Source organism: Tsukamurella asaccharolytica (genome assembly GCF_007858435.1).
GTDB classification, from domain to species: domain Bacteria; phylum Actinomycetota; class Actinomycetes; order Mycobacteriales; family Mycobacteriaceae; genus Tsukamurella; species Tsukamurella asaccharolytica.
The window spans coordinates 114,441-166,448 of the sequence record NZ_VIGW01000007.1 but is presented as its reverse complement, the minus strand read 5'-3'; the positions used below and the strand labels follow the sequence as shown (position 1 = coordinate 166,448).

Annotated in this window: 42 protein-coding genes, 1 tRNA gene and 2 pseudogenes (1 of these 45 cut by a window edge); 23 read left to right on the top strand and 22 right to left on the bottom strand. The window is 71.4% G+C overall.

Annotated features, from left to right (window positions below; genetic code table 11):
* The 3 genes and pseudogenes from FK529_RS20385 to FK529_RS14465 form a co-directional block, all read right to left on the bottom strand.
* Positions 1-415: pseudogene (locus FK529_RS20385) on the bottom strand (hypothetical protein); the annotation flags it as partial.
* Positions 412-4,848, bottom strand: a complete 4,437-nt coding sequence (locus FK529_RS14470) for a non-ribosomal peptide synthetase (protein WP_146562380.1) — start codon at positions 4,846-4,848, stop codon at positions 412-414. The pseudogene FK529_RS20385 and the gene FK529_RS14470, both read right to left, overlap by 4 nt.
* Positions 4,845-10,328: a type I polyketide synthase gene (locus FK529_RS14465; protein ID WP_146562378.1), complete on the bottom strand. Its 5,484-nt coding sequence runs from the start codon at positions 10,326-10,328 to the stop codon at positions 4,845-4,847. The genes FK529_RS14470 and FK529_RS14465 overlap by 4 nt, the downstream gene beginning before the upstream one ends.
* Positions 10,329-10,566: 238 nt before the next feature.
* Here FK529_RS14465 and ettA point away from each other — a divergent pair, with 238 nt between their 5' ends.
* From ettA to FK529_RS14445, 4 genes are all read left to right on the top strand, one after another.
* On the top strand, positions 10,567-12,240 hold the full coding sequence (ettA, locus tag FK529_RS14460) for an energy-dependent translational throttle protein EttA (protein ID WP_146562376.1): 1,674 nt from the start codon (positions 10,567-10,569) through the stop codon (positions 12,238-12,240).
* 186 nt (positions 12,241-12,426) lie between these two features.
* Complete coding sequence (locus tag FK529_RS14455) at positions 12,427-16,650, top strand: NAD-glutamate dehydrogenase (RefSeq protein ID WP_146562374.1); 4,224 nt, start codon at positions 12,427-12,429, stop codon at positions 16,648-16,650.
* A 67-nt stretch (positions 16,651-16,717) separates the two neighbouring features.
* Entirely contained in the window at positions 16,718-17,155 is a 438-nt protein-coding gene (locus FK529_RS14450; RefSeq protein ID WP_269432097.1) for an acyl-CoA thioesterase, read from the top strand.
* On the top strand, positions 17,152-17,796 hold the full coding sequence (locus FK529_RS14445) for a DUF8185 domain-containing protein (protein WP_146562370.1): 645 nt from the start codon (positions 17,152-17,154) through the stop codon (positions 17,794-17,796). Before FK529_RS14450 ends, FK529_RS14445 begins: the two co-directional genes overlap by 4 nt.
* On the opposite strand, the gene FK529_RS14440 is transcribed toward FK529_RS14445, so the two are convergent.
* Positions 17,785-18,441: a MerR family transcriptional regulator gene (locus FK529_RS14440; RefSeq protein WP_146562368.1), complete on the bottom strand. Its 657-nt coding sequence runs from the start codon at positions 18,439-18,441 to the stop codon at positions 17,785-17,787. The two genes, FK529_RS14445 and FK529_RS14440, sit on opposite strands and share 12 nt — an antisense overlap.
* A gap of 83 nt (positions 18,442-18,524) precedes the next feature.
* On the opposite strand from FK529_RS14440, the gene FK529_RS14435 reads away from it, so the two are divergent.
* Positions 18,525-19,010 carry a DUF4188 domain-containing protein gene (locus FK529_RS14435; RefSeq protein WP_146562366.1) on the top strand — a complete coding sequence of 162 codons (486 nt, stop codon included), beginning with the start codon at positions 18,525-18,527 and terminating at the stop codon, positions 19,008-19,010.
* A 31-nt stretch (positions 19,011-19,041) separates the two neighbouring features.
* Here the strand turns inward: FK529_RS14435 and FK529_RS14430 are convergent, their stop codons facing one another.
* Complete coding sequence (locus tag FK529_RS14430) at positions 19,042-20,640, bottom strand: glycoside hydrolase family 13 protein (protein WP_146562364.1); 1,599 nt, start codon at positions 20,638-20,640, stop codon at positions 19,042-19,044.
* A gap of 12 nt (positions 20,641-20,652) precedes the next feature.
* Positions 20,653-21,057, bottom strand: coding sequence for a globin (locus FK529_RS14425; RefSeq protein WP_146562362.1), 405 nt, complete (start codon positions 21,055-21,057; stop codon positions 20,653-20,655).
* Between the two features lie 264 nt (positions 21,058-21,321).
* Here FK529_RS14425 and FK529_RS14420 point away from each other — a divergent pair, with 264 nt between their 5' ends.
* The 3 genes from FK529_RS14420 to FK529_RS14410 all read left to right on the top strand — a co-directional run bounded on the left by FK529_RS14420 (position 21,322) and on the right by FK529_RS14410 (position 22,704).
* Positions 21,322-21,912, top strand: a complete 591-nt coding sequence (locus tag FK529_RS14420) for an HNH endonuclease (protein WP_146562360.1) — start codon at positions 21,322-21,324, stop codon at positions 21,910-21,912.
* 65 nt (positions 21,913-21,977) lie between these two features.
* Positions 21,978-22,235 carry an aa3-type cytochrome oxidase subunit CtaJ gene (gene ctaJ, locus FK529_RS14415; protein WP_231703088.1) on the top strand — a complete coding sequence of 86 codons (258 nt, stop codon included), beginning with the start codon at positions 21,978-21,980 and terminating at the stop codon, positions 22,233-22,235.
* Complete coding sequence (locus FK529_RS14410; protein ID WP_146562358.1) at positions 22,222-22,704, top strand: DUF5130 domain-containing protein; 483 nt, start codon at positions 22,222-22,224, stop codon at positions 22,702-22,704. The genes ctaJ and FK529_RS14410 overlap by 14 nt, the downstream gene beginning before the upstream one ends.
* A 71-nt stretch (positions 22,705-22,775) precedes the next feature.
* Here FK529_RS14410 and FK529_RS14405 read toward each other — a convergent pair whose 3' ends face one another.
* Positions 22,776-24,290: an MFS transporter gene (locus tag FK529_RS14405; RefSeq protein ID WP_146562356.1), complete on the bottom strand. Its 1,515-nt coding sequence runs from the start codon at positions 24,288-24,290 to the stop codon at positions 22,776-22,778.
* A gap of 68 nt (positions 24,291-24,358) precedes the next feature.
* The gene (locus tag FK529_RS14400; protein ID WP_269432096.1) at positions 24,359-24,685 is read right to left on the bottom strand and encodes a YchJ family protein; all 327 of its coding nucleotides are present in this window, start codon (positions 24,683-24,685) and stop codon (positions 24,359-24,361) included.
* Positions 24,686-24,782: 97 nt separating this feature from the next.
* On the opposite strand from FK529_RS14400, the gene FK529_RS14395 reads away from it, so the two are divergent.
* Positions 24,783-25,244, top strand: coding sequence for a nuclear transport factor 2 family protein (locus FK529_RS14395; RefSeq protein ID WP_158635125.1), 462 nt, complete (start codon positions 24,783-24,785; stop codon positions 25,242-25,244).
* Positions 25,245-25,302: 58 nt separating this feature from the next.
* Here the strand turns inward: FK529_RS14395 and pepN are convergent, their stop codons facing one another.
* Positions 25,303-27,873, bottom strand: coding sequence for an aminopeptidase N (gene pepN, locus FK529_RS14390; RefSeq protein ID WP_146562352.1), 2,571 nt, complete (start codon positions 27,871-27,873; stop codon positions 25,303-25,305).
* Positions 27,874-28,045: 172 nt separating this feature from the next.
* Between pepN and FK529_RS14385 the strand changes: the two genes are divergently transcribed.
* Positions 28,046-28,675, top strand: a complete 630-nt coding sequence (locus FK529_RS14385) for a mycothiol-dependent nitroreductase Rv2466c family protein (protein ID WP_146562350.1) — start codon at positions 28,046-28,048, stop codon at positions 28,673-28,675.
* Between the two features lie 230 nt (positions 28,676-28,905).
* On the opposite strand, the pseudogene FK529_RS20610 reads toward FK529_RS14385, so the two are convergent.
* Positions 28,906-29,832, bottom strand: a pseudogene (locus tag FK529_RS20610) (M48 family metallopeptidase); the annotation flags it as partial.
* A 509-nt stretch (positions 29,833-30,341) separates the two neighbouring features.
* Between FK529_RS20610 and FK529_RS14375 the strand changes: the two are divergent.
* The 6 genes from FK529_RS14375 to FK529_RS14350 all read left to right on the top strand — a co-directional run bounded on the left by FK529_RS14375 (position 30,342) and on the right by FK529_RS14350 (position 34,267).
* Positions 30,342-30,824, top strand: coding sequence for a ribose-5-phosphate isomerase (locus FK529_RS14375; protein WP_146562346.1), 483 nt, complete (start codon positions 30,342-30,344; stop codon positions 30,822-30,824).
* Between the two features lie 46 nt (positions 30,825-30,870).
* A complete protein-coding gene (locus FK529_RS14370) occupies positions 30,871-31,671 on the top strand; it encodes an Fpg/Nei family DNA glycosylase (protein WP_146562344.1) in 801 nt (266 codons plus the stop codon).
* A gap of 82 nt (positions 31,672-31,753) precedes the next feature.
* Positions 31,754-32,749, top strand: a complete 996-nt coding sequence (locus FK529_RS14365; RefSeq protein WP_146562342.1) for a PE-PPE domain-containing protein — start codon at positions 31,754-31,756, stop codon at positions 32,747-32,749.
* A gap of 17 nt (positions 32,750-32,766) precedes the next feature.
* On the top strand, positions 32,767-33,042 hold the full coding sequence (locus tag FK529_RS14360) for a DUF3618 domain-containing protein (protein ID WP_146562340.1): 276 nt from the start codon (positions 32,767-32,769) through the stop codon (positions 33,040-33,042).
* A 5-nt stretch (positions 33,043-33,047) separates the two neighbouring features.
* Positions 33,048-33,443 (top strand): hypothetical protein, encoded by a 396-nt coding sequence (locus FK529_RS14355; protein WP_146562338.1) that lies wholly within the window; start codon positions 33,048-33,050, stop codon positions 33,441-33,443.
* Positions 33,444-33,496: 53 nt separating this feature from the next.
* A complete protein-coding gene (locus FK529_RS14350) occupies positions 33,497-34,267 on the top strand; it encodes a hypothetical protein (RefSeq protein ID WP_146562336.1) in 771 nt (256 codons plus the stop codon).
* A gap of 4 nt (positions 34,268-34,271) precedes the next feature.
* Here FK529_RS14350 and metA read toward each other — a convergent pair whose 3' ends face one another.
* The 3 genes from metA to FK529_RS14335 form a co-directional block, all read right to left on the bottom strand.
* Positions 34,272-35,186: a homoserine O-acetyltransferase MetA gene (metA, locus tag FK529_RS14345; protein ID WP_146562334.1), complete on the bottom strand. Its 915-nt coding sequence runs from the start codon at positions 35,184-35,186 to the stop codon at positions 34,272-34,274.
* 64 nt (positions 35,187-35,250) lie between these two features.
* Positions 35,251-35,919 carry a hypothetical protein gene (locus FK529_RS14340; protein ID WP_146562332.1) on the bottom strand — a complete coding sequence of 223 codons (669 nt, stop codon included), beginning with the start codon at positions 35,917-35,919 and terminating at the stop codon, positions 35,251-35,253.
* On the bottom strand, positions 35,916-36,491 hold the full coding sequence (locus FK529_RS14335) for an HhH-GPD-type base excision DNA repair protein (protein WP_146562330.1): 576 nt from the start codon (positions 36,489-36,491) through the stop codon (positions 35,916-35,918). The genes FK529_RS14340 and FK529_RS14335 overlap by 4 nt, the downstream gene beginning before the upstream one ends.
* A 100-nt stretch (positions 36,492-36,591) precedes the next feature.
* Between FK529_RS14335 and FK529_RS14330 the strand changes: the two genes are divergently transcribed.
* The gene (locus FK529_RS14330; RefSeq protein WP_146562327.1) at positions 36,592-37,383 is read left to right on the top strand and encodes a crotonase/enoyl-CoA hydratase family protein; all 792 of its coding nucleotides are present in this window, start codon (positions 36,592-36,594) and stop codon (positions 37,381-37,383) included.
* Between the two features lie 98 nt (positions 37,384-37,481).
* Here FK529_RS14330 and FK529_RS14325 read toward each other — a convergent pair whose 3' ends face one another.
* Positions 37,482-38,144, bottom strand: coding sequence for a response regulator (locus tag FK529_RS14325; protein WP_146562325.1), 663 nt, complete (start codon positions 38,142-38,144; stop codon positions 37,482-37,484).
* A gap of 91 nt (positions 38,145-38,235) precedes the next feature.
* Between FK529_RS14325 and FK529_RS20070 the strand changes: the two genes are divergently transcribed.
* From FK529_RS20070 to FK529_RS14315, 4 genes are all read left to right on the top strand, one after another.
* Entirely contained in the window at positions 38,236-38,400 is a 165-nt protein-coding gene (locus FK529_RS20070) for a hypothetical protein (protein ID WP_158635124.1), read from the top strand.
* A gap of 7 nt (positions 38,401-38,407) precedes the next feature.
* Complete coding sequence (locus FK529_RS14320) at positions 38,408-38,746, top strand: hypothetical protein (protein WP_146562323.1); 339 nt, start codon at positions 38,408-38,410, stop codon at positions 38,744-38,746.
* Positions 38,747-38,990: 244 nt separating this feature from the next.
* The gene (locus FK529_RS20065) at positions 38,991-39,143 is read left to right on the top strand and encodes a hypothetical protein (RefSeq protein ID WP_158635123.1); all 153 of its coding nucleotides are present in this window, start codon (positions 38,991-38,993) and stop codon (positions 39,141-39,143) included.
* Positions 39,144-39,203: 60 nt separating this feature from the next.
* On the top strand, positions 39,204-40,700 hold the full coding sequence (locus tag FK529_RS14315) for a cytochrome P450 (RefSeq protein WP_231703087.1): 1,497 nt from the start codon (positions 39,204-39,206) through the stop codon (positions 40,698-40,700).
* A 2-nt stretch (positions 40,701-40,702) separates the two neighbouring features.
* On the opposite strand, the gene FK529_RS14310 is transcribed toward FK529_RS14315, so the two are convergent.
* The 4 genes from FK529_RS14310 to speB are packed head-to-tail and all read right to left on the bottom strand — an operon-like array spanning position 40,703 to position 45,631.
* Positions 40,703-42,403 carry a flavin monoamine oxidase family protein gene (locus FK529_RS14310; protein WP_146562321.1) on the bottom strand — a complete coding sequence of 567 codons (1,701 nt, stop codon included), beginning with the start codon at positions 42,401-42,403 and terminating at the stop codon, positions 40,703-40,705.
* 23 nt (positions 42,404-42,426) lie between these two features.
* Positions 42,427-43,218 (bottom strand): carbon-nitrogen hydrolase family protein, encoded by a 792-nt coding sequence (locus tag FK529_RS14305; protein ID WP_146562319.1) that lies wholly within the window; start codon positions 43,216-43,218, stop codon positions 42,427-42,429.
* A complete protein-coding gene (locus FK529_RS14300) occupies positions 43,215-44,654 on the bottom strand; it encodes an amino acid permease (RefSeq protein ID WP_146562316.1) in 1,440 nt (479 codons plus the stop codon). The genes FK529_RS14305 and FK529_RS14300 overlap by 4 nt, the downstream gene beginning before the upstream one ends.
* The gene (gene speB, locus FK529_RS14295; protein ID WP_146562314.1) at positions 44,651-45,631 is read right to left on the bottom strand and encodes an agmatinase; all 981 of its coding nucleotides are present in this window, start codon (positions 45,629-45,631) and stop codon (positions 44,651-44,653) included. Before speB ends, FK529_RS14300 begins: the two co-directional genes overlap by 4 nt.
* Before the next feature lie 96 nt (positions 45,632-45,727).
* Here speB and FK529_RS14290 point away from each other — a divergent pair, with 96 nt between their 5' ends.
* The gene (locus FK529_RS14290) at positions 45,728-46,330 is read left to right on the top strand and encodes a helix-turn-helix domain-containing protein (protein ID WP_438947204.1); all 603 of its coding nucleotides are present in this window, start codon (positions 45,728-45,730) and stop codon (positions 46,328-46,330) included.
* Here the strand turns inward: FK529_RS14290 and FK529_RS14285 are convergent.
* The 3 genes from FK529_RS14285 to FK529_RS14275 all read right to left on the bottom strand — a co-directional run bounded on the left by FK529_RS14285 (position 46,327) and on the right by FK529_RS14275 (position 49,391).
* Positions 46,327-47,946 carry an FAD-binding protein gene (locus FK529_RS14285; RefSeq protein ID WP_146562310.1) on the bottom strand — a complete coding sequence of 540 codons (1,620 nt, stop codon included), beginning with the start codon at positions 47,944-47,946 and terminating at the stop codon, positions 46,327-46,329. The genes FK529_RS14290 and FK529_RS14285 overlap by 4 nt on opposite strands.
* Positions 47,947-47,997: 51 nt before the next feature.
* Positions 47,998-48,798 carry a crotonase/enoyl-CoA hydratase family protein gene (locus FK529_RS14280; RefSeq protein WP_146562308.1) on the bottom strand — a complete coding sequence of 267 codons (801 nt, stop codon included), beginning with the start codon at positions 48,796-48,798 and terminating at the stop codon, positions 47,998-48,000.
* A gap of 522 nt (positions 48,799-49,320) precedes the next feature.
* Positions 49,321-49,391 (bottom strand) — tRNA-Gly (locus FK529_RS14275).
* 190 nt (positions 49,392-49,581) lie between these two features.
* Between FK529_RS14275 and FK529_RS14270 the strand changes: the two genes are divergently transcribed.
* Entirely contained in the window at positions 49,582-50,841 is a 1,260-nt protein-coding gene (locus FK529_RS14270; protein ID WP_146562306.1) for an ABC transporter permease family protein, read from the top strand.
* A 12-nt stretch (positions 50,842-50,853) separates the two neighbouring features.
* Here the strand turns inward: FK529_RS14270 and FK529_RS14265 are convergent, their stop codons facing one another.
* Positions 50,854-52,008, bottom strand: the 3' portion of a protein-coding gene (locus FK529_RS14265; RefSeq protein WP_146562304.1) for an acyltransferase. It continues 39 nt past the right edge of the window; 1,155 of the gene's 1,194 nt are visible here — the last part of the coding sequence; the start codon falls outside the window, past its right edge; its stop codon occupies positions 50,854-50,856.

The window sequence follows — 52,008 nt, the reverse complement described above, 5'->3', positions numbered from 1 at the left end:
GTGGAAGCACGGGCGCGACCGGTCGTGACGGCGGCGACGGTGGGCGCTGGGGCGCCTGAGGGGTCGAGGTCCGGGCGGTCGGTGCAGACGGTGCCGAGGGGCGGGCCGAGGGCTGCGGGCCGGCCGGGGCCTGTGGGCCGGCCGCGACCTGCGGGGCCGCGGACGGGACCGGCCGTACCTGCTGCGGCGGGGCGGCGGGCGGTGCTACCCGCAACGCCGACGGCGTCGGGCGGGCCGCGGGGAGCGCCGGGCGCGACACGGGCAGCGGGCGCGAGGAGGGGACCGACGGGCGTGATGCCCGTGTGCGCACGGGGAGCGTGACCGGACTGCTGGGCGGCGCGGGAGTCCTGCGGCGGCGCTCGCGGAGCGTGCTGGTCGTCCGCTCCACGGGCCCGCGCGGGTTGGTGTCGGTCATGAGGCCGCACTCTCAGGGAGGTCGAGGGACGGCGGCGCCGGGAGGTAGCCGCACTCGATGAACCACTCGAAGTAGCGGCGGAGCAGCGCGCCGTCGATCGGTGGGCAGACGATGCCGCTGCCCGCGAGGCCCTCTCGCACGTTGGCGTCGTCGAAGGTCGCGTCGGGCATGTTGTCCAGCGGCGTCGCCGACAGGAACGGGGCGAGCGCGGCGGCGGTCTCATCGCCCTCGCGCTCGGCCAGGTCCGCTGCGCGCTCGCACCACTGTCCGAACGGCAGCTGCTCACCGGCGTAACCGAAGTCGGACATCCACCGCACCAGGTCCGGTATCGCCACGGTCTCGGGGGAGACGACGTGGAAGGTGCGTCCCGCGAGCTCGTCCTGCCCGGCAAGGCGGGCGATCGCGCCGACGACGTAGTCGACGGGCGTGATGTCGGTCGACATGTCCATCGTCGGGGCCGCCCCCAGGGCGACGCCGAGCCGGATCGTCTGCCACAGGAAGTCCGACCGCTGGCACGCGCCGGTCCGGCTGTGCCCCGCGACGCGGCCGGTGCGGTAGACGTACGTCGGGACGCCCCGCGAGCGCGCCTCGAAGACGAGTTGCTCGCCGACCCACTTGGACTGGGTGTAGCCGAAGGTGAACCGCGGGTCCTGGACCGGGTGGCGGTCGTCCTCGGCGAAGACGGTGTCCTGCGGGTAGGAGAACCGGGAGAAGACGTAGGTGGTCGAGACGAAGTGCACGGGCTTGACGGGCCCGTCACACGCGAGGGCGAGCACCTGCACCGTGCCGTCGACGTTGGCGGACTTCAGGGTCGGGTACGGCCGGAGGAAGTTCACGTCGGCGCCGCAGTGGACGATGCCGTCTGCGGTGGCGGCCAGATCCGCCCAGGCGGCGTCGGTGAGGCCCAGCCGCGGACGCGTCAGATCGCCGGGCACGGCGACGATCCGGGCGGCGAGGGCATCGTCCCAGATCCCGTAGTCGCGCATCGTCGCGCGGATCCGGTCGAAGCCCTCAGCGGGCGACCCTGCGCGGACCAGGCAGTGCATGGTCGCCGACGACGTGGTCAGCAGCTCTGCGAGGAGGAAGGCGCCGACGAACCCCGTCGCGCCCGTGACGAACAGGTGCCGCGGGTCGGTCGCGCTGCGGACGGGCGCACCCGGCGCGGGCCGGATGTGGTCGGGGAGGACGACCTCGTCGGCGAGGACCAACGGGTTCTCGAAGCCGGCGCCGCCCTGCTCGAGGATCGCCGCGAGCCGTTCGATGGTGAGCTCGCCCGCGAACAGCGCCGGCAGCGGCACCACGCGGCCGAGCTTCTCCCGGACCCGGAACACCAGCTTCGTCGCGAGCAGCGAGTGCCCGCCGAGGAGGAAGAAGTCGTCGCGGACGCCGGGCGCCGTCTGCAAGGCCAGTAGGTCGGTCCAGATCGCGGCGAGGTCGCGCTCCAGGTCGGTGCGGGCGGCGATGTGCTCGGCGCCGCCCGCGGTGGCCAGGGCCACCGGCGCACCGCCGCGGGCGCCGAGGGCTTTGCGGTCGATCTTGCGGTTCGGCGTGAGCGGGAAGGCGTCGACGACCGCGAAGGCGCTGGGGACCATGTACGGCGGCAGGGTCTCCCGCAGGCTCGCGAGCAGGGCGCCCGTATCGCCGAGCTCCTCGGCCGCGCACTCGAGGTAGGCCGTGACCGCGGTCCCCTCGGCATTGACCGCGGCGATCGCGCGGACGCCGGGCAGTGCGGTCTCGAGGGCGCTCTCGATCTCGCCCAGCTCGACGCGGAAGCCGCGCACCTTCACCTGGGTGTCCATCCGGCCACCGAATTCGATCCGACCGTCGCGGAACCGGCGCACCAGATCCCCGGTGCGGTACGCCCGCACCGGCGTCGGGCCGGCCAGGTCCACGAATCGTTCGGCGGTGAGCTCGGGGCGTTCGTGGTACCCCAGGGTCACGCCGTCACCGATGATGCAGAGCTCACCGAAGACGCCGTCGGGGACGGGCACGGCGTGGGCGTCGGCGACCACGATTCCGGTGCCCCGGATCGGGTGCCCGATCGGGATCGCGCCCGCGGCGACGTCGGCGGCGGTGACCCGGTGCACCGTCGACCAGATCGTGGTCTCGGTGGGGCCGTACATGTTCCACACCTCGTCGGCGCCGGCGAGGAGCCGGCCCGCGAGCACCGCGGGCATCGCCTCGCCGCCGCACAGCGCGCGCAGCCCGCGCGTGCCGGACCAGCCCGCGTCGAGCAGCAGGTGCCACGTGGTGGGGGTGGCCTGCATGACGGTCACCGCGTGCTCGGCGAGCAGCGCCGCGAGCCGGTCGCCGTCGCGGGCGTCGTCACCGTCGGCGATGACGACGCGAGCCCCGGCGGCGAGCGGGAGCAGCAGCTCGAGGATCGCGATGTCGAAGGACGGGCTCGTGACGGCCAGCAGGGTGTCCGACGGTGCCATCCCCGGCTCGGCGCGCATCGCCTCGAGGAAGGTGATGACGTTGCGGTGCGAGACCCGCACGCCCTTGGGACGTCCCGTGGAACCGGAGGTGTAGAGGAGGTACGCCGTGCGGGTCGCGGGGTCGTCGCCCGACGGTGCCGGGGCGGGCCCGGCCGGCGCGTCGGCGACGTCGATCCACGGCAGGTCGAGTCGCGGCACCTCGGCGAGATGCTCGGCGGTGGTGACGAGGGCCGGGATGCCCGCGTCGGCGCAGATGAACTCGAGACGCTCCGCCGGGTACGCGGGGTCGAGCGGCACGAAGGAGTAGCCGGCCCGCAGCGTTGCCAGCATCGCGACGATGACGTCCGCCGACCGCGGCAGGAGCAGCCCGACCGGCGTCTGCGGCGGCGCGTCGACGCGCTCGGCGATCCGCGCGGCGAGGCGGCCGACCCGGGCGTCCAACTCGCCGTAAGTGATCCGCTCCGTTCCGGTGACGATCGCGGTGCGTTCGGCGGAACCGGCCGCCGCGGCGAGGGCGTACGCCTCCAGCGACGTGGTCGGCGGCTGCGCGACCGGGGGTTCGATCGCGAGCGGGGCGGTGGAGAGCGGGAGGGTCGCGATCTCCTGTGCGTCCCGCGCATCGGGTCCGGTCAGCGCGTCGAGCACCGCGACGAAGCCGTCGATGAGCGCGTCGGCCGTCGCCTGGTCGAACAGGTCGGCCGCGACGTCCAGGGTGCCCGTCATCGTGGTGGGGGTGGTGGTGATCCCCAGGAGCACCTCGAACTTGGCGCAGCCGTTGTCCAGGTCCCGCAATTGCATCTCGGGCGCGCTGCGATCCTCCTGCATGTTGAGGATGGCCTGGAAGAGCGGCGGGCGCGCCGGATCGCGACCGACGTCGAGCGCCGACAACACTCGGTCGAAGCGCGCGTCCTGGTGCCGGAAGCCCTCGCGGACCTCGGCGTTCACGCGCGCGAGCAGGCCCTTGACGGTCTCGCCCTCGCCGAAGGTCACCGGGAGGGCGAGTGTGTTGAGGAACGGGCCGATGACCTGCTCGGTGCCCGGTACGGAGCGCTGCGCGACGGGAACGCCGATCACGACGCCGTCCTGCGCCGACCACCGGGACAGAACCGTCGCGTACGCGCTGAGCACCGTGACGAACGGGGTCACGCCGTGCTCGGCGCTGAACGTGCGGACCGCCGCCGCCCGCTCCGCGCTGAGGGCGAACTCAGTGCGGCGGCCCCGGTAGCTCTGCCGCGACGGCCGCGGGTGGTCCGTCGGCAGGGTCAGCGCGGAGGGTGCGCCGTCCAGCCGTTCGGTCCAGTAGGCGATGTCGGTGGCGTCGGCGTCCGCCTCCGTTCGCTCGCGTTCCCACAGCGCCACGTCGGCGTACTGGAACGGGACGTCCGGGAGTCGCTGCAGCCGGCCGACCAGCCGGCCGGTCGCGAGGCGCCCGAGCTCGGCGAAGAGAATGCCGGTCGAGTAGCCGTCGGCGACCATGTGGTGCAGCGTGATCTGCACCCACGTGCCGCCGGAGGTGCTGCGCGCGAGCGTCGCCCGCAGCAGGGGATCCCGCGCGATGTCGAACGGCGTGCGCGCTTCCTCGCGGAACCGGTCCCACATCGTTGCCTCGTCTACCCCGTCGAGGAACGCGACCTCCGGCCGTTCGGCGGGGGCGATCCGCGCGACCGGCTCGCCGTCCTCGATGCCGAACCGGGTGCGCAGCACCGAGTGCCGCTCGATCACCTCGGCGAGGCAGTCGGTGAAGACCTCGCGGGGAACGTCGACCGGCAGCCGCGCGACGCCGGACATGACGTGCATGCTCGTGCCGGGATGGAACTGCTCCAGGAACCACATGTTCTCCTGGGTGGCGGAGAGTCTGATGGCCTCGCCCTCGCGCACTCGCGGCGTGATCGGCTGTGTAGCGGGGCCGGCCGACGGGCCCTTGCCCAGGCGTGCCAGCAGGGCCCGGCGCTGGGCGGGACTGAGGGCCGCGAGGCGGTCTTCGATCTCGGTCATCGGGGGCCTCCGCTGTTCGGTTCGGTGGTCTCGGACTGGGCGAGCAGGGTGGCGACGGCGTCGTCGTCCAGGTCCGCGAGCAACGCGGCGAGGTCCTCGACCTCGGCGTCGGGTTCGCCGTCGCCCGACGGGATGTCGAGCGTGGCGAGGAGTTCGGCGGCGATGGTCGCCACGGAGGCGCCGTCGAGGAGGAAGGCGATCGACGGCGCGGCGCCGAACTGCTGCTCCACCCGGATCCGCAGTTCGGTGGCGAGCATCGAATCCACGCCGAGGCGGCCGAGCGGCTCGTCGTCGGGGATGTGCTCCTCGGGCATCCGCAGCACACGGGAGACGGTGAGCCGCACCCCGTCGGTGGCGATGGGCGCCCGATCCGCCGGCGCGGCGGCGCCGAGTCGTTCGAGGATCGACTCGCCGTCGTCGTCCCCGTCGTCCTCCCCGCGGCCCAGGTGGGCCACGAGGACCGGGGTGAGCGCGTAGTTCTCGATCACCGTGGGCCAGTGCGCGGAGACCACGCCCTGTTGCACCTCGCTCGATCCCAGGAGCTCGGCGAGGAGCGACATGCCGGTCTCCGGGTCGATGAGGTCGATCCCGCGCTGCCCGTAGAGCTCGCGCAGTCCCAGGCTGGCGATCATGCCTGCGTCCCACGGGCCCCAGTTGATCGACAGGGCCGGCAGGCCCTGCGCCCGGCGGTAGTGGGCGAGCGCGTCGAGGAAGGCGTTCCCGGCGGCGTAGTTGCCCTGTCCGGGCGAGGGGATCACGGCGGAGATCGAGGAGAACAGGGTGAAGAAGTCCAGGGGCTCGCCGGCGGTCGCCTGGTGCAGGGCCCAGCCGCCGAGCACCTTGGGCCGGACCACCCGCTCGACCTGCTCCTGCGTCATCCGGACCAGGATCTGGTCGTCGACGGCGCCGGCCGAGTGGATCACGCCGCGCAGGGCGGGGACGCCGGCTGCGTGCAGCCGCGCGAGGGTCTCGGTGAGCGCGCGGGCGTCCGTCACGTCCACGGCCACGACCTGCACCGACGCGCCCGACGCCTCCGCGGCCCGCACCGCGGCGACGGCGTCGCGCTGCGCGTCGTCGGTGAGGGCGTCCCACTCCGCCCGCGGCGGGAGGCCCGACCGGCTGGTCACGATCAGGTGGCCGGCGCCGCGTTCGGCGAGCGCGACCAGCACGAGCCGGCCGAGCGCGCCGAGACCGCCGGTGACGAGATAGGCACCGTCGGGACGCATCCGGGCGGGGATCCGACCCCCGGACCGGGCCGACGGATACAGGCGCGCGACGAGGCGCGTGCCGTCGCGGAAGGCCACCTGGTCCTCGTCGGTGTTCGTCACAGTGAGCTCGTCGAGCAGCATCGCGGCGCTGCCGTCCCGGTCCCTCGGATCGAGGTCTACGAGGCGGGTCTGCAGCCGGCTCAGCTCATGGTGCAGGACCCGGCCGATGCCGGGCAGCGAGGACTGCAGGAGGCCCGTCTCCGAGATGCCCGTGACGGGCTGTGCCCCGTCCGTGACGAGGAAGGTGGGTGCCGCGAGGCCGCGCTGGTCCAGCTCGGCCGCGAGGTGCACCACCGAGAGAACGGCGTCGTGCGCGGCCCAGCGCAGGGGGTCCGGCGCGTCGGGGGAGGCGTCGAGCGACCACAGGTGGACGATGCCTCGGAGCCCCGCATCCGGAATGATCCGGTCGAGCGCGGCGGCCAAGGCGGCCCGGTCGTCGGGCGCGACGGCGTCGGAACCCGCGCCCGCGCTCAGGAGTACCGGGGTGCCGCCGGCGGCGGAGAGCCGCCCCGCCAGGCGTTCCGCGAGACCCGTGCGGTCCGCGAGGAGCAGCCAGGTGCCCTCGGCGGAGGCACGCTCGGCGTCGGTGACGGGCTGCGGCTCCCACGCCTGCTCGTACACCCAGTCGGTGCCCACCCGCTGCGGGGCGGTGGCGCCGTCGTCGAGAATCCGGACCGTGAAGCCCTCCACCTCGGCGAAGACGCGCCCGTCCTCGCCGGCGAGCACCACGTCGCCGCGGATCTCGGTCGGATCGGGCGAGGTCCCGGCCGTGGCCCGCGCGACGACGGGGCCCTCGGGCCGCCCGTGGATCACCACGCGGTCGACGCCGACGGGGATCAGCTTGGCGTCCTCGGCGCGCTCGAAGTCCAGCGGCAACAGCAGCTGGAAGGCGGCGTCGAGCACGCTCGGCTCCAAGATCGGGGCGCGCTCCGCGACGGGCTCCGGCGAGACCGCGCGGATCCGAGCGGTCGCGCGACCGTCGCCGACGGTCACGTCGTGCAGGAGGCTGTACGCGGGCCCGTAGGCGAAGCCCGCGTCCCGGAAACCCTCGTAGAGCGTGTCTTCGGCGACCGCCGCGCCCGCGATGGGCGCCAGCTCGATGCGAGGCGCCACGGACGGCGCGGGCCGCAGGACGGCGGTCGCGTGTCGCGCCCAGCGTCCGGCGCCCGGCACCTTGCCGTGGATCGCGATCCGGCCCGTAGCGGCGTCGAGGCTGGTGTCGAGGAGGTAGGTCCCTCCGCCGCCGTGCACGAGAGCGGTTTCGAACGCGACGTCGAGCAGCGTGCAGGCCGCGGCCCCGTACTCGTCCCGCGCGACCTCCGCGGCGATCTCGAGATAGCCGGCGCCCGGGAACAGCGTCGCGCCGTGCACCACGTGATCCGCGAGCGACCGCGGCGCCGTGCCGTCCAGCAGCCGCCGCCACGCGGGCAGGGCACCGTCGGACCGGTCGCCCAGATAGGGCTCGACGGTCTCGGCGAGGCGCTCCCGCCGGCCGGCGCCGCTCTCGGACCAGTACTGGCCGGTCTGCCACGGGTAGGCAGGCAGGGGCCGCATCGGCGCGCGGAGCGCGAGCGGGGAGAAGTCGACGTCGACGCCGCGCACCCACAGGTCGGCGAGCGCCGCGGCGAACGACACGGCGTCCTCGCCGTCCCGGTGCAGCGACGCGGTCGTCGTCACCGAGTCCCCGCGCGCGGCGGCGGCCTCCGCGATGGCCCGGCCCAGCACCGCGGTGGGGCCGATCTCGAGGAAGGTCGTCGCGCCGTCGGACAGCAGCGCGTCCGTGGCGTCGCCGAACAGCACGGGGCGGCGGATGTTGCGCCACCAGTACTCGGCATCGTGCGGCTGGGAGCCGTCCGCCGGGACGCGGGCGCCGGTCACCGTCGAGTAGAGCGGGATCGACGGTGCGCCGGGGGCGAGGTCGGCGAGCGCCGAGCGGACCTCGGCTTCGAGCGGATCCATCGCGCGGCTGTGGTAGGGGACATCGCCCGGGACGAGCCGCGCGAAAACGCCGTCGGCGGCGAGCCGCTCCGCGATCGACTCGAGGACGAGGGTCGATCCCACGAGCGCGACCGAGTCGGGGCTGTTGATCGCGGCCAGTTCGACCTCGCCGCGCACGACCTCGGGCAGCTCGGCGGCGGCGGTCGCGCCGAGTGCGACGGCGAGCAGGCGGCCGCCTCCACTCGCTGTGTGCTGGATGCGGGCGCGGTGCACGATCACGGTGATCGCGTCCTCGAACTCCAGGGCGCCGGCTTCGAGGGCCGCGGCGACCTCCCCGGCACTGTGCCCGACGATGAGGTCCGGTCGGACGCCGAAGGACTCCCACAGCCGGGTCAAGGCGTATTGCACGCCGAAGTTCGCGATCTGCGCCACCACGGACTCGGACATGCGGGAATCCGCCTCCGCGGCAAGGAGTTCGGAGGAGAGAGACCAGCCCACGAGCGCCGCGATCGCCTCGTCGCAGCGGTCGATCGCCGCGCGGAAGACGGCGTTGTGCTGCAGGAGGCCGCGGGCCATGGCCCACCACTGCGGTCCCATCCCGGTGTAGACGAAGGCGAGCGGGCGGGCGTCGGCGAGCGCCGAGCCGGACCGCAGGCACTGGTGCGGGGCGCCGTCGGCGGCGGCCCGCAGCGCCTCCGCGGCGTCGGCGTCGGCCGCGGCGATCACGGCGAGTCGTGCCGGACGGTGCGCGCTGCGCCGGTGTGCAAGCGCGCCGGCCAGGGCGGCGGCGCCGTCCGACTCCGCGAGTCCGGCGTAGGCGCCCGCGAGTTCGGCCAGCGCCGCTTCGCTGCGCGCCGCGAGCGGAAGCACGGACGCGATCCCGTCGCGCACGGCGGCTGCGGGCGGAGCGGGCGCGGCGGGCACGTCGACGGGGGCGGACTCGAGAATCGCGTGCGCGTTGGTGCCGCCGAAGCCGAACGAGTTGACGCCCGCGCGGAGCGGGCCGTCGGAGCGGAGCGCGGTGGGCTCAGTGGCGATCCGGATCCGCAAATCATCGAGGTCGATGGCCGGGTTGAGCGTCTCCAGGTGCAGGTGCCGCGGCACCCGGCGGTGGCCGAGCGCAAGTGCGGACTTGATGAAGCCGACGACGCCCGCCGCGGCCTCGAGATGGCCGAGGTTCGTCTTGACCGAACCGATGACCAGCGGGCGATCCGCTGGACGGCCGGCGCGATAGGCCTCACCGATGGCGTTGGCCTCGATCGGATCACCGACGGGGGTGCCGGTGCCGTGTGCCTCCACGTAGTCGACGGTGCCGGCAGCGATGCCGGCGCTCGCGAGCGCGGCCTCGATGGCCAGTTTCTGGCTGTCGCCGTTCGGGACCGTGATGCCGTTGGTACGGCCGTCCTGGCTGACAGCCGTACCGAGCACCGTCGCGTAGATCCGGTCGCCGTCGGCGCGGGCCTGCGCGAGGGGTTTGAGCACGACGAGCGCCGCTCCTTCGCCGCGCACGTAGCCGTTGGCGGCCGCGTCGAAGGCGCGCGAGGTGCTGGTCGGGGACAGGAAGCCGCCGGTCGACGCGGCGACGGTGAAGTTCGGGCTGAGCATAAGGTTGACGCCGCCGGCGATCGCCAGGTCACTCTCGCCGTTCCAGAGCGCCTGGCAGGCCAGATGGATCGCCACCAGCGATGACGAGCAGGCCGTGTCGACGGACATGCTGGGTCCGAGCAGGTCGAAGGCGTGCGAGATGCGGTTGGAGAGCATCGTCATGACCACCCCGGTCGCGGTGTGCGCGGCGACGGTGGGTGGCTCCGCGGCGGAGGTGGCGAACTGCATTTGGCTGTAGTCGAGCGTGAAACCCCCGGTGAAGACCGCGGTCCGCGTGTGCTCGATGGCCTCGGCGCGCAGCCCGGCGTCCTCGAAGGACTCCCACGCCACCTCGAGCAGCAGGCGCTGCTGCGGGTCCATCGCGTTCGCCTCGACGGGAGAGATTCCGAAGAACGCCGGATCGAACTCGTCGACCGGATCGGTGAGGAATCCGCCGCGGCGCACACGACTCTTGCCGGCCGCCCGCTCGGGTTCGTAGTACCGGTCCGTGCTCCAGCGGTCGGCGGGGATGTCGACGATGGCGTCGCGCCCGTCTTCGAGCAACTGCCAGAAGTCGTCGGCCGAGCGCACTCCGCCGGGCAGTCTGCATCCGATCCCGACGACGGCGATGGGCTCGCGGTGCTCTGCTCCTCGCCCGCGGTCCTGTATGTGACCATCCTTCACGGCCATTCCCCCTGTCCCATGGCGGATACGATATGACGGTCGCTCCCCGACACCCGCTTACGCACCCTTTCATTCGATTCTAAAGGCCCGCTTGTTACGCGCCAGTCGTTCTGTTGGCGAACGAGTGGAACCGCGGGGGTCGCGGACCCGGCCCGTCTCCGGCGGCGGACGCCGGTCGGTAGGCTGGAGTCGTTTGCCCCCGGTACACCGGTGGGTCGTCTTCGCGGGAGAGCAGGCAGGGACTGTGGCTGAGTTCATATACACGATGAAGAAGGTGCGCAAGGCGCACGGCGACAAGGTCATTCTCGATGATGTGACGATGTCGTTCTACCCGGGCGCGAAGATCGGCGTGGTCGGTCCCAACGGCGCGGGCAAGTCGTCGATCCTCAAGATCATGGCCGGTCTGGATCAGCCGTCGAACGGCGAGGCGTTCCTGGACCCGGAGGCCACCGTCGGCATCTTGATGCAGGAGCCGAAGCTCGACGAGTCCAAGACCGTCAAGGAGAATGTCGAGGACGGCCTCGGCGAGACCATGGTCAACCTGCGTCGCTACAACGAGGTCGCGGAGCTCATGGCCACCGACTACAGCGACGAGCTCATGGAGGAGATGGGCAAGCTGCAGGAGCAGCTGGACGCCGTCGACGCCTGGGACGTCGACTCGCAGATCGAGCAGGCGATGGACGCCCTGCGCTGCCCGCCGGGCGACTCCTCGGTGGAGAACCTCTCCGGTGGTGAGAAGCGCCGCGTGGCGCTGTGCAAGCTGCTGCTGAGCAAGCCCGACCTCCTGCTCCTCGACGAGCCCACCAACCACCTCGATGCCGAGTCGGTGCTGTGGCTCGAGCAGCATCTCGCGAGCTACCCGGGCGCCGTGCTGGCCGTGACCCACGACCGGTACTTCCTGGATCACGTCGCGCAGTGGATCTGCGAGGTCGAGCGCGGCAAGCTGCACGGCTACGAGGGCAACTACTCGACCTACCTGGAGAAGAAGGCCGAGCGTCTCGAGGTCCAGGGCAAGAAGGACCAGAAGCTGCAGAAGCGCCTCAAGGAGGAGCTCGCGTGGGTCCGCTCGGGCGCGAAGGCCCGGCAGACCAAGAACAAGGCGCGCCTGGAGCGCTACGACGAGATGGCGGCCGAAGCCGAGAAGCACCGCAAGCTCGACTTCGAGGAGATCCAGATCCCCACGCCGCCCCGCCTGGGCAACGTCGTGGTCGAGGTCGCGAACCTCGACAAGGGTTTCGACGGCCGGGTCCTGATCAAGGACCTGTCCTTCACCCTGCCGCGCAACGGCATCGTCGGCGTGATCGGCCCCAACGGCGTCGGCAAGACCACCCTGTTCAAGACCATCGTCGGACTGGAGAGCCCGGACTCGGGCGAGGTCAAGGTGGGCGAGACGGTCAAGCTCAGCTACGTCGATCAGAACCGCGCCAACATCGACCCCAAGAAGTCCGTCTTCCAGGTGGTCTCGGACGGGCTCGACTACATCACGGTCGGCCAGAACGAGATGCCGGCCCGCGCCTACGTCAGCGCGTTCGGTTTCAAGGGGCCGGACCAGCAGAAGCCCGCGGAGGTGCTCTCCGGCGGTGAGCGCAACCGGCTCAACCTGGCGCTGACGCTCAAGGAGGGCGGCAACCTGATCCTCCTCGACGAGCCGACCAACGACCTGGACGTGGAGACGCTCTCCAGCCTGGAGAACGCGCTCGAGCAGTTCCCCGGCTGCGCCGTGGTGATCTCCCACGATCGCTGGTTCCTCGACCGGACCTGCACGCACATCCTGGCGTGGGAGGGCAACGTCTCCGAGGGGCAGTGGTTCTGGTTCGAGGGCAACTTCGAGGCCTACGAGGCGAACAAGATCGAGCGCCTCGGCGCCGAGGCGGCCCGCCCGCACGCGGTGACGCACCGCAAGCTCACGCGCGACTGAGGAAGACCGCGAACGACGCCGTCCCCGTGCCGGGGGCGGCGTCGTTCATTACTCGCCCGTAACCCCCGGTCCGGTCGTAGTCTGGTGCGCGGAGCCAACAGGCTCCGTCACATCATGGCAACGGCGCCGCGTGCTGACCCGGTATTTGGCGTGCCGTTGCCACGACCTCATAGGGGGAGTACGCCCGTGGCGCAGTCCGCGATCGATCCGTCCGTCTTCACTCGCGTCGCGTCCACCGTGGCCGCGCAGCCGCCCGGAAGGTCACCGTCGGACTTCGTGACCTGGCTGTCGGAGGACAACGCCCGCATCCTCGGATCCCGGGTCGACGGTGCCGGCACCGGCGTTCTCGCCGATCCCGACGCGAAGCTGATGGCAGTCATCGACGCGATGCCCACGCCCGAGCCCGGCGCCATCGCCGTGGTCGAGCTGGCACAGCCGGTCGGCGACGCGGCCGGCTCGCCCTTCCTCCTGGCGGCGGCGCCCGCGGACGGCGGCCCTGTGGAGCTGTTCGCGATGGCGCTCACCGTGCTCGGGCTGCACCACAACGTCTTCGGCATCCCCATGGTGGGCGCGAAGATCGAGCGCGTGCTCGCCCGCATCGGCGTAGACCAGTCGGACCCGGCCAACCAGCGCCTCATGGAGTACATCCAGACCTATCCCCGCCTGCGGCTCGTCGTCGCCGACGAGGACGAGCTCGCCCGGGTCTTCGGCGCCTTGCGCGATCTGGGCGACGACGACCTCGCGCTGTTCCTGCGCACCGACAAGCTGGCCCGGTTCGCCCGCGCCCTCGTCTACCTTCCCCGCGATCGGTACACCTCGCGGGCGCGGGGCGTGCTCATCGACGTGCTCGAGAACGAGACCGGCATGCACGTCGACCGGTTCACCGCTCGCGTCACCGAGTCGGCGATCGCGCGGATCCAGTTCGTGCTCCTGCCCCGTGGCGACGACACCGTGCCCGTCTTCCACGCGGCCGACGAGGCCCGCATCCGAGCACGGCTCGGCGATGTGAGCCGCACCTGGGACGAGGACGTGCTCTCGGCCGCCGCCGCGGCGGGCGCCGACACCGCGACCGTGTCCGCGTACCTTCCGGGCATCTCGCCCAACTACAAGGAGGACCAGAGCCCCGAGGTCGCGCTCCTCGACATCAAACGGATCGCCGCGCTGCCCGCGCAGGGCAGCGACCTCGTGTTCTACGACCCGCGCAGCGACCGCGGTGCCAACCTCGGGTTCACGATGTACACGACGGGCGGGCAGGTCACGCTCTCCCAGGTGCTGCCGGTCCTGCAGTCCCTCGGCGTCGACGTGCTCGACGAGCGGCCCTACACCGTCCGCCGGCCCGACGGCGCGCTGTGCTCGGTGTACGACTTCGGGCTGCGGATCTCGCCGGTGCTGCGCGCGACCGCCGCCGAGGGCGTCGCCGAGGCGGACCTCCCCGCCCAGCTGGCGCGGCTGCGGGAGCTCGCGAGCCAGGGCGCCGCCGCCGTCTGGCGCGGCGAGGCCGAGGTCGACCGGTTCAACGAGCTGATCTTCGCGTTCGGGCTGGACTGGCGCACCGTCGCGCTGCTGCGCGCCATCGGCCAGTACCTGAAGCAGTGCGGCTTCCCGTACAGCCCGGGCCACATGGCGCAGGTGCTGCTCGAGCACCGTGACGCGGTTCTCGCGCTGGGCCGGCTGTGGACCGCGACCTTCGACCCGATCGCGGCGGACTCGGACGCCGCGGACGCCGCGGAGGCCGACCTCAAGGCCGCCTTCGCGGCCGTGACCAGCCTGGACGCCGACCGGATCCTCCGCGCCTACCTGCACGTCGTGCAGGCGGCCGTGCGCACCAACTTCTACGCCGACAAGCCGGTGATCTCGATCAAACTGGAGCCCGGCCGCATCGCCGAGGCGCCCAAGCCGCGCCCGCGGTTCGAGATCTTCGTGTACTCGCCCCGGGTGGAGGGTGTGCACCTGCGGTTCGGGATGGTCGCCCGCGGCGGGTTGCGCTGGTCCGACCGCCGGGAGGACTTCCGCACCGAGATCCTCGGGCTCGTCAAGGCCCAGGCGGTCAAGAACGCCGTCATCGTGCCCGTCGGCGCCAAGGGCGGCTTCGTCGTGAAGCAGCCGCCCGCGGTCACGGGAGACGCCGCCGCGGACCGCGACGCGCAGCGCGCCGAGGGGGTCGCCTGCTACCGCATGTTCATCTCCGGCCTGCTCGACGTGACCGACAACCTCGGTCCGGACGGGGACGTGCTCCCGCCCGAGCGCGTGGTGCGCCGGGACTCCGACGACACGTACCTCGTGGTCGCCGCGGACAAGGGCACCGCCTCCTTCTCCGACATCGCCAACGACGTCGCGGCCGGCTACGGCTTCTGGCTCGGCGACGCCTTCGCCTCCGGCGGCTCCGAGGGCTATGACCACAAGGGCATGGGCATCACCGCCCGGGGAGCCTGGGAATCGGTCAAGATGCACTTCCGCGAGATGGGCGTCGATACGCAGTCCGAGGACTTCACGACGGTCGGCGTGGGCGACATGAGCGGCGACGTCTTCGGCAACGGCATGCTGCTCTCCGAGCACATCCGGTTGGTCGCGGCGTTCGACCACCGCGACATCTTCCTCGACCCCGACCCCGACGCGGCCGTCGGTTTCGCCGAGCGCAAGCGACTGTTCGACCTGCCGCGGTCGTCGTGGAAGGACTACGACACGTCGAAGATCAGCGAGGGCGGCGGCGTCTTCAGCCGCGACCAGAAGTCGGTGCCGATCAGCCCGCAGGTGCGCGCGGCGCTCGGCCTCGCCGACGACGTGACCGAGCTGACCCCGCCGGAGCTCATGCGCGCGGTGCTGCTCGCCCCCGTCGACCTGCTGTGGAACGGTGGTATCGGCACGTACATCAAGGCGTCCACCGAGACCAACCTCGACGTGGGCGACCGTGCCAACGACGCGATCCGCGTCGACGGGCAGCAGGTGCGCGCCAAGGTGGTCGGCGAGGGCGGCAACCTGGGCGTCACCCCGCTGGGCCGCATCGAGTTCGACCGCGCCGGCGGCCGCATCAACACCGACGCGATGGACAACTCGGCCGGCGTGGACTGCTCCGACCACGAGGTCAACATCAAGATCCTGCTCGACCGGCAGATCGCCGCGGGAGCGATCCCCGCGGCTGAGCGTCACGACCTGCTGGTCTCGATGACGGACGACGTCTCGCGTCTCGTGCTCGCCGACAACGTCTCGCAGAACACGGCGCTGTCGGTCGAGCGCTCGCTCGCCCCGAAGATGATCGACGTGCACGCGCGGATCCTCGCGGACCTGTCGCGCAACCGCGGCGTCGACCTGAGGCTGGAGGCGCTGCCGACCCGCAAGGAGACCGACAAGCTGCAGGCCGCGGGGCTGGGACTCAGCTCGCCGGAGCTGTCCAACCTCATGGCGCACGTCAAGCTCGCCGTCAAGGACGACGTCCTCTCGGGCGACCTGCCCGACAACGACGTCCTCGTCGCTAGGCTGCCCGACTACTTCCCGGACCGGCTCCGCGAGCGTGCGGGCGACGCCGTCTTCGCGCACCCGCTGCGCCGCGAGATCGTAGCGACGCAGACCGTCAACGAGATGGTCGACAACGCGGGCGTCAGCTTCGTCTACCGCCTCGCGGAGGAGACCGGCTCCGGCGCCGCCGACGCCGTGCGTGCGTTCGTCGCTGTGAGCCGCGTCTTCGACCTGCCCCGGATCTGGGCGGAACTCAAGGAGGTGCCCGTCTCGGCGGGCGAGACCGCGGCGCTGCTCGCGGAGAGCCGCCGCGTGCTGGACCGCGGATCCCGGTGGATGCTCACCAACCGGCCGCAGCCGATCGCGATCGGCGCCGAGGTCAACCGCTATGCCGACCGGATCGGCGCGCTGTCGGCCGCCATGGGGTCCTGGGACATCCGCTACGACCGGCACGCCTGTGCCCTGTCCGCGCGTGCGATCGCCGCGGGCGTTCCGGAGGAGCTGGCGTACACCGTCGGCCGCGCGCTGTACCGGTTCAGCCTGCTCGACGTGGTGGACATCGCCGACATCGCCGAGCGCGAGGACGACGAGGTGGGGCAGCTGTACTTCGCCCTCATGGAGCGCCTGCGGGTCGACGAGATGCTCGCCGCCGTCGCCGAACTGCCGCGCGGCGACCGGTGGAGCGAGATGGCGCGGCTCGCGTTGCGCGACGATCTCTACGGCGCCCTGCGGGGGATCACGATCGAGGTGCTCAACTTCACCGACCCGGCCGAGCCGGCCAAGCAGAAGATCGGCGACTGGGCCTCGCACAACGCACGCCGCCTCGAGCGCGTCGGCGCGCTGCTCGGTGAGATCCTCGATCCCGCCGACGGGAGCAGTAGCCCCATCGCCAACGACGAGTCGCGGCTCTCGGTGGCCACCCGGGCGCTGCGGTCACTGCTGCGGCACGTGGGGTAGCGCCGGGACGGTCCGCTAGCGTGGAGCCGTGACCGAATACAGCTTCACCGCGGCGGGTGTCACGGGTGTGCGCACCGTCGCCGACGACGGGACCGCGAGCCTGACGGTGCCGGTGGACGTGCGCTGGTCCGATATGGACGTCTACCAGCACATCAACAACGCGCGCATGGTGACGCTGCTGGAGGAGGCCCGGATCCCGCTGCTCTTCGCGCCCGACGCGCCCACGCGCGACCTGCTCGACGGGCTGCTGTTGGCGCGGCTCGAGGTCGAGTACCGCGGGCAACTGCGGCACCAGGATTCGCCGCTGCAGATCACGCTGTGGACGTCCGCGGTTCGGGCAGCGGACTTCGTTGTGCACCACGAGGTCCGGCCCGTCGGGGCGGCGCTCGACACCGCGCCCGCGGTGGTCGCGCAGGTGCGGCTCGCCGCGTTCGACGTGGCGGCACAGCGGGTGCGACGGCTGTCGGGAGAGCAGCGCGACTACCTGATGTCGTTCGCGCGGTGAGCGATCGACGGCTGACGGTGGCGGGCGGGGGACCGCGCTCGAACCTCGCAGCCTTCGTCACCCGTCTGCTCCGCACCGACGATTCGGCGGTGATCCGCGTGCGCCGGCGCGACGAGCAGCACGTCGAGGTCTGGGGGAGGACGGGCTTCGGGGTGCTCGCGGCGAGGGTGCTGACGGGGACCGTCGCGCCGGAATCGCTGGTGTGCAGCGCCGCGACGGTGCTCGACTCGCTCCGCGCGGCACCGTCGGACGAGGGGGGCTACGTGGACGTGGGCTTCGCCCTGGACTCCGCGTGGCGCGGCGCGCTGCCCCCCGCGACGGGCTTCGCGCACGTGGACGACGTGCCGGCCCGGGCCCTGCGCGCGGTCGCGGCGCGCGGCGTCGAGCTGGGGCGCGAGGCAGGCGGCCCGGCGGGCCCGCCGGCCTCCCTGCTGGACTCCGAGGTGGTCAGCGTCAGTGCCGGCGGGACGACGGTGCGGATCAGCCTGCGCAGTGCGTTCGCGTTGGAGGCCATGGGGTTCGCCTCGGACGGCGCCGACGAGCCGGTCCGGGTCTCGGCGTCCGCGACGTGGGTGCGGATGGACGCGCGCTTCGGCTCGTTGTACCAACGGCGCGAGGCGGGGCCGGGCCTACTGGTCTGAGGCGCCCCGGCCCGGGGCGTCGTCTGCACGGAGGGCCGCCTCGTAGAGGTGGGCGGTCCGGTTCTGCTGCGCGAGCCGGCGCAGCGTCTGCAGCACCTTGTCCGAGAGGACCGTGCCGACGATCGCGGTGCGCAGCGCCTGGGCGTCGTCCTCGGTGAGGGTGTCGAGGTCGGAGGCCGCCACGATCTCCGCGGCGTCGGCCCAGCGCTCCAGGGTGTCGCGGCCGCCCACATCGCACGTCTCGGCGAGCGCTTTGAGCTGCGCGCCGAGCTGAGGCAACAGGATGTCGCCGTCCTCGATCCGCCAGCCGCGCTGCTGCACGAAGGCAATCGCCAGCGCTGTCCACTCAGGGTCCTCGTCGAACCGTTCGGCGTCCATCAGCGCCTCCTGCGCGACTCCGAGCAATGCGTGGCGCGGCACCGTCGGGCTGTCGAGGGCGTCGATGACGCGGCGGACCTGCGCGAGCGAGAGGCCACCGGATTCGACGAGGGCACGGATGAGCCGCACCCGCTCGACGTGCGCGGTCCCGTACTCGGACTGGGTCCTGGTGACCGGCTCGCCGGGTGCGAGCAGCGACTCCCGCAGGTAGAACTTGAGCGAAGCGGTGCTCACGCCGGTCTCCGTGGAGAGTTCCGACAATTTCATCCCTCGATCTTGACACGGGATAGCTTCACTCTCCAATATGGGTAGCAGCACTATCCAAGGCGATCGCGGCAGGGGAGAAACCGATGAAGCACGATCTGCAGACCGACACTCACGACGGTGACCTGGTGGTCTTCCTGCTGGGCATGAGGCCGCGGCGCACGTGGCGGCTGGGGCAGGCGGCGTTCGTCGGGCGCTCGCTGCGCCGGATGCAGGCCGAGATCGAGCGCGACCGGAAGCGCGGTGGCGCCCTCGGCTACCTCGGTGGCTTCGCGGCGGTCGCCCCGGGCGGACCGCTCCTCGTGCAGTACTGGCGCAGTTACGAAGATCTCGAGCGGTACTCACACTCGACCGATTTCGCGCACCGGCCCGCGTGGCTGCAGTTCTACACGATGGCCCACTCCGAGGGGCGCTCGACAGTCGGCATCTGGCACGAGACCTACCGGGTGCCCGCCGGGGCCCACGAGTCGATCTACGCGGACCTGTCCGCGCCGATCGGTCTCGCCGCCGCCGTCGGCGCCCAGCCGCTGGCCCGACGGGGCCGCACGTCCCGCGAGCGCATCGGGGCCTGAGGCGCCGCCGGCGACCGGCGGCGCGGAGGCATCAGGCCAGCCAGCAGGCCGCGTTCGGCGGCAGCAGCCCGTCGACCAACGGCGCGCTGGCGAGGAAGACCTCGCCGCCGGGAAGCTCGACGGGTGCGTCCGAGGCGTTGAGCACGCAGGTCAGGCGGCCGTCGGTGCGCCGGAAGGCCAGCACTCCGGGGCGGGGCGCGCCGTACCACTCGATCGCGTCGCCGCGGAACTCCGGCCGCATCCGGCGCAGCTCGATGGCCGTGCGGTAGAGCGTCAGCGTCGAATCGAGGTCCTCGAGCTCGGCCTCGGCCGTGAGGTCCTTCCAGTCGTCCGGCATGGGGAGCCAGGTGTCGGGATTCGTCGAGAAGCCGTACGGGGGCAGCGTGCCCTGCCACGGCAGGGGCACGCGGCAGCCGTCCCGGCCGCGTTCGGTGCGCCCGGACCGCTCCCAGGTCGGGTCCTGCAGCACCTCGTCGGGCAGGTCGACGTTCGGCAGGCCCAGTTCGGAGCCGTTGTAGAGGAAGACGGTGCCCGGCAGCGCCAGTTCCACCAGGATCATCGCGCGGGCGCGGGCCGTGCCCAGCGCGCCGCCGCCGAACCGCGTCACCTCGCGGGGCACGTCGTGGTTGGAGAGCGTCCACGTCGGGATGCCGTTCACCGATTCGACCGCGATCAGCGAGTTGTCGATCGCCTCGCGGATCTCCCGGGCGTCCCACGTCGCCTCTGCGAGGCGGAAGTTGAAGCCCAGGTGCAACTCGTCGGGCCGGATGTACTCGGCGAACCGGTCGTTGTCCTTGACCCAGATCTCGCCAACGGTCACGCGGCCGGGGAACTCGTCCATCACCTGCCGGATGCGTCGGTGGATCGCGTGCACGCCCGGATCGTTGAACCGCAGGTCGTTCTCGTCGTTGTCCATGATCTGGTTGGTGACCAGGTCCATGTCCGGCAGGCCCGCGGGCTTCGCCATGCCGTGCGCCACGTCGATGCGGAAGCCGTCGACGCCGCGGCCGAGCCAGAACCGCAGCGTGGCCGCGAGATCCTGGAAGACGTCCTCGTTCTCCCAGTTCAGGTCGGGCTGTTCGGGCGCGAAGATGTGCAGGTACCACTGCCCGGGCGTGCCGTCGGCCTCGGTGACGCGGTGCCACGCCGGCCCGCCGAAGATGCTGGGCCAGTTGTTCGGCGGCTCGTCGCCGTTCGGGCCGCGGCCCTCGCGGAAGACGTACCGATCGCGCTCCGGGCTGCCCGGTCCCGCGGCGAGCGCCGCCTGGAACCACGGGTGCTGATCGGAGGTGTGGTTCGGCACCAGGTCCATCGTCACGCGGATCCGGTGGGCGTGCGCCGCCGCGATCAGCTCGTCCATGTCGGCGAGCGTGCCGAACAGCGGATCGATGTCGCGCGGATCGGAGACGTCGTAGCCGTGGTCGGCCATCGGCGAGCGCATCACGGGCGAGAGCCACAGGGCGTCGACGCCGAGCAACTCCAGATAGCCCAGTCGGTCGATCACGCCGCGCAGGTCACCGACGCCGTCGCCGTTCGAGTCCGAGAACGACCGGGGGTACACCTGGTAGAAGATCGCGCCCTTCCACCACGGGGATTCGGTGTGGTGGGGCGTGTGGACGGGTGGCGTCATCTCACTCCTGTGTCAAGCGCCCATGGGGGTGTTCACGAGCATCTGTGCGGCCATCTCACAGTAGGCCCTGAGCTGTGCCTTGCGATCGGGGCTCATCCGCGCGTCGTCGATCGACGCGATCGCGACGTCCATGCACCGCAGCCAGGCGTCACGCTCGAGCTCGGTGATCCGGAAGGGGACGTGCCGCATCCGCAGGCGTGGGTGTCCGCGCTGCTCGGAGTAGGTGCGCGGCCCGCCCCAGTACTGCTCGAAGAACATCCGCAGCCGCGTCTCGGCGGGGCCGAGATCCTCCTCCGGATACAACGGCCGCAGGAGCTCGTCGCGCGCGACCTCCTGGTAGAAGCGGTGGATCAACTCCGCGAACGTGTCCGCGCCGCCGACGGCGTCGTAGAAGCTCTGCTGGTCCGGCGTGCTCACGCCGTCCAGTCTCGCACGGGCCGTCGGGGCCGCGACCGATCCCACCTCCGTCGAGGATCGGTGCACCTCGCGCTCTTCTCGGTCGACGGACCCACGACCGGCTCGTGGCCGGTGAGGTCACTTCGTGTTCACCCGCTATCCGCCGATTCGCCTCAGGAATTGCGCGGAAATTACCGTGCGGATCGCCGCCGTCCGTGGTGCACTACTAGAGGCGACAGGGACCCCGGCCTCCTGGCGGGGTGCGCGTGACGGTGAGGAGTGTCGATGAAGCGATCGCACGCCGCGGGTGGCCCCGCGACACAGGCGCTCGCCGACGACTCCCGTTCCTCCGGTGCGGTGTGGGGCAAGCGCCGGGTGCTGCTGCTCAACGCCACCTACGAGCCACTGACCGCGATATCGATGCGGAGGGCGATAGTCCTCATGCTCAGGGATAGGGCCGATGTGGTCCACGACGATCCGAACGGTCCGCTGGTTCATTCAGCGGACCGTTCGCTGTCTGTGCCGTCGGTCATCCGATTGCGCAACTATGTCCGGGTCCCGTACCGGGCCCAGGTGCCCATGACCCGGGCGGCGCTGATGCATCGCGACCGGTTCCGCTGCGGATACTGCGGCGGCAAGGCCGACACCATCGATCACGTCCTGCCCCGGTCGCGCGGCGGCGGCCACGGCTGGGACAACTGCGTCGCGTGCTGCGCCTCCTGCAACCACCGCAAGGCCGACCGGCTCCTGTCCGAGATCGGCTGGACGCTGCGCACCGAGCCGCGTCCGCCGCAGGGGCGGCACTGGCGACTGCTCTCCACGCTGAAGGAGGTCGACCCGATGTGGAGTCGGTATCTCGACCTCGATGCGGCATAGGCTAAGTTGTCTGCAAGACCGACCAGCGCCGTCGGGCGTCCGACAGAGAAGGAAAGGGGCCCACAGTGAGCTTGCTCAACATCGTCGGCGGGATCACCATCGTGGCGACGGTCGTGATCGTCGTCCTGTGTGTCATCTCGATGGCCACCGGCCGCAACGAGAAGTACCAGCAGCCGGGCGAGTACAAGCTCGGTGAGCCGTGGACCCGCGAGCCCATGCTGTTCAGTGCCGTCGACGAGGCGCCCGTGGGCCCGCACGGCGCGCACCACGACGACCATGACAACGAGAACCTGATCGGGGGTGCCGCTCGTGGCAAGTGGTGATCACACGCAGACCGTCGCCGTGCCGCAGGGCGAGCTGCCCGTCGGCACCGCCATCACCTCGAGCGGCCGCATCTCGGCGGCCCGCCAGGCGAGCGACAGCCCGGCCAACCCGCCCTTCACCCGTGAAGAGCTGATCGGCCTCGACGAGGCGCTGATCCGCGCGACCCGCGACGCGAACGCGCGCTTCTCGGTGTACATCGGCGACCTGGGCGACGACCCGCACGCCGGCGCTGAGGCGGTGCTCCGTCAGGCTCCCGAGCCCGAGTACGCCGCGCTCATCGCCGTCTCGCCGAACACCCGCGACATCGTCGTGCTCACCGGTGGCGGCGTGGCCGACCGACTGGGCGACAAGGTCGCGCAGCTCGGCGTGACCGCGGCGATCCCGCCCTTCCAGGCCGGCGACCTGATCGACGGCATCATCGCCGCCCTGCGGGTCATGGCCTCGGCCGTGAAGCCGCCCACGGCGTAACCGCTCCGTCCGCGGAAGGCCCACCGGATCCGTTCCGGTGGGCCTTCCACGCGTCTGGGCACACCGGCCGGTCACCGCTCGGCATCGGCGAGGTCGCGCGCCTCGGCGTACAGCTCCGTCGCCTCGTCCGGGGTGTCGACCTGCGGCGGCGATCCGATGAGGGGCTGGGTGGCGGTCTCACGCATCGTGACCACCGCGATCAGCCCCACGACACCGCTGGCGACGAGGTAGAGGCCGGGCACCACGGCGTTGCCGGTCGCGCTGACGAGCGCGGAGGTGACCAGGGGAGTGGTGCCGCCGAACGCGGACACCGCCACATTGAAGCCGATGCCGAGGGCGCCGTACCGCACGGCGGTGGGAAACAGCGCCGGCAGCGTCGACGCGGTGGGAGCCGCGAAGCAGGCCAGCAGGACGCCGAAAGCGATGCATCCCACGATCGGCGCCCACAGCGATTTCTGGCCGAATAGCCAGAAGCACGGCACCGCGACCACGATCTGCGCGATCGCCGCGCCGGCGAAGATCGCACGGCGGCCCACGATGTCGCTCAGGTGGCCGACGAAGACGATGAGCGACACCACCACCAGCATCGACAGGAGTACCAGCATGTCGGCACTGAGCTGACTGCGATGCACGACTTCGGTGAAGTAGGTGGGTAGGTACGCGGTGATCATGTAGTTCGTCACGTTGTAGAGGATCACCAGTCCGATGCACACCAGGAGGGGGCGCCAGAAATTCTTCACGATCGTCGCGATCGCCCGGCTGCCGGATTCAGCGGCGTGCACCGCGCTGTCGTGCTCGTCGAGCTTCTTCCGGAAGGCGGGCGTGTCCTCGAGCTTGAGGCGCAGGTAGAGGCCGATCAGGCCCATCGGGCCGGCGATGAAGAAGGGAACGCGCCAGCCCCACGCCAGCATGTCCTGCTGGGAGAGCGACGCGTTGAGGATCGTGACCATCGCGGAGCCCAGTGAGTAGCCGATGAAGGTGCCGAAATCGAGCCAGCTTCCGAGGAAGCCGCGGCGGCGATCGGGGGAGTACTCCGCGATGAACGTCGTCGCGCCGCCGTACTCGCCCCCCGTGGAGAAGCCCTGGACGAGGCGGGCGAACAGCAGAAGAACCGGAGCCCACACGCCGATGGCGGCGTAGGAGGGGATCAGGCCCACCGCGAAGGTGCCGATCGACATGAGGATCATCGTGGCTGCGAGGACCTTCTGCCGGCCGATCCTGTCGCCGAGTAGGCCGAAGAACATGCCGCCGAGGGGCCGCACGACGAAGGCGGCAGCGAAGGTGCCGAAGGTGGCGAGCAACTGCGCGGTGGGTGAGGCATCGGGGTAGAAGACCTTGCCGAGCGTGCCGGCGAGGTAGCCGTACACGCCGAAGTCGAACCACTCCATCATGTTGCCGAGCGCCGCTGCGGTGATCGCCCGCTTCAGCATGGGTTGGTCGATCACGGTGATCGACTCCTCGGTGAGCGGCGGCGTGCGGCGAAGCAGCCGCGCCAGCACTCGCCGTCGGGACCACTGGACGTTCTCGGCACCCCACTGCGGAACGTGAATCTCTCCTGATTGCGCTCGGATCCGATTGTCCGCCATCGCCATATTATAGCAAGATTACCTAAGTGTTGGATTCCGGTGGCGCGCTCTTGAAGGAAGGGGCCGGACTACTGGGCCGGGAAGTCCCCGTCGACGTAGAACCACCGCCCGTCCTCGCGGACGAAGCGGGAGCGCTCGTGCAGCACCCCGTGCACGCCGTCGGCTACGTAGGTCGCCCGGAACTCGACGATGCCGGAGTCGTCCACCGCGGCCCCGTCGACGGTGTCAACGATCTGCAGGCCGCGCCAGCGCACCGCCTCGTCGAGGGTGAGCTCGGCCGGCCGGGTGGTGGGATGCCAGGAGGCGAGCAACCAGGCCACGTCGCCGTCGCGGAACGCGGCGAACCGGGACCGCATCAGCGCCTCGGCGGTGTCGGGATTGTGGTGTGCGTCCACCCGTGCAGCGTACGGCGACCGGGATCACGTTGTGCACGGCGCCACATCGTGTTGCGATCGAAGAAGAGTTGTCGACGCGTTGATGACGGGACACGGTATGAACCTCAACCGCACGATCCGTAACGCCGCCGCCGCGGTGTTCACGGCAGGTGCCCTGGTCATGGGCGCCGCGGCCCGGGCGAGCGCGGCCCCGTCGACCCCCCGGGAGGTCGTGACGGCGTTCTACACCGAGGGCTTCGTCAAGCGCGACATCGCGGGCGCCGCGCAGCGCTACATCGGCGATCACTACATCCAGCACAGCCCCGAGATCGCCGACGGCCGCGACGCCGTGATCGAGGCGCTCGGCCCCGTCGTGAAGGACCCGAAGTACAGCACCTCGATCGTGCGCATCGTCGCGGACGGCGACATCGTGGTGGTCTACGCGAAGTCGGTCTACGACGGCACGGTGCGGGCGGTCGTCGACATCTACCGCGTCGCCAACGGCAAGATCGTCGAGCACTGGGACGTCATCCAGGACGATCCCGGCAGGACCGTCAGCGGCCACCCGTTCATCAGCTGACCCGCCGTACGCCGCGGCCCCGGGACCGACGGATCCCGGGGCCGCGGTCGGCTGCGCGTCAGCCCCGGTCGAATGCCCGCGCCGCGAGCGAGCGGACGATGCCCGCACGTCCCTCGAGCACGAGGCGGCGCAGCGCCGGGGGCTTGTCGCCCGCGAGCCAGGCGTCCGCCGCGGACACGGCCTCGTCGGAGACGTCCCACGACGGGTACAGGCCCACGACCACCGTCTGCGCGACCTCGGACGAGCGGCGGCCCCAGACCTGGTCGATCGAGTCGAAGTAGCGCTGGGTGAACGGTGCGAGCAGTTCGCCCTGGCCGGGCGCGACGATGCCGGCGGAGATGGCGCGGGTCAGCGTGTTGGACAGCGAATCGTCGCCGAAGACCTTCTCCCACGCCTCCTCCTTGACCCGGATGTCGGGCCGGGCGGCCAACGCGGCGGCGGCCGAGCGCTCGCCCGCCGCGGTCGGATCGCGGAGTACCTCGGCGTCGATCTCCTCGGTGCCCACGGCGCCGGCCCGGGCCAGCGCGGTCAGGAGACGCCAGCGCAGGTCGGTGTCGACGGCGAGCCCGTCCAGGCCGACGGTGCCGGGTTCGGCACCGTCGTACAGCGCCCGGAGCGCGTCGACCTCGGCGCGCCCCAGGGCGGACGCGGCCAGCGCGTTGACGAAGGCGAGCTGGAAGTCCGAGCCGGCCTCGGCCTCGCGGGCGAGCCGGAGCAGGCCCGAGGCGAGCCGCTCGCGACCCTCGGCGGCGGCCCAGGCCGGGTCGGAGTAGGACTCGACGGCGGTCTGCGCCTGCAGCACGACGCGCTGCACCACGCCCACCTCGGTCTCGGCGCCGATGCCGCCCAGCACCAGTTCGACGAAGTCGCGGGCCTTCATCTTGGCCTGGCGCGTCATCTCCCACGCCGCGGACCACACGAGGGTGCGGGGGAGCGAGTCGGCGATGTCGGCGACGCGCGTCGTTGCGACCTCCAAGGAGGCGGGGTCCAGCCGGACCGAGGCGTAGGTGAGGTCGTCGTCGTTGACGAGGATGAGTTTGCCGCGGTGCACGCCTTCGAGCTGCGGAATATCCGTTCGCTCGCCGTCGATGTCGACCTCCACCTGGTGCACGCGCACCAGCTTGCCCGCCTCGTCATCGTCGTAGATCCCGATGCGCAGCCGGTGGACGCGAGTCTCGCCGGCTCCCGGAGCCGCGCCCCATTGCTGCACGGCGAACCGGGTGAAGCGCCCCTCGCCGTCCAGAGCGAACGACGGGGCGAGCTCGTTGATGCCGGTGGTCTTGAGCCACTGGGCGCCCCAGTCGGACAGGTCGCGGCCCGACGAGGCCTCCAGCGCGCGCAGTAGGTCGTCGAAGGTGGCGTTGCCGAACTTGTGCTCCGCGAAGTACGCGCGCAGGCCCGCGAGGAAGGGCTCGAGGCCCACGTAGGCGACCAGCTGCTTGAGCACCGAGGCGCCCTTGGCGTAGGTGATGCCGTCGAAGTTGACCTCCACGGCCTGCAGATCCGGGATATCGGCCGCGACCGGGTGGGTTGACGGCAGCTGGTCCTGGCGGTACGCCCACGATTTCTCGACGTTCGCGAACGTCGTCCACGCCGAGGTGTACTCGGTGGCCTCGGCCTGGCTGAGCACGGACGCGAACGTCGCGAACGACTCGTTCAGCCACAGGTCGTCCCACCAGCGCATGGTCACCAGATCGCCGAACCACATGTGCGCCATCTCGTGCAGCACCGTCTCGCAGCGCCGCTCGTAGAGGTACCGGGTGACCTTCGACCGGAAGACGTAGTCCTCGAGGAAGGTGACCGCGCCCGCGTTCTCCATGGCGCCCGCGTTGAACTCCGGCACGAACAGCTGGTCGTACTTGCCGAAGGCGTAGGGGATGCCGAAGTTCTTGTGGTAGAAGCCGAAACCCTGCTTGGTCTCGGTGAAGAGCCGGTCGGCGTCCATGAACTCCGCGAGGCTCGCGCGGCAGAACAGGCGCAGGTCGATCGTGCCGTGCTCGTCCGTGTAGGCGTCGCTCCACACCGCGTACGGGCCGGCGATGAGCGCCACGAGGTAGGTCGACATCGGCTCGGTCGTGACGAAGGTCCAGCGGTGCGCGCCGGTCGGCAGCGGCTCGCGGGTCGCCTCCGCGCCGCCGGTCACCACCGTCCAGGCCGACGGTGCCGTGACGGCCACGTCGAAGACGGCCTTGAGGTCGGGCTGGTCGAAGCACGCGAACATGCGCTTGGCGTCGGCGGTCTCGAACTGCGAGTACAGGTACACCTCGCCATCGGCCGGATCGACGAAGCGGTGCAGGCCCTCACCGGTGTTGGAGTAGAAGAAGCGCCCCGAGATCACCAGCTCGTTCTCGGCCGCGAGGCCGTGCAGGGCCAGCCCGCCCTCCTCGCTGTAGCCGGAGGTGTCGACGGGCCGCCCGTTGAGCGTGGCCGTGATGCCGCTCGCGATGAGATCGACGAAGGTGTCCGCGCCCGGCGTCGCCGTGAAGGTGATCGTCGTGGTCGACCCGAAGGTCTTCTCGCCGGGCGAATCCGCCCCGTCGGTGAGGTCGAGGTCGATCGCGTAACGCGAGACGGCCACGGTGGCGGCGCGCTCGGCGGCCTGGACCCGGGTGAGATTCGGCGCGGACAAGGGGACGCTCCTTCTGGACTCGGCGGACACGGGGCCCGACGCACGGTTCGACCCGTCCCACAATGCCACCCGCCGTCCCCGCGTGTCCGCGCGGGAAGCAGATCGGCGTGCGCGGCGTTGCACGGGGGAGCAGGATCATCGTGAAGAGACCGTCCCACGAGCAGGAGTCGAAGTGACCGATACCGCCCCGTCCACCGCCAAGGATCGTGTCGAGTTCTGGTTCGACCCGCTGTGTCCGTGGTGTTGGATCACCTCGCGCTGGATCCTCGAGGTCGAGAAGGTGCGCGACATCGACGTGCAGTTCCACGTGATGAGCCTGGCCGTTCTCAACGAGGGCCGCGACGACCTGCCGGAGATCTACCAGGAGCTGATGAAGACGGCGTGGGGTCCCGTGCGCGTACTCATCGCCGCCGCCCAGCGCCACGGCGACGAGGTGCTGCCGAAGCTCTACACCGCGATGGGCACCCGGATTCATAACGAGCAGAACAAGGACCTCACCGCGGTGATCGCCGAGTCGCTCGCCGAGACCGGGCTCGAGTCGGACCTCGCCGCCGCCGCGGACAGCACCGACTTCGACGAGGCCCTGCGCGCGAGCCACCACGCGGGCATGGACAAGGTGGGCGACGACGTGGGCACGCCGACCATCCACGTCAACGGCACGGCCTTCTTCGGGCCCGTTCTCTCCCGCATCCCGCGCGGCGACGATGCCGGCCGCGTGTGGGACGGGGCCGTCCTACTCGCGAGCTACCCGCATTTCTTCGAGCTCAAGCGCACCCGCCACGAAGAGCCCGCGTTCGACTGAACGCGTGCCCCATTCGTCGAGCTAAGCGCACCCGCCACGAAGAGCCCGCGTTCGACTGAACGCGGGCTCGTCGTCGTCGTAGCGGGTCAGGAGCCGGACGGCCCGTTCTGTCGGGTGCCGGGCTGGCCCGGCTTGTCGTCCGAGCCCTGCTCGGGCTGCGCCGCGGCGTGGCCCTGCGACTGCTGCCACTGGGCGAAGTACCCGCCCTCCGGGTAGGGCTGGTTCCGCGCGGGCTGGCCCTGAGCAGGCTGGCTCTGGGCCGTCGGGACGTGGTGCAGGTGCCCGGACGCGACGGGGGCCGGCGGCGCCTGGCCGGGAGCGGGGGCCAGCACCTCCTGCTTGGTGTACGTGGGCACCGGGCCGGCGGGCACGACCGCGCCGCCGCCGATGCCGCGCACCGGGCCGCTCGGCGCGAACCACAGCGAGCCGGCCTTGGTGCGGTTGCGCAGCGCCGCGGCGCGCCAGGTGAGCACCGGGTGCGACGCGGTGAGGTTCACCAGCCAGGTGAAGAAGCCCTTGTCGGTGGACGCGCGATCGGCGAGCTGATTGAAGTCGACCTGCTTGCCGAGGTACTTGCCCGCGCCGAGTACGCCCATGCCCCCGGGGGAGCCCGAGGGCTGGTTGAAGTAGCCGTAGTTGTCGGCGGTGTACTCCTGCGAGCGGGAGAGCGCGGCGCCGATCACCGGCAGGTAGGACATGGCGAACGAGCCGACCTGCCGCCAGTACGAGACGTGCCCGGCCGCGATGTGCCCGACCTCGTGGCCGATGATGTACGCCAGCGCGTCGGGATCGCGGGCCTCGCCACCGATCTCGAACAGGTCGCTGTAGACCACCACGAAGCGGCGGAAGCCGTGGCCCGAGGCGAAGGCGTTGATCTGGCCGTTGCCGATCACCACGAAGGCGTCGGGAACCTCGCGCATGCCGTACCGGGCCGCGGCCTCGCGCACCATCCGGTAACCCTCGGGGAACTGGGTGGGCGTCATCTGCACGCCCTGGACCCGGGGCGCGGCCCACGTCAGGCCTCGGCCGAACCACAGCAGGATCGGCACCACCAGTGCCAGCAGCAGGTACTCGTTGACCACGCCGATCGCGGCGAGCACCAGCGCCCCGCCGTAGATCAGGATGGTCACCAGGATCACGATCACCAACAGCGGGATCTCCCACGGGTGCCGCCGCGGCGCACCGGCGTAGGCCGGGGCCTGCGGCGCCGGCGCGAAGGGACCGCCCGGGGGGAAGTGCCCGCCGGGGACGGCGCCACCCGGGACGTATCCCGGGCCGGACACCGGACCGCCGGACTGCGCGACGGGCGCGCCCAGGCCCGCAGTGACCGACGGGTCGTGCGCGCCGAGTTCGGGCAGTGCCTGACCCCCCGCCCGGTACTGGTCGGTCGGGAAGTCGGTGGAGGGGAAGGCGGAGGTCGACGCGTCGGAGGGGGCAGCGGAGGTCGCGGCCGGCTCATCGGGCTGCACCACGGGGAAGAATCCGGTGCTCGGCAACGTCGATTCGTCCGGCTCGGAGCTGAAGGCCCCGCTGCGGGCGGACTCAGTGGGAGAGGAGTCGCCCCGCGGCTCCCGGCCCGGTGTCTGCTCGGTGCTGTCATCCATGCCATCGAATGTAGGCTGTGCCGCCTTCGGATGCTCGCGCGACGCGTGTCAGACTTGTGCTCATGCGCGTTTACCTCGGCGGCGATCACGCCGGATTCGAACTGAAGTCCCAGATCATCGAACACCTGACGGCGGCGGGCCACGAGGTCGTCGACTGCGGCGCCCACACCTACGACGCCCTCGACGACTACCCCGCTTTCTGCATCGACGCCGCGACCCGCGTGGTGGCCGATCCGGGCAGCCTCGGCATCGTGCTGGGCGGCAGCGGCAACGGCGAGCAGATCGCCGCCAACAAGGTGCCCGGCGCCCGCTGCGCCCTCGCGTGGAGCGTCGAGACCGCCAAGCTTGCCCGGGAACACAACAACGCCCAGCTCATCGGTCTGGGTGGCCGCATGCACACCAAGGAGGAGGCGCTCGCGATCGTCGACGCCTTCCTCGCGCAGCCCTGGTCCGAGGAGCCGCGCCACCAGCGCCGCATCGACATCCTCGCCGAGTACGAGCGCACGGGCGTCGCCCCGGCCGTGCCGGGCGCCCCCGAGGCCTGACGGTCCCGGACGCCACCGACGATGCCCGACCACGCCGGAGGCGTCAGTGCCTGAGGGGCACACACTCCACCGGCTCGCCCTCGCCCACGACGCACTGTTCGCGGGCGAGGGCGTCCGCGTCTCCAGTCCGCAGGGGCGATTCGCGCCGGAGGCGAAGCGGCTCGACGGCCGCGTCTTCGAGCGCGCAGACTCCTGGGGAAAGCACCTCTGGCACCGCTACGAGGGTGGCGCGATCGTCCACGTCCACCTGGGGCTGTACGGGGCGTTCACGGACTTCGAGGTGTCCGACGGTGCGCCCCCGCCGGTCGGGCAGGTGCGTATGCGCATCGTCGGGCCACGCGGCGGCACCGACCTGCGGGGGCCGACCGCGTGCGAGCTCGTCACCGAGGAGGAGGTCGACGGGGTGCTCGCCCGCCTCGGCCCCGATCCGCTGCGACCCGACTCCGACCCGGACGACGCGTGGCGGCGCATCGCGCGGTCGCGGCGGCCCGTGGGGGCGCTGCTCATGGACCAGGCGGTCATGGCGGGCGTCGGCAACGTCTACCGTGCCGAGGTGCTCTTCCGCGCCGGCATCGACCCGCACCGCGAGGGCCGCGACCTCGCCCGAACCGATTTCGACGGGATCTGGGCGGATCTGGTCGCGCTCATGCCGATCGGCGTCGAGCGCGGGCGCATGCACGTCGTGCGGCCCGAGCACGACCACGGCGCACCGTCGTACGCCGAGGACCGGCCCCGGACCTACGTCTACCGACGTACCGGCGACCCGTGCCGCGTGTGCGGCACGCCCGTGCGGAGCGAGGTCATGGAGGCGCGGAACCTGTACTGGTGCCCCACCTGCCAGAGCTGAGGCCGCTGTTAGCTCGGACACATCATCGGTTTTTTAACATGGATTTCAGCTCTTCCTCATGCACGGGCGCAAGGGTTGCCCCATGACCACGCTGACGGTGCACAGCAGGGCGGCCCGGCGGTCGGCGGACGCCGGCCGGGCCAGGATCACCGTGCTCGCCGTCGGTGGCACGGGCGAATCCTGGATCGACGATCCCCGCACCGAGGTGACAGGCATGCTCAGTCACGTCGTGGCCGAGCTCGACGATCGATTCGACTCCCAGTGGGTCGGCTACCCGGCCTCGTACGGCCCGGTCCCCGCGCGGGACGGTATCTCCTTCGCGGAGTCCGTGTCGATCGGCGTGGAGCGCCTGCTCGCCGCGATCGCCGACGCCGGCGGCCCCGTCGTGCTCATCGGGTACTCGCAGGGCTGCACCGTGATCCGCCGCGTGCTGGGCGCCATGGCCGACGGGCCCGTGCGCGCTCCGAACGTGCTCGCCGCCGGCCTGATCTCCGACCCCGAGCGCCCGCGCGGCAGCGATCCCTCCCTGTGCGGCTCCGGCGTCGCGGGCGACGGCCCGGCGGCGCCCGACGAGGTTCCGCTGCAGTGGATCTCGCACCCGCAGGACGTGATCTGCAACGCGAGCGTCGACTCGTTCGTCCGCGACATCGCGGACGCCACCGCCTACCTGGCGCTCCGCGACCTCGCGACGTGGGCGCCGCGCGCCGCGAGGGAGTACCTCGGGCACCGCTTCCAGAACGCCACCCGCACCGCGTTCGGCTCCCGGCAGTGGCGGCGCGACGTGGACCGGCTGCGCACCGCCGGTCGGGAGATCCTCGGCTACCTGCCGCGAGTGCGGTACCGGGGCCGCGACTTCAACCGGCGCGGTGACCGGCACACCGCGTACGCGACGGAGCCGCTCGCGCGGCTGCGACACGAGGACTACGAGCTCACGGGCTGTCAGCTCCTGGCGCAATGGCTGCAGGTCCAGGCGACCTTCGCCCTCCCGGCGGAGGCGGATCGCGACGCCCGGGCCCCGCAGCGGGGTGCGGCGGCGGCCGCTGGTCTAGAGTCGGAGAAGTATTTGCAGGCCGGCTGACCCGGAGGTAGAGCGAAGTGGCACGTGACACCGAGAGCATCGAGCGCGATATCGAGCGCGCCCGGGAGCAGCTGGCGGCGACGCTGGACCAGCTGGGGGAGCGCGCGGACCCGCGCAAGCTCGCCGAGCAGGCGCAGCAGTCGGTGGTCGCCACGGTGACCAAGCCGCCGGTGCTGGCCGCCGCGGCCGGTGTCGCCGTGCTCGCCGCGCTCGTCATCGGATCGCGTTTCAAGCGGGCCCGTCGCGAGAAGCAGCTCATCCGCGCGATCGCCGAGGGCAAGATCTCGCTCTGACGCACATGGATCGAACGAACGAGGGCGGCGCCGGCACCGGCGCCGCCCTCGTCGCCTCCGGACTCTGCGGGCTGCTCGTCGTCGGATGCGGTGGTCCCACCGCGGGCCCCGTCGCCCTGCCCCCGGGCTTCCCGGCGCAGCAGGTGCCGGTCGTCGGGGAGATCCGTAGGGCGGAGACGATCGAGGTCGGGCACGCCCTGTGGCGGGTCACCGTCGAGGGACGCGACACCGTGGCGGCCGCCCGCGCCCTGCTCGCCGCCGGACTGGTCCCCGTCGCGCCGGGCGTCCCGCTCGACGCCGGCCGGATCGGGGCCGTCTACCGCGGCCACGGATTCACCGTCGGCATCTCGTCGAACGACGGTGACGTGACCTACGTCGTGAGCCCCACGCCCGGTACCTGACCCTCCGGGAATCTCCCGATTCCGCCATCGCGGATCGGCGCTACGCTGGATCCATGGAGTTTCCGAAAGTACTGCTCGCCCCCGCCCGCGTCGGGCTGGCCGCGGCGGGCCTGGGGCTCGCCGCCGCCGAGACCTCGGTCGGGCTCGCGCGCGACGTCGTCTCGATGGCCGCGGACAAGCTCGACCCCGAGTCCGCCGGCGACACCCGTCACGAGAACCTGATCACCGCCGCGCAACGCGTGCCGTACATCGTGCACCGCGTCTCCGACCTACTCAGCGAGGACGGTGCCATCCACCGCGTCGTCGGACCCGGTGGCGCCGCGGACCGGGTGGCCGACCTGTTCGACGACGGCGCGCCCGTCGACCGTGTGATCCGCCCCGACGGGCCGCTCGACCGCGCGACCCGGGAGGGCGGCATCGTCGACGCCTTCACCGCGGAGGACGGTGTTGTGCAGAAGCTCGCGGAGGTGACCGAGGCGATGAACAAGCTCACGCCGACGATCGCGGCGATGGGACAGCGCCTGGGCGACATCGAGACCGTGGTCGGCGCCGCGAACACCGTCGCCGAGCCGGTCACCGATTTGCTCTCGAGCCTGCCGAAGTTCGCGCTGCGCACCGCGAGCGAGGTGGCCAAGGCCGCGCAGCCGCGGCAGCCCCGTCCGGCGCGAGCCGCGGGGGCGCCGTCGGTCACCCCCGCGGTCGTGGCGCCCGCGGTGCAGCCTCCGGCGGTCATCGTCGTGCCGGTCGTCGAGGCGGAGGTGACCGAAGCGGCGGCCGAGCCGGCCGCCGGCGAGCCGACGGACGACGGCCCCGCGCAGGGCTGACCGCCTACGGGCCGTCGGGCGCGAAGGGCGTCTCCTGGTAGACGCAGTAGTTCAGCCAGTTGCTGTACAGGAGGTTCCCGTGGCCGCGCCACCGGTTGCGCGGGGGCGCGGCGGGGTCGTCGCCCGGGAAGTAGTGGGCGGGCGGCGCGACCGGAAGGCCCTGCTCGCTGTCCCGTGCGTACTCGCGGGCGAGCGTGTCCGCGTCGTACTCCGGGTGGCCCGTCACGTAGACCTGCCGACCGTCCCGGCTGGCCGCGAGGTAGACGCCGGCCTCCTCGCTGACGGCGAGCACGTCGACGTGGCCGGTGGCCTCGACATCGGCCGCGAGGACGTCGGTGTGCCGCGAGTGGGGCGCGAGGAACTCATCGTCGAAGCCGGTGACGACCGGTGAGCGCGCCTCGGTGAGGTGGTGGGAGTAGACGCCGGAGAGCTTCTGGGGCAGTTCGTACTTGCCGACGCCGTAGTGGTGGTACAGCGCGGCCTGGGCGCCCCAGCAGACGTGCAGGGTCGACTGCACGTGGGTGCGCGTCCAGTCGAGGATCCGGGTCATCTCCGGCCAGTAGTCGACGTCGTCGAAGTCGAGCCGCTCGACCGGCGCCCCGGTGATGATGAGGCCGTCGAAATGCTGGTCGGCGACGTCGTCGAAGGTGGAGTAGAACGAGTCGAGGTGCTCGGACGCCGTGGTCCTCGAGACGTGGCTGGCCATGCGCAGGAGGGTCAGCTCGATCTGCAGCGGGCTGTTACTGAGCAGGCGTAGCAGCTGCGTCTCGGTGGTGACCTTCATCGGCATCAGGTTCAGGATGGCGATCCGCATGGGGCGGATGTCCTGATGGCCCGCGCGGTCGTCGGACATGACGAAGACCTGCTCCGCGGCCAGGACGGCCCGGGCGGGGAGGTCGTGTGGCATGGTGACGGGCACGCGACCAGCCTAGTTCAACGCCCGTACCGCCCTGTTCCGGCCGGTACGCCGACGGGCGGCGCGCCTAGGTGTACGACTTCGCGCAGATCGTGTAGACGGGGTCGTCGAAGAAGTAGCTGCGATCCCACTCGCCGGAGCAGCGGCCGGAGTCCTTGAGGCCGCCCACCACCGAGACCACGGTGATCGTGCCGGGCGCGCCGCACTGCCCGGCGGCCCTGATCCAGGTCCCCGGAACGGGAGCGGTGTAGCAGTAGTTCACGTTGAGGTTGGGCGTCAGGCAGTACCAGCGGCCCCGCGCGATCGAGGTCTGCTCGGCGCGGCACTTCTCGCCGGCGGGCATCACCTGCGTCACCTTGTACGGCGAGCCGCCGTCGTCGCAGTTGCCCACTTTCGGCGCCTCGGGCACGTCGTAGAGGCAGTCGTTGACGCGGAAGACGGCGCCCGCGCCAGAGGTCCCCGACGCGGCGTCGGTGCCCGGCTCAGCGCCGTTGGAGTCGCTGAGGAGCGCCGCCACGACGATCGCGGCGACCAGGGCGACCACGGACGCGACCGCGACGAGGGCGAGGATCAGGTTGCGGCCCGAGTTGGGCTTGTGCGGCGGCGGGGGAGCGCCGCCGGGGACGGGGCCCGGCGCGACGGGACCGCGCGGTGGAGGGGGCAGCGGGATCGCCTGCGAGTACGCCTGCCCGGGCTCATTCGGGTTATGGCCGCCGTACGGACCCGGTCCGCTCATGCTCCCGCCTTCTTCCCCGCCGCCTTCATCTCCTTCTTATAGGCGCGCACCTTCTGCAGGGACTCGCCGTCGACGACGTCCGCGACGGAGCGGTAGCCGGCCTTGCCGTAGTCGCCGACCGCCGTCGTCCAGCCGCGCGGCTTCACGCCGAGCTGCTTGCCGACGAGCGCCGCGAAGATCTTCGCCTTCTGCGCGCCGAAGCCGGGCAGGGCCTCGATGCGCTTCACCAGATCCGCGCCCGAGGCGGCCTCCGTCCAGATCCGCTCGGCCTGCCCGTCGTACTCGTCGACGACGATCTGCGCGAGCGCCTGCAGGCGCGCGGCCATGGCCCGCCCGTACCGGTGGATCGCGGGCGGCGTGGTGCACAATTCCTCGAACCGGGCCGGATCGGCGACGGCGATGTCGCGCGGGTCGATACTGCCGAACCTGTCGAGGACCTTCCACGGACCGGCGAAGGCGCGCTCCATCGGGAACTGCTGGTCGAGAAGCATGCCCGCGAGCAGCGCGAACGGGTGCTCCGAGAGCACCGCGTCCGACTCGGGTTCCCCCGTGATGTGCAACGTGACCGCCATGAGCGCCACTGTACTTCAGCCGTGCCTTCCCCAACGGGGTCCGACGCGGCCGCTAGGGTTGCAGACGACGGCCGACGGCGACCGAAACGAGGAGAAGCGGATGTCGAACATCGAATACGAGGTGCGCGACGAGGTCGCCCACGTGCGGATCAATCGCCCGGAGAAGCACAATGGGCTGACCCTGGACATGATCGACGACCTGGCGAAGGCCGCGGACCGCGCGAAGAACGACCGCTCGCTGCGCGCCGTGATCCTCTCGGGCGAGGGCAGCTCGTTCAGCTCTGGCCTCGATTTCGCCTCGGCGGGCAAGGAGCAGCGCCGGCTGCTCATGAACTTCGTTCCAAGGCGCATCTCGGCGGCCAACAACTTCCAGGCCGCGGGCTGGGCGTGGCGCAGTGTCCCCGCGCCGGTCATCGCCGTGGTGCACGGCCACTGTTACGGCGGCGGGCTGCAGATCGCGCTGGGCGCGGACTTCCGTTTCGCCTCGTCGGAGGCGGACTTCTCCATCCTCGAGGCCAAGTGGGGTCTCATCCCCGATATGTCGATCTCCGCGTCCATCGCCCAGCTCACGACCATCGACATCGCGAAGCGCCTCACGATGACCGGCGAGATGTTCACCGCGAAGCAGGCGCTGGGCTGGGGCATCGTCACCGGCGTCTCCGCCGACCCGATGAAGGACGCGCTGGAGCTGGTGGAGAAGCTCAAGGAGCGCTCGCCCGACGCGGTCGCCGCCTCGAAGGCGCTGTTCGAGAACACCTGGTACAGCGGCTCGCGCCTGTCCTTCCCCGTCGAGCAGGCGCTGCAGCTCGGCCTGATCCGTGGCAAGAACCACGCGATCGCCCGCACCGCTGCGGCCAACAAGGAGAAGCCGGTCTTCATCGAGCGCCAGTAGCGCCCGCCCCTCGGAATTGAACACTGTTTCTGTTCGGTGCGACCTGCGGTTTCGCCGCCATGAACAGTGTTCAATCGCCAGGGGTGGGCGCCGCCGAGTCAGCCGCCGGGCCGGACGATGCCGTTGTCGAACGCGAAGACGATCGCTTCCGCGCGGTTGCGGACGCCCAGCTTGGTGAAGATCGAGCCGATGTGGCTCTTCACGGTCACGATCGAGATCACCAGCTCGCGGGCGATCTCGTCGTTCGACAGTCCGCGTCCCACGAGGGCGAGCACGTCCACCTCCCGGGACGTCAGGCGCGTCTGCTCGCCCGACGGTGCCGCCGGCGCGGCCTTGCGATAGGTCTCGAGCACCCGGCCGGTGACGGCGGGATCGAGCACGGCCTCCCCGGCGGCGACGAGGCGCACAGCGCGGATCAGCTCCTCCGCGGGCGAGTCCTTGAGGACGAAGCCGGAGGCGCCCGCCCGTAGCGCCTCGGAGAGCAGGTCGTCGTCGCGGAAGGTGGTGAGTACGAGCACCGGCGGCGCGTCGGCGGACGCGGTGAGCCGCCGGGTGGCCGCCATCCCGCTGACCCGCTTCATCCGCAGGTCCATCAGCACCACGTCCGGCGCGGACTCGGCGACGGCCGCGCTCACCTCGTCGCCGTCGGCGCACTCGCCGACGACCTCGAAGCCGTCGCGGCGGCGCAGGATCCGGCGCAGCCCGAGGCGCACCAGGTCCTGGTCGTCCACCAGCAGCAGGCGGATCGGTCGTTCGGTCACGGGCGTTCCCCTTCGATCGATCCGGTTGCGCCGGAGCCGGTCCCGGCCGGAAAGGCCGCGTCCACGAGCCAGGTGAGTGTGCGACCACGTCGTGGACTTCGCCGGCGACGGCGGCGCGCTCGAGCGCGGTCCGGGAGGCCTGCGCGCGGCGCTCGGCCCGCAACAGCAGGAGCTGATTCTGCATGAGCTGGCCGACGGCCGCGCCGAAGGCGACGGTGAGAGCGATCAGCCAGGCCTGATCGATCGCGCCGAGTGATCCGGCGGTGACGACCAAGGCCTCGTACGCGAGCAGGTGCAGGGCCGCCGAACGGATCGGGGTGACGGCCGCGACCTGGGTGATCGCGAGGACCAGGATCAGGGGAACGACGTCGAACGTCGTCGGCACCGACCAGAACAGCGCGGCTGAGATCAGAGTGGAGATCGAGTGGGCGGCGAGCGACAGGTGGTCCGTGCGCAGGAGCGTCGAGAGGGTGTGGGCCAGTGACAGCGCCGCCGCGCCCGCCAGGATCGCCCACTGCACGCCGTCCGGGCCCGCCACGACGCGGGGCAGGACCGCCGCGACGATCAGGGCGACCAGCGCTGTTTCGGTGATCACCATGTAGTACGGCGGGTACTCGTAGCCGATGGCGGCGAACGCGCGCGCGTACCGCGCCTCGAACCACCGCAGCCAGCGCATGGCTTGCATCGTAGTCGCGCGTCGCGGCCCGGTCGCCCACCCTGGGGCGGAGCCGCGCGCCCGTCCCAGGGTGGAACGGACTTCCATCCTGGGCACGCTGACCAGCGACGATCGCTCTCGTAGCGTCGAATTCACCCGGAACACACCGGGCACGGGAGAAGGAGAAGGCCATGATCACCGTTCTCGTCGTCGCCGCGTTCGCCGTCGCGATCGCCGCGCTCACCCACGACCGCGACGGCCTCGATTTCGGCGCGCGCGACATCCACCGCGCGACGGCCGCCCGCGACCGCCGGAGCGGCCCCCTGGGCACCGTCGTGCCCTGACGATCGCGACGGCACCCCGCGCGCCACGTCCGGCGTGCACAATCGATGGAGGAGGACGATATGACCACGATGGCACGAGCCGTCCGCACCGGGATCGGCACGGGGATCGGCGGAACCGTCGCGCGCACCCTGTCGATCCCCGAGCCCGCGTGGCACCTGCGCGAATCCGTGCGGCCGGGCGTCCACGGCGGTACAGGCGACGAGGCCGGGCCCGTCGACGCCGCGGGGGCCGCCGCTCTGCGTGCGGCGCCGTCCCTCCCGATGGGGCCGCTGCGGGCTTCGCTGTCGTACACGCTGCGCGAGGGCGACGTGACCTTCCGCGCGGCGGAGCGCTACGGCGACGTCTTCCGGTCGGAGTTCGCGGGTGGGCCGGGGCAGGTGGTGCTGGTGTCCAACCCGGCGCACGTCGCCTCGCTGATGACGCGCCCCGACGATGCGCCGTCGGCCACCCGCTTCTCGCCCCTGCGGCCCATCGTCGGACCTGATTCGGTGCTCACCGCGGTCGGGCCGCGGCACAAGCAGCAGCGCCGACTCCTGCTGCCGCAGTTCCACGGGCGCGCGGTCACCGACTACCAGCAGCGCATCGACGCCGCGACGGAGCGCCGCATCGACGAGTGGCGAACGGGAGAGGCGGTGGCGCTGGCGGACATCGGGCAGCAGATCACGCTCGACGTGATCATGTCGGCGGTGTTCGGCATCGACGACGAAACCGGCGCGACCCGCGCCGAACGTGCGGTCCGCACGTCGATGATCCGCCTACTGCGGCTCTCGACGCACCCGCTCGCGACCGTCGTGCAGCTGGTGAACGCGCGCAGCCCCGAGCCGCGCGGAATCCTGAAGCTGGTGCTCCGGCCCCTGGACGCGGCGATCTATTCGGTGATCGCCGAGCGTCGCCGCGAGGGCGCCGACGGGCCCGACGGGGCGGGCCGCTCCGACATCCTCACGGTGCTCATGGCGGCCCGCGGGGACGACGGTGCGCCCCTGGCCGACAGTGAGATCCGCGACGAGCTCCTGACCCTGGTGCTCGCCGGCCACGAGACGACATCGAACTCGGTCGCGTGGACCTTCGAGCGGCTCACCCGCACCCCCGAGGCGTACCGCCGCTCCGTCGAGGCCGCTCGCGCCGGCGACGAGGCGTACGTCGAGGCGCTCATCAACGAGTCGATGCGCAGCCGTCCGGTGGTGCCGGTGGTCGCGCGGGAGCTGCTGTCCGACTGGCAGTTCGGGCCCTACATGGTGGACCGCGGCGTGATCGCGCTGGTCTCGATCCTGCTGCTGCACCACCGGGAGGAGCTGTACCCGCGGCCGTACGCCTTCGATCCCGAGCGCTTCCTCGGCGTCAAGCCCTCGCCGCAGAAGCTGATGCCCTTCGGGGGTGGCACCCGCCGCTGCCTCGGCGCGGGGCTGGCGATGGCGGAGCTGCGCGCGGTGGTGACGCAGATCCTGCTGCGCGTCGATCTCGCGCTGACCGACGCTCCCGCGGAGCAGCCGCGGCACCGCAACGTCACCATGATCCCCGGGGACGGGGGCCTGGTGACGGCGCTGCGCCGCCACTGACGTCAGGCGCGCGTACCGCGCTCGTCGCCGAGCCGGACCGGGGCGATGTCGGCGAAGACGTCGCCCGGTCCGGGATTGGTCGACGGTGCGCGTCCGCCGAGGTGGTGCACGACGCCCCAGACGGCGTTGAGCGCGGTCTGCAGCGCGCCCTCGGCCCACCCCGCGGTCCATGAGATGTCGTCCCCGGCCAGAAAGAAGCCGCGGTGCCGCGGGTCGAACGACTCCTGCATGAAGTGCGTGTACAGCCGCTCCTGGTACCGGTAGTGCCCCGGCAGGTTCGCCTTGAAGGCGCCCATGAAGTACCGCTCCGTCTCCCAGGAGACGGTCTTGGGCGTGGCGATGATGTGGCTGCGGATGTCGACGCCGGGGTAGACCCCGCCGAGCGACTTGAGCATGAGGTCGAGCCGTGCGTTCACGTCCAGCGGCAGCACTTTGAGGGAGTCGTCGGACCAGGTGTAGGACAGGCAGATGACGCCGGGACGGTCGGGGCCGTGGTCGAGAAGGTAGGTGCCGCGGCTCATCCGGTCGGTCAGGGTCATCGACATCGTGTCGCGCCCCGTCGCGGGATCGACATCGCGCCAGAAGGGACGATCGACCAGCGCGAACACCTTCGAGCTGCCCATGTAGTGGGTGCGCTCGATCGCGGTCCAGTGGTCGATCGGCAGCAGGTCGTCGTCGCAGTCGATGGTGTTGAGCAGCATCCATGCCTGCCCGGTGAAGATCGCCGCCGGGTACGTGCGGGTCTCGCCGCCGGCATCGACGAGCGTGTACCGCGGCGCACCGCCCGGGCCCGCCGTGCGCCGGATCGCGGTGACCGCGGGCCGGTGCGTGCCGCCGTTGAGCTCGCGCACCGACCGCGCACCGTCGAACGGGCTCTCCCACAGGTGCTTCGGCAGCAGGTCCGCGCCCCCGACGATGCTGCGGTGCTCGTCGTCCGCGGCGGTGCAGGTCACGCGCAGGATCTCGAGCATCGAGTTGGGGTAGTCGGTGTCCCAGCCGCCGGTGCCGAATCCGACCTGTCCGAACAGTTCCCGGTGCGCGAAGGAGCGGAAGTGCTTCGATGCGGTGAGGAAGCCGTAGAAGGTCTGGTCATCGAGCTCCTCGACGAGCTTCGACCACACGGCCCGGATGCGCCCCGCATCGCGGGCGCGGATCGCGTCCTGCAGCTCAGCGGCATCGGCGTAATCGGCGAGGCTGGCGTCCCACGCGCGGGCGACCTCGGCGAACTCGGGCGGAAGGTCGGCGGCGGTGCGGGCGTAGTGGCTGCGGCCCTTGAGGTCGATGACGGTGCTGGGCGTCGCCTCGGCGAGGGGGTTGGGGAAGGGCTCGGTGCGCAGCCCCGCGAGGTCCAGGTAGTGCTGCAGGGTCGTCGACGAGGGCGGGAATCGCATGGCGCCCATTTCCGCGACGAGGTCGTCGTCGTAGCCCTCGAAACGTTCGCTGCGCATCCGCCCGCCGATCCGGTCGGCCTCGTACACCACGGGTTTCAGCCCGATCCGGGCCAGCTCGTACGCGGTGGTGAGTCCGGCGAGGCCCGCGCCGATCACGGCGACCTCGGTGCCGAGCGCGGCCTCGGGGACGCTGCCGAGGCCGTCGGGGTGGGTGACCCAGTCGTCGTAGGCGAACGGGAAGTCCGGGCCGAACATGGTCAGGGGCGCATCCGATCCGGACGGGCCGTGGGCGGGCATGGCGGGTTGTGTCATGCGGGCTCCTGGGGTGGCGGGGCTCAGTACAGGTCGGTGCGCCGGTCGCGCAGGTAGGTGTTGGCGATGCGGGCCTCCCGCAGCGCCTCGGGGTCGGCGGTGAAGGTGAGTAGCTCCTCCGCGCGCCCGGCGCGGGCCACGACCTCGCCGTCGGGCGCGGCCGCGGTGCTCAGGCCGCAGTACTCGAGCGAGGTCTCGCGGCCGCAGTGGTTGGTGTAGGCGATGTACAGCTGGCTCTCGAAGGCCCGCACCGGCACGACCAGCTCGGCTATCCGGCCGAAGGGCTCCATGAGGCCGGTCGGGATCAGGAGCAGGTCGGTGCCGGCGTCCGCGTGGGCGCGGACGGCCTCGGGGAACTCCACGTCGTAGCAGATGAGCAGTCCGCAGGTCAGGTCTCCGAGGGGGAAGGTCACGGGCAGCTCGCCGCCCGGGGTGAAGACGACGCGGTCGAGGTCGCCGAACAGGTGGGACTTGCGGTAGTGCGCGAGCTCGGCCCCGTCGGGCGCGATCACGGTGGCGGCGTTGAAGACCCGGCCCCCGTCTCGCTCCGGGTACCCGGCCACGACGGTCACGCCGTTGCGGCGCGCGATGCCGGCGATCGCCTCGTGGTACTCCCCGCCGCGCGGGCGGGCGAGTTCCGTCGCGGCCGCGCCGATGTCGTACCCGGTGACCGACAACTCGGGCGTGACCAGCACCCGCGCGCCCTCGGCCGCGGCGCGGGCGGCGGCGTCGTCGATCGCCGCCAGGTTCCGCGCGACGTCCGGCGTCGGACCGAGTCCCGCCGGCCCCTGGTACATCCCGACGGTGACCGTCATAGCGCCGCCTTCGGGAGGTCCTTCTCGCCGCGGAGCCGCGAGTTCCGGTAGCCGTAGGCGAAGTACACGGCGAGGCCGACGAGGGTCCACAGCCCGAAGGCGATCCACGTGGGCGCCTTCATCTGGAACATCAGCAGGACGCAGAACACGACGCCGAGGACGGGGACGAGCGGGAACAGCGGGGTCTTGAACGTGCGGGGCAGTTCGGGACGTGTGTAGCGGAGCACGATCACGCCGATGTTGACCAGCGCGAACGCGAACAGCGAGCCGATCGAGGTGGCGTTCGCCAGCTCGCCGAGCGGGACGAGACCCGCGAGCAGCGCAACCAGAGTGCCGACGATGAGGATGTTGCGGACCGGGACGAACGTGCGCGGGTTGACCTTGGCGAAGACGCGAGGCACGAGGCCGTCGCTCCCCATCGTGTACAGGATGCGGGTCTGGCCGTACAGGACGGCGAGCACCACGCTGGCGATCGCGATGACCGCGCCGATCGACAGGACCACGGACGGCCAGGTGCTCTGCGTGACGTCGGTCAGGACCTTCGCGAGCGAGGCCTCGGTGCCGCCGAACTCCTGCCAGGGCATCGCGCCCACTGCGGCGAGCGCGACGAGACAGTAGAGCACAGTGATGATGCCGAGCGAGAGGATGATCGCGCGCGGCAGATCGCGGGTGGGGTTCTTCGCCTCGTTGCCCGCCGTGGAGGCGGCGTCGAAACCGATGTAGGAGAAGAACACCATCGCGGCCGCGGCGGTGACCCCGCCGATGCCGAAGGGCATGAAGGGCTCGAGGTTGCCCGCGTCGAACGCAGTGAACGCGATGACGCAGAAGAAGACCAGCACGAAGACCTTGAGGATCACCATCGCGGTGTTGAGCCGCGCGCTCTCCGTGGCCCCGCCCACCAGCACCAGGCAGGCGAGCGCGACGATCACCATCGCGGGGATGTTGACGACGCCGCCGTCGCCCGGCGGCGCGGTGATCGCGGTCGGCAACTCGACGTCGAACAGGGTGCGCAGCAGCTCGTTGATGTACTGCCCCCACCCGACGGCGACCGCCGCCACGGAGACGCCGTATTCGAGCAGCAGGCACCATCCGCAGACCCACGCGAAGAGCTCACCGATCGTGGCGTAGGCGTAGGAGTAGGAGCTGCCCGAGACGGGGATGGTGCCCGCCATCTCCGCGTACGAGAGCGCGGAGAACAGCGCGGTCACCGCTGCGAGGATGAACGCGACGATCACCGCGGGCCCGGCGTCCGGCGTCGCCTCGCCCAGGATGACGAAGATGCCGGTGCCGAGGGAGGCGCCGATCGACAGCGCGGTGAGATGCCCGAGACCCATCGACCGCTTGAGCTGCGGCCCATCGTGCGGGGCGGCGCTGTCCGCCAGGATGCGGTCGACGGGCTTGCGGGCGAGCAGGCGCTCGCTGAACGTGCCGCTCACCGGGCGTTCACCGCGAGCACCGAGAGCAACTCGTAGGCCACGTGGGCCGCCGCGATGCCGGTCAGCTCGGCGTGGTCGTAGGGCGGTGCGACCTCGACGACGTCGGCGCCCACCACGTCCGTGCCGACCAGGGCGCGGATGGTGTTGAGGAGCTCGCGGCTGGTCATGCCGCCGGCCTCGGGGGTGCCGGTGCCGGGCGCGTGGGCCGGGTCGAGTACGTCGATGTCGACGGAGACGTAGACGGGGCCGCCGGCACCGTCGGGCCCGGCGAGGCGACGGCGCATGCGCTCGATCACGCTCGCGAGCCCGTCGTTCTCGTAGTCGTCGGACCGGATCACCTGGAAGCCGAGCACGCCGTCGGCGGCGAGATCCTGCTCGCCGTAGAGCGGGCCGCGGATGCCGATGTGCATCGAGCGCTCGAGGTCGATCAGCCCTTCCTCGCTGGCCCGCCGGAACGGGGTGCCGTGCGTGTACGGGGCGCCGAAGTAGGTGTCCCAGGTGTCGAGGTGCGCGTCGAAGTGCAGCACGGCGACGGGACCGCGATCGGCGGCGACGGCGCGCAGGATGGGCAGCGCGAGCGTGTGATCGCCGCCGAGGGTGAGCACCTTCGACCCGCTCGAACGCAGTCGGGACACCTCAGCCTGCACGGTGCCGAGCGCCTCCTCGATGTCGAACGGGTTGACCGCGAGGTCGCCCGCATCGGCGACCTGGTGCACGGCGAACGGCGAGACGTCGAGGGCGGGGTTGTAGGGGCGCAGCAGCTTCGACGACGCCCGGATGTGGCCGGGCCCGAACCGCGCGCCGGGACGGTAGCTGACCCCGGTGTCGAAGGGGATCCCGAGGACCGCGACGGCGGCGCCGTCGACCTCGTCGAGGCGGGGCAGGCGGGCGAAGGTCGCCGGCCCGCAGTAGCGGGGCACGAGGCTCGCATCCACCGGGCCGCGAGGCTGAGCGGGGCGCTGGATTTCGTCGGACACGAAGGGATCCTCTCGCAGGAGCTGCGTCTGTGGGGCGGATCACATAGTGTGGGACATCGACCGACTTGTCAACTTGAGTTTCCTGAAAGGAAACATCTGTTGGATGTAGCTGCATCGGGAGTGGGAGCGGACCTGCCTGTGCCGGATCAGGTCGGAGCGGCGCTGAAGGCGGCGCGCAGTGCTCGACGCCTGACGCTCGCGGACGTCGCTGAGCGCATCGGCGTCACCAAGGGCTATCTCTCGAAGGTGGAGCGGGGCCTGGCGGCACCGTCGATGGCGGTGTTGGTGAGCTGGTGCGACGCGCTGGACGTGCCCGTCGGTTCCCTCTTCAACGGTGGCGCGGCGAGCTCGGTCGTCCGCGCAGACGCCTACCCGTCGGTCCGGTTCGGCGGCGAGGGTCTCTCCGAGTTCCTGCTCACGCCGTCGGGGGAGCGGCGGGTCCAGGTGCTGCTCAGCCACATCGCGCCGGGCGGAGGCAGCGGCGACGATGCCTACGCTCTGCCCGCGGAGGTGTCGTTCGTGCTGGTGCAGCACGGCACGCTGCGTCTCGCCTTCCCTCCGCAGCCGAGCGTCGAGCTGGGCGTCGGCGACGCCATGACCTTCGACCCGGTACGGCCCCACGTCTTCGCGGCCGGACCGGACGGTGCCCGGGTTCTCTGGGTGATGGCCCCGGCCCTGCCCGCCGGGGAGCGTCGCTAGGCCTCGTCGCGCACGCTGGACTGCGCCACGGCTGCGTGCGATCCGGCGCGCCGGCCGGAGAAGATGCAGTCGGCGAGGGAGAGTCCGCTGACGTACGAGTTCGAGCAGATACCGACGGCGGTGCGGCCGGCGGCGAACAGCCCGGCGACCACCTCGCCCGCCCCGGTGCGCACCGCGCCGGAACGCTCGTCGACGACGAGGCCGCCCAGGGTGAGCATCGGCATGGGATAGGTCATCCGGTTCGTGAACGAGATGTCGAGCAGGGTGAACGGTGCCTTCAGGGCGGGCGTGCGCAGGTCGTCGGGCTTGCCGAGCGGATCCGGCCGGCCCTGCGCGATCGCGTCGTTGTGCGCATCGACGGTCTGCCGCAGCCCGGAGGGGTCGACGCCGGCGCGCCGCGCGGCCTCCTCGACGGTGGGTGCGGAGACGCTGCCGATGCGGAGCAGCCGCTCGAGCTGGAGCCGCTGGAACCACACCGTCTGCTCGCCCAGCTGCCCGCGGGCCCGCGCCGCGAGGTCGGCGTCGACCAGCAGCCAGGCGCGGTGCCCGGGCGCCTCGGCGATGGCGGCGCCCAGCGCGGCGCCGTAGCGGGACTCGTCGACCATCCGCCGCCCGTCCGCGTCGACCGCGAGCGCGCCGAGGTAGGCGCTGGGCGGGGCGATGAACCGCCAGTTCGACAGCGAGTCCATCCGGTCCGTCGCGCCGCCCACCGAGCGGCCCAGTGCGATGCCGCTGCCGTCGTCGCCCGCGGTGCCCAGCGGGAGGCCCTCCTCCCAGGGGTAGCCCGGTGCGTGCTCGCGCACCATCGCGCCGTTGGCGATGAAGCCGCCGGTACTCAGGACGACGCCCGAGCGGGCGCGGATCCGGATCGGCCGGCCGTGGCGACGCTCGATCCGGTCCAGGAGCCGCTGCATCGTCGCGCGCAGGCCCTGGTGGTAGACACCCGGCTTCGCCGAGATCCGGGTGAGCACGGCGAACCGTCGGCGGACGGCGGCCGGCGCGTGCTCGATCGTGACCGCCTCGACGCCCACGACCCGGCCGTCCTCCACAACGAGCCCGGTCGCCCTCGTGCCGGTGCGCACACGGATGCCGCGGGCGGCCGCCGACGCCGCGAGCGGGCCGTACAGCTTCTTGCCTGAGACGCCCGGCCCGTGGGCGCGGTGGCCCCGCTGGCGAGGTGCCGCACCGTCGCGAAAGCCGCCGGAGTTCTCGCTGCCCGAGAAGTACAGGTAGTAATCGTCGGTGGGGTAGGACGTCTTGAACGGGCAGAGTGACGGGTCGAACGGCACGCCGTGGTCCATCAGCCAGTCGACCATGGCGGGGGACTGCTCGCAGAACTGTCGCAGCGTCTCCTCCGACACGGCGTCGCCCACCTCGAGGCGCAGATAGGAGAACATGTTCTCGACGTCGTCCTCGACGCCGGCGGCGCGCTGAATCCGGGTTCTACCGCCCGCGTAGACGATCCCGCCGGAGAGGTTCGTCGCGCCGCCGCCGAGGTAACGGTCGAGTGCGAGCACCTCGGCGCCGGACTCACGGGCGGCCAGTGCGGCTGCTACCCCCGCGCCGCCGTAGCCGACCACTACCACGTCGGCCGTCGCGTCCCACTCCTGCATCATGCGCCGAACTATAACGTGTTCTATCGGGCTCGGGCGGCGTTCCGCGGGGGATCAGTTCCCCGTGAACCGGGGCGGGCGCTTGTCGAGCATCGCGGCGACCGCCTCGTGATGATCGGCCGTGGAGTGCGCGATGGTCTGCATCGCGGCGGAGAGTTCGAGCAGCGCCTCGAGACTCTGGTGCTGGCCCTCCCGCAACAGGCGCTTCGTCATTCGCAGCGCCTGTGGGGGATTCGCCGCCACGCGGTCCGCGAGCGCGCGGGCCGCGACGAGCAGTTCATCGGGCTCGACGACACTGGACACCATGCCCCAGTCGAGGGCGGTCGCCGCGTCGACGGCCTCGCCCGTGAGCGCCATCTCCGTCGCCCGGGCCATCCCGACGATCCGCGGCAGCAGCCACGCGCCGCCGTCCCCCGGGATGAGCCCTACCTTGACGAAGCTCTCGGCGAAGACCGCCTTCGTGGACGCGACCCGCAGGTCGCACATCATGGCAAGGTCGCATCCTGCGCCGATCGCCGGGCCGTTCACCGCCGCCACCGTCGGGACCTCGCAGTGGTACAGCGCGCGTGGGATGCGCTGGATACCGTGCCGGTAGCCCTGCCGCTGCTGCGCGGCGGTACCGCCGAACATGCCCTCCTTGTCGCGCATGTGTTTGACGTTGCCGCCCGAGCTGAACGCCGACCCGGCGCCCGTGAGGATCGCCACCCGCACCTCGTCGTCGTGGTTCACCTCGTTCACCGCGCGCTCGATGGCCTCGATCATCGTCTCGTCGGAGACGGGGTTCCGCGCGGCGGGGTCGTTCAGGGTCCAGGTGACGACGGGGCCGTCACGCTCGATCAGGAGTGCTTCGGTCATGAGAAGACCCTATGTAACTCGCCGGCCCCGCAGGTCAACGCCGAAGTCTCTGCCGCTGCCTTCGGGTCGGTTCTCGGCGATTTCGATTCGTTGAACAGCAGCTACGCGCGGAAAGGACTACGACCACATCGCGGTCGTGCGAAGGTGGCTCCATGGGTATCACTCACTCGCCTTGGGCGTGGATCATGATTCTCGGCATGCTTGCGCTGATCGTCGCCGTGGTGGTCGTCGTGGTGGCGATTGCACGGCGAGGGCAGAACGGTCGGGGCTCCGGGCCGCAGGATCGTCAGGTTGTTCCGCCGCGGAGGTAATTGGCAACCGACTTCGAGGGTCGCGTGCCCGAATTGAGGTGCGGCACTATCGCCGCGTGGACGCGACAGGATCATGCCGGCGACGGTGGTGGACGCCCTGAAGATGCATCGGGCCGCGCAAGCCGGGGAGCGTCTCAAGGCCGGCGGCGCCTGGGAGGATGTACGAATCAGGGCCGGTCTCCTTGGAAGAAGACCGACCCTGACCTGCGAGAGCGGGCGACGGGAATCGAACCCGCGTAGCTAGTTTGGAAGACTAGGGCTCTACCATTGAGCTACGCCCGCGTGCGCCACATGCGGCGCCCGAGACATGTTACGGCATGCGGCGCCGGGCGCGGAATCCTGCCCGGCCGATGGCCCGTTCCGTCGCGCCGCTCGGAACACTCGCTCGTCGCGAACGAGGTCGGATCTCACCCTGCGGACAAACGTCGACGTGCATTTGATAAGACTGCATGCGCGATGCAGGATGAGTGTTGTGAGCTCCGACGGGACCGGCGATCAGCCGAACCACGGCCCTGAGGGCCAGTGGGCGGGTCCCGCGTACGGCGGCCCGCAGGAGGGGGATCCCCAGTACGGGCAGCAGCCCTCCGGGCTGCCGCAGTACCCCACCGGCGACCCGTGGGCGCAGCCGTCCGGCCACGCACAGCCGGGCTACGCGAGCTACCCGCAGCCGGGGTATACACAGCCGGGGTACGGGCAGCCCGGGTGGGGTGCGCCCGCGCCGGACGTGAAGGTCGGGATCGTCCCGCTGCGCCCGCTCGACTTGGGCACCATCTACTCCGGGGCCATTGCCGCGATCCGGACCAATCCCGGCGTCATGGTCGGACTGACCGCGGTCTCCGTGGTGATCGCACAGCTCATCAGTTTCCTCGCACAGGTCCCGGCGACGCGCGTCCCCGTGGATCCGTACGGCGAGTTCGGCGAGTTCCTCGTCTATCTCGGCGACGGAACGGGGGTCAGCTACGGCGTCGGATTCCTCGAGGGTATCGCCACGCTGTTCCTCGCCGGCGTCCTGACGGTCGCGGTCGCGCGGGCGGTGATGGGTGAGCGGACCGGTGTGAGCGAGGCGGTGCGGGCGATCGGCCCCCGGCTCCTGCCGCTGATCGGCCTGAGTCTGCTGCAGTTCCTCATCTTCCTCGTGCCCGCGGCCCTGGTCGTCGGCCTCGTCGTCACCATCGCGGTGGCGGTAGGCGATGCCGGCCCCATCCTCGCCGTCCTGGTCGCATTCGTGCTGATCGTGGTCCTGCTGATCGGGTGCCTGGCGCTCCTGCCGACGGTATCGCTGGCCTACCCAGCCGTCGTCCTCGAGCGGGTCGGCCCGGTTGCCGCGCTCAAACGCGGCTACAAGCTGCAGAAGCAGGGCTTCTGGCGCGTCCTCGGCATCCTGCTGCTCACCCACCTCATGACCGGTGTCGTCTCGTCCAGCGCCGCCATCCCGTTCGGCGTCGGCAGCTTGTTCGTCGCCGGTGCCGACGGAATCGACAACCTCGCGGGCACGACGGTGGCGGGGCTCGCCATCATCGGCGTCGGCGCCGCGATCGGCCAGGTCCTGACGGTGCCCTTCCTCGCCGGCGTGCAGACGCTGCTCTACGTGGACCAGCGGATGCGCAACGAGCACTTCGACCAGGTGCTCCGCGGCGAGGCGATCCGTCGCTGGCAGACCGGTGCCCCGGGGGTCCCCACGGACACGCTCTGGCTGCAGAAGCCGCAGCCGGCACCGTCGACCTGGCAATGACGCGGGAGCAGCTCAGGCGCGGTCGCGGGCCACGATCCACCTACTGACCGGGGTGCGCAGCACGAGGTCCACGAAGAGCAGCGACATGGCGAAAACGACCACCACCAGCGTCGCGGTGCGGAGCAGCGCCGACGCTGGGAACCAGGTGCTCAGCAATTCGAAGAAGCCGGCCTTGCCGAGAATGTCCAACATGAGTGGATGCACCGCGAACACGCCGAACGCGCGGACCGTCGCGTACGAGACGAGGCGCTCGCCCACCGCCCGGCCCGAGGCTCGCAATTCGTCCCACACCATCGCGGCCAGCCAGATCAGCAGCGTCGCCGCGACGTACCAGGGGAGGTACAGAGGGTTCCACGCCGACGTCGCGGCCTCGGACACGACGCCGGGCTCGGTATCGCGCAGGTAGAAGACGAGGCTGAAGGCGCCCGCCGCGAGGCAGGCCGCGACCAGGGGCAGCGCGTGCGCCCGGAGCCACGGGCCCACCTTCTCGTAGTGCTGCGCCGCCAGCATGCCCATCGCCACGAACAGCACGTACATGGGAAGCAACTTCCACATGTGGTTGAACAGCGTGTCCCACGGCTGCCCGGACGGGCGGGGCGCGTACTGGTAGAACGCGAAGAATCCGAGCTGGATCGCGCCCGCGGTGAGCAGCACCGTCCACGGGTGGCGTTCGAACCGGTGCGCGAGCTTCTGCAGCGCGGGGAAGAGCAGGTAGATCTGCATCGAGATCAGTAGGAAGTACAGCTGGTACTTGGCGTCGCCGGTGAAGGTGGTGCGCACCAGGTCGCCGAGCCACCTCCCGAGCGACGGGGACGGTTCGTCCTCGAGGAGCAGGTGGTCGGTGATCGAGTACGCGAGCGTCCACACGAGGTACGGGACGACGATGAGCCCGAAGCGCTTGCGCCAGAACTCGCGGGCCGTCATCGTGCGCCCGCGCATGCTCAGGACCAGGACGAACAGCGTGACCGCGACGAAGCCGTACCGCGTGAGGTGCAGTGCCGCGGAGACCAGCCCGGTCTGCCGGATCACGTCCGGGGTGTAGTTGATCGTGGTGACGCAGTGCGCGATGACGACGCCGACGAACAGCAGGACGCGGGTGAGGTCGGCGGTGTGCTCGCGTGTCGGCTTCGCCCGCGCCGTGTCGGGCTCGGCCGCCTGCGGCGTCTT

Bases quoted from the DNA above. Each gene is read 5' to 3' on its own strand.
- FK529_RS14420 (WP_146562360.1), top strand. From the start codon at position 21,322: ATGAAGCGATCGCACGCCGCGGGTGGCCCCGCGACACAGGCGCTCGCC.
- FK529_RS14465 (WP_146562378.1), bottom strand. From the start codon at position 10,328: ATGGCCGTGAAGGATGGTCACATACAGGACCGCGGGCGAGGAGCAGAG.
- FK529_RS14350 (WP_146562336.1), top strand. From the start codon at position 33,497: ATGGAGTTTCCGAAAGTACTGCTCGCCCCCGCCCGCGTCGGGCTGGCC.
- FK529_RS14365 (WP_146562342.1), top strand. From the start codon at position 31,754: ATGACCACGCTGACGGTGCACAGCAGGGCGGCCCGGCGGTCGGCGGAC.
- FK529_RS14340 (WP_146562332.1), bottom strand. From the start codon at position 35,919: ATGAGCGGACCGGGTCCGTACGGCGGCCATAACCCGAATGAGCCCGGG.
- FK529_RS14310 (WP_146562321.1), bottom strand. From the start codon at position 42,403: ATGACACAACCCGCCATGCCCGCCCACGGCCCGTCCGGATCGGATGCG.
- FK529_RS14440 (WP_146562368.1), bottom strand. From the start codon at position 18,441: ATGAAATTGTCGGAACTCTCCACGGAGACCGGCGTGAGCACCGCTTCG.
- FK529_RS14355 (WP_146562338.1), top strand. From the start codon at position 33,048: ATGGATCGAACGAACGAGGGCGGCGCCGGCACCGGCGCCGCCCTCGTC.
- FK529_RS14375 (WP_146562346.1), top strand. From the start codon at position 30,342: ATGCGCGTTTACCTCGGCGGCGATCACGCCGGATTCGAACTGAAGTCC.
- FK529_RS14330 (WP_146562327.1), top strand. From the start codon at position 36,592: ATGTCGAACATCGAATACGAGGTGCGCGACGAGGTCGCCCACGTGCGG.
- FK529_RS14405 (WP_146562356.1), bottom strand. From the start codon at position 24,290: ATGGCGGACAATCGGATCCGAGCGCAATCAGGAGAGATTCACGTTCCG.
- FK529_RS14285 (WP_146562310.1), bottom strand. From the start codon at position 47,946: ATGATGCAGGAGTGGGACGCGACGGCCGACGTGGTAGTGGTCGGCTAC.
- FK529_RS14305 (WP_146562319.1), bottom strand. From the start codon at position 43,218: ATGACGGTCACCGTCGGGATGTACCAGGGGCCGGCGGGACTCGGTCCG.
- FK529_RS14395 (WP_158635125.1), top strand. From the start codon at position 24,783: ATGAACCTCAACCGCACGATCCGTAACGCCGCCGCCGCGGTGTTCACG.
- FK529_RS14470 (WP_146562380.1), bottom strand. From the start codon at position 4,848: ATGACCGAGATCGAAGACCGCCTCGCGGCCCTCAGTCCCGCCCAGCGC.
- FK529_RS14435 (WP_146562366.1), top strand. From the start codon at position 18,525: ATGAAGCACGATCTGCAGACCGACACTCACGACGGTGACCTGGTGGTC.
- FK529_RS14335 (WP_146562330.1), bottom strand. From the start codon at position 36,491: ATGGCGGTCACGTTGCACATCACGGGGGAACCCGAGTCGGACGCGGTG.
- FK529_RS20065 (WP_158635123.1), top strand. From the start codon at position 38,991: ATGATCACCGTTCTCGTCGTCGCCGCGTTCGCCGTCGCGATCGCCGCG.
- FK529_RS14430 (WP_146562364.1), bottom strand. From the start codon at position 20,640: ATGACGCCACCCGTCCACACGCCCCACCACACCGAATCCCCGTGGTGG.
- FK529_RS14280 (WP_146562308.1), bottom strand. From the start codon at position 48,798: ATGACCGAAGCACTCCTGATCGAGCGTGACGGCCCCGTCGTCACCTGG.
- FK529_RS14315 (WP_231703087.1), top strand. From the start codon at position 39,204: ATGACCACGATGGCACGAGCCGTCCGCACCGGGATCGGCACGGGGATC.